The organism is Streptomyces sp. RKAG337 (assembly GCF_023701715.1).
Classification (GTDB): Bacteria; Actinomycetota; Actinomycetes; order Streptomycetales; family Streptomycetaceae; genus Actinacidiphila.
On sequence record NZ_JAJOZA010000001.1, the window covers coordinates 5,615,111 to 5,672,781 of the forward strand.

Consider the following 57,671-nt stretch of genomic DNA (forward strand, 5'->3'; position numbering starts at 1 on the left):
TCGAACACTCGGTCATCATGTAACCTGCACGAAATCGCAGAGGGCCAACGTCGTCCCTATTGCGCATGCCTATGACAGGCACTGCATATATGCCAATGACGACGACGGGAGAGCCGATGCGTTCCGCGTTCATGGACGGGCGACCCGCCCCGCAGGGAATGTACGACCCCCGCAACGAGCACGACGCCTGTGGCGTCGGCTTCGTGGCCACCCTGACGGGCGAGGCCAGCCACGCGCTGGTCGAGCAGGCACTGACCGTTCTGCGCAATCTGGAGCACCGCGGTGCCACCGGCTCCGAACCCGACTCGGGTGACGGCGCCGGCATCCTCCTCCAGGTCCCGGACGCCTTCCTGCGCGAAGCCGCCGGATTCGCTCTCCCTGAGGCCGGCCACTACGCCGTGGGCATCGGGTTCCTGCCCGTCGACACCGAGGACCGCGCCAAGGCCGTCGACGCGATCGAGCGGATCGCCGCCGAAGAGGGCCTCACCGTCCTCGGCTGGCGTGAGGTCCCCGTCGCGCCGCAGCTGCTGGGTGCCACCGCCCGCTCGACGATGCCGCACTTCGCCCAGCTCTTCGTGGCCGACGGCACCGGCACCGGCACCAGGTCCGGCCTGGCGCTGGACCGGCCCGCCTTCGTGCTGCGCAAGCGCGCCGAGCGCGAGGCCGACGTCTACTTCCCGTCGCTGTCCGCGCGCACGATCATCTACAAGGGCATGCTCACCACCGGGCAGCTGGAGCCGTTCTTCCCGGACCTGTCGGACCGGCGGACCGCCACCGCGATCGCCCTGGTGCACTCCCGCTTCTCCACCAACACCTTCCCGAGCTGGCCGCTGGCCCACCCGTACCGGTTCGTGGCGCACAACGGTGAGATCAACACCGTCAAGGGCAACCGCAACTGGATGCGGGCCCGCGAGTCGCAGCTCGACAGCGACCTGTTCGACGGCAGCCTGGAGCGGGTCTTCCCGGTCTGCACCCCCGGCGCCTCGGACACCGCGTCCTTCGACGAGGTGCTGGAACTGCTGCACCTCGGCGGCCGCTCACTGCCGCACAGCGTGCTGATGATGATCCCCGAGGCATGGGAGAACCACGCCTCGATGGAGCCGGCCCGCCGCGCGTTCTACCAGTACCACTCCACGATCATGGAGCCCTGGGACGGCCCGGCCTGCGTCACCTTCACCGACGGCACCCAGGTCGGCGCGGTCCTGGACCGCAACGGTCTGCGCCCCGGCCGCTACTGGGTGACCGACGACGGCCTCGTCGTGCTCGCCTCGGAATCCGGCGTCCTGGACATCGAGCCCGGCAAGATCGTCCGCAAGGGACGGCTGCAGCCCGGCAAGATGTTCCTCGTCGACACCGCCGAGCACCGCATCATCGAGGACGACGAGATCAAGACGGCGCTGGCCGCCGAGCACCCGTACGCGGAGTGGCTCGACGCCGGGCTGATCGCCCTGGAGGACCTGCCCGAGCGTGAGCACATCGTGCACACCCACGCCTCGGTCACCCGCCGCCAGCAGACCTTCGGCTACACCGAGGAAGAGCTGCGCGTCATCCTCGCCCCGATGGCCAAGACCGGCGGCGAACCGCTCGGCTCCATGGGCACCGACTCGCCGATCGCGGCGCTGTCCGACCGCCCCCGGCTGCTCTTCGACTACTTCACCCAGCTGTTCGCGCAGGTCACCAACCCGCCGCTGGACGCCATCCGCGAGGAGCTCGTCACCTCGCTGATCTCCACGGTCGGCCCCGGCGGCAACCTGCTGGAGCCGTCCCCGGCCTCCTGTCGCAACGTCGTGCTGCCCTTCCCGGTGATAGACAACGACGAGCTGGCGAAGCTCATCCACATCAACGCCGACGGCGACCTGCCCGGCCTCGGCGCCGCGACCCTGTCCGGCCTGTACCGGGTCGCGGGCGGCGGCGAGTCCCTCGCGGCGCGCCTCACCGAGATCTGCGCCGAGGTCGACGCCGCGATGGAGGACGGCGCGCGCCTCATCGTGCTGTCCGACCGGCACTCCGACGCCGAGCACGCGCCGATCCCGTCGCTGCTGCTCACCTCGGCCGTCCACCACCACCTGATCCGCACCAAGCAGCGCACCCAGGTCGGCCTGATCGTCGAGGCCGGCGATGTGCGCGAGGTGCACCACGTCGCGCTGCTCATCGGCTACGGTGCCGCGGCCGTCAACCCGTACCTGGCCATGGAGTCCGTCGAGGACCTGGCCCGCGCGGACACCTTCCTGCAGGGCATCGAGGCCGAGGACGCGATCCGCAACCTCATCAAGGCGCTCGGCAAGGGCGTCCTGAAGGTCATGTCCAAGATGGGCATCTCCACCGTCGCCTCCTACCGCGGCGCGCAGGTCTTCGAGGCCATCGGCCTGGACACCGAGTTCGTCGACACCTACTTCCACGGCACCGACACAAAACTCGGCGGCTCCGGCCTCGACGTGGTCGCCCGGGAGGTCGCCTCCCGGCACGCCAAGGCCTACCCGGTCTCCGGCATCGCCGCCGCGCACCGCCGCCTCGACATCGGCGGCGAGTACCAGTGGCGCCGCGAGGGCGAACCGCACCTGTTCGACCCGGACACGGTCTTCCGGCTGCAGCACTCCACGCGCACCCGCCGCTACGACATCTTCAAGCAGTACACCAGCCGCGTCGACGAGCAGTCGGAGCGCCTGATGACGCTGCGCGGGCTGTTCAACTTCAAGGAGGGCCGCACCCCGATCTCCATCGACGAGGTCGAGCCGGTCTCCTCGATCGTCCGGCGCTTCTCCACCGGCGCCATGTCGTACGGCTCCATCTCCATGGAGGCGCACGAGACCCTCGCCATCGCCATGAACCAGCTGGGCGGCAAGTCCAACACCGGTGAGGGCGGCGAGGACGCCGAGCGGCTCTACGACCCGGCCCGGCGCAGCGCCATCAAGCAGGTCGCCTCCGGCCGCTTCGGCGTGACCAGCGAATACCTGGTCAACTCCGACGACATCCAGATCAAGATGGCGCAGGGCGCCAAGCCCGGCGAGGGCGGCCAGCTGCCCGGCCACAAGGTCTACCCCTGGGTCGCCAAGACCCGGCACAGCACGCCCGGCGTCGGCCTGATCTCGCCGCCGCCGCACCACGACATCTACTCGATCGAGGACCTCGCCCAGCTCATCCACGACCTGAAGAACGCCAACCCCAAGGCGCGCATTCACGTCAAGCTGGTCTCCGAGGTCGGCGTCGGCACCGTCGCCGCCGGTGTCTCCAAGGCACACGCGGACGTCGTCCTGATCTCCGGCCACGACGGCGGAACGGGCGCCTCGCCGCTCACCTCGCTCAAGCACGCGGGCGGCCCCTGGGAGCTCGGCCTCGCCGAGACCCAGCAGACGCTGCTGCTCAACGGGCTGCGCGACCGTATCGTCGTGCAGACCGACGGCCAGCTCAAGACCGGCCGCGACGTCGTCATCGCCGCCCTGCTGGGCGCCGAGGAGTTCGGCTTCGCGACCGCCCCGCTGGTCGTCTCGGGCTGCATCATGATGCGCGTCTGCCACCTGGACACCTGCCCGGTCGGCGTCGCCACCCAGAACCCGGTGCTGCGCGAGCGCTTCAGCGGCAAGGCCGAGTACATCGTCAACTTCTTCGAGTTCATCGCCGAAGAGGTCCGCGAGATCCTCGCCGAGCTGGGCTTCCGCACCATCGAGGAGGCCGTCGGCCACGCCGAGCTCATCGACGCCGGCCGCGCCGTCGACCACTGGAAGGCGCAGGGCCTGGACCTGGCCCCGCTGCTGTACGTGCCGGAGCTGCCCGACGGTGCGGTCCGCCACCAGGTCACGGTGCAGGACCACGGTCTGGAGAAGGCGCTCGACAACACGCTGATCCAGCTCGCCGAGGAGGCGCTGGCCACCGGCGCCCCGGTCCGCGTCCAGCTCCCGATCCGCAACGTCAACCGCACGGTCGGCACCATGCTCGGCCACGAGGTGACGAAGAAGTACGGCGGCGCGGGCCTGCCCGAGGACACCATCGACATCACCCTGACCGGCTCCGCCGGCCAGTCGTTCGGCGCCTTCCTCCCCCGGGGCATCACGCTCCGCCTGGAGGGCGACGCCAACGACTACGTCGGCAAGGGCCTGTCCGGCGGCCGCGTCATCGTCCGCCCGGACCGCGGCGCCGACCACCTCGCCGAGTTCTCCACCATCGCGGGCAACACCATCGCGTACGGGGCGACCGGCGGCGAGCTGTTCCTGCGCGGCCGGACCGGCGAACGGTTCTGCGTCCGCAACTCCGGCGCCACCGTCGTCTCGGAGGGCGTGGGCGACCACGGCTGCGAGTACATGACGGGTGGCCGGGCCGTCGTCCTGGGCGAGACGGGCCGCAACTTCGCGGCCGGCATGTCCGGCGGCATCGCGTACGTCCTCGACCTCGACCCGGACAACGTCAACACCGGCATGGTCAACGTCGAGGCGCTCGACGCCGAGGACATCACGTGGCTGCACGATGTCGTGCGCCGCCACCAGGAGGAGACCGGCTCCACCGTCGCCGAGAAGCTGCTCGGCGACTGGGGAACCACCCTCACCCGCTTCGGCAAGGTCATGCCGAGGGACTACAAGGCAGTGCTCGCCGCCAAGAACGCCGCCGAGCAGGCCGGACTCTCCGAGTCCGAGACCACCGCGAAGATGATGGAGGCGGCTAATGGCTGACCCCAAGGGCTTCCTCACCACGCCCCGCCAGCTGTGCGACCGGCGTCCCGTCGAGGAGCGCAAGCAGGACTGGAACGAGGTCTACATCCCCGGCGGGCTGTTGCCGATCATCAGCAAGCAGGCCGGCCGCTGCATGGACTGCGGTATCCCGTTCTGCCACAACGGCTGTCCGCTCGGAAACCTCATCCCCGAGTGGAACGACTACGCGTACCGCGAGGACTGGACCGCGGCCAGCGAGCGGCTGCACGCGACCAACAACTTCCCGGAGTTCACCGGCCGGCTGTGCCCCGCGCCCTGCGAGTCCGCCTGTGTGCTGGGCATCAACCAGGACGCCGTCACCATCAAGAACGTCGAAGTCACCATCATCGACAAGGCGTGGGACAGCGGTGACGTGACCCCGCAGCCGCCGGAGCGGCTGTCCGGCAAGACCGTCGCCGTCATCGGCTCGGGCCCGGCGGGACTCGCCGCCGCCCAGCAGCTGACCCGCGCCGGCCACACGGTCGCGGTGTACGAGCGCGCCGACCGCATCGGCGGCCTGCTGCGCTACGGCATCCCCGAGTTCAAGATGGAAAAGCGGCACATCAACCGCCGTATCGAGCAGATGCGCGCCGAGGGCACCAAGTTCCGCACCGGTGTCCAGATCGGCACCGACCTGCTGGGCGACAAGCTCAAGAAGCGCTACGACGCGGTCGTCATCGCCGCCGGTGCCACCCAGGCCCGCGATCTGCCGGTGCCCGGCCGTGAGCTCGGCGGCATCCACCAGGCGATGGAGTACCTGCCGCTCGCCAACAAGGTGCAGGAGGGCGACTTCGTCGCTCCGCCGATCACCGCCGAGGGCAAGCACGTGGTCGTCATCGGCGGCGGCGACACCGGCGCCGACTGCGTCGGCACCGCCCACCGCCAGGGCGCGGCCTCGGTCACCCAGCTGGAGATCATGCCGCGGCCGTCCGACGACCGCCCGGACAACCAGCCCTGGCCGACGATGCCGATGACGTACAAGGTCACCTCGGCGCACGAGGAGGGCGGCGAGCGCGTCTACGCCGTCAACACCGTGAAGTTCGAGGGCGACGAGGACGGCAACGTCCAGTCGCTGCACCTGGTCGAGGTGGTGTTCCAGGACGGGAAGTTCGTGCCGCAGCCGGGCACCGAGCGCTCCATCCCGGCCCAGCTCGTCACGCTGGCCATGGGCTTCACCGGCACCGACCAGAAGAACGGCCTGATCGACCAGCTCGGCCTGGAACTGGACGCGCGCGGCAACATCGCCCGCGACCAGAGCTACGCGACCAACGTCGGCGGCGTGTTCGTCGCCGGTGACGCGGGCCGCGGCCAGTCGCTCATCGTGTGGGCCATCGCCGAGGGCCGCTCGGCCGCCAGCGCGGTGGACCGCTTCCTGACCGGCGCCAGCACCCTGCCCGCCCCGGTCCGCCCGACGGACCGCCCGGTCACGGTCTGACCGGCCTCAGCTGTCCCGTCCGACGACGTACGGAACAATTGCGGCGCCTGCCCCACCCCGACCACGGGGGGCAGGCGCCGCAGCCGTTTCCCCCACCCCGCCCCTTCCCGAAGGTCCTCATCCCCCAGCTACCGCTGGGAGGTGCCCCCGGGACGGGCTGATGAAGCCCGGCCGGCGATTGAGGCGAGGGGGCCCGGGGGTTGCCCCGGTTTCAGGAAGGGGCCGTTCGTGATCGGCCGGACAGGCCCTAGGTGTCGCACTCCAGGACCGTCCGGCAGAGCGTGCAGCGGGCGGTGACGCGGCCGCGCACCGGAACCCGGATCCGCTGATGGCAGGTGGGGCAGGGGAAGGAGACCCGCGGCGGGTTCGTCGCCTCGAAGGAGTACCCGCCCAGTGGTGCCGGGGCCTGCGTGGTGCCCGCGCGCCGGTCCCTGGCGTAGCGCCGCCGGGCCGCCCAGCCGGCGGCCAGCAGCGGCGGCTGCCGCCGCTCCTGCTCGGCGAGGACCAGCCCGGCCCGGTAGGCGTCACGCGCCAGCGGGCTGCTGAACCACGGCTCGATGTCGTCGCCGAAGACCAGCGCCCGCTTCGCGAGCACATAGCCGTACTCCTCCGGCGTCAGATAGCCCAGCTTGTACGCGGACATCATCAGCCGGTCCTCCCGGATCGCCGGCTCCTCCCGGTACGAGTCCAGCAGCAGCCAGCCCGCCCCGAGGAACGCCGTCGCGGTGTCGGTGAGGATCTCGTTGTCGCGGGTGCCGGGCAGTTCCAGGCCGAGACGGTGCAGGTAGACGTGCATGACCTCGTGCGCCAGCGCCGCGCCCACATCGCGGCGGTCCGTCTTGAAGCGCGAGTGCAGCTCGACGAAGTACTCGGGGCCCGCCGCCAGTTCGACACTGCCCGCGTGCACCATGTCGCGGAACCCCACCACCATCCGCGCGTCCGGCAGCCGGAAGTGCTGCAGCATCACACGCGCCACGCGCTGCGCCCCCAGGTACGGGTCCTCGTCCGGTGGGAACTCCACCGACTCCGGGCGCACGCTCGCCGGGTACTGCTCGACCGTGTCGGCGGACAGCCGCCGGTACAGCGCGGTGAGTGAGCTCTGGATCGTGGCCAGGTGCGGGAACCCGTGCTCGATCTCGGTCACAGCCATCTCCCCCGCCGGCCACCGTGCGGACCGGTGGCCTTTCGAGATTACGCGTCCGCACCGGGGGAGACGCGGAAACCGGTGGTGGTGCCTCCGTGGGTGGGCACAAAGATCGCGGGAACAGTACGTTGTGCCCGCTCTGCGGTTGCGGGTGCCGGGGACCCCCGGTCCCATGGAGGAACACGGGATCCCCGGACCGGCCGAAGGGAACGCATGACGATCAGCGTGGTCATCGCCGATGACCAGGAGATGGTCAGGACGGGTTTCCGGATGATCCTGGACAGCGAGCCGGACATCGACGTCGTCGCCGATGTCGTCGACGGCGCAGCCGCCCTCGACGCCGCCCGCCGGCTGCACCCCGACGTCTGCCTCCTCGACATCCGGATGCCGAAACTCGACGGCCTGGAAGTGACCCGGCTGCTGTGCGCCCCCGAAGTGGTCCGGCCGCCCCGCGTCGTCATCGTCACCACCTTCGACCTGGACGAGTACGTGCACACCGCGCTCCGCAACGGCGCCTGCGGCTTCCTGCTCAAGGACTCCAGCCCCGCCATGCTCGTCGAGGCGGTGCGGGCCGCCGCGGTCGGCGACTCGCTGATCTCGCCCGCCATCACCGTGCGGCTGCTGCGCGACATGGCGCCGGCCGCCGGATCACCGGGGGCCGGGCCCGTCCGGCAGCCCGCCGAGCCGCTCACCGAACGCGAGCAGGACGTCGTGCGGTGCCTGGCCCGCGGTATGACGAACGCGGAGATCGCCTCCGAGCTGTTCGTGTCCCTCTCCACCGTCAAGACCCACCTGGGCCATGTGCAGATCAAGCTCGAAGCCCGCAACCGGGTCGGGATCGCGGCCTGGGCATGGGAGAGCGGGCTGGCCGCGGGGCCGGGAGGCGGGCCCGCGTGAACAGCCTGCCCGGGTGGGCGGTCCGGCACCCGGGGCCGGCCGTCGCGGCCGAGATCACGCTCTGCGCGGTGCTGCGCAGCTGATCCCGCCCCACCAGGAGTCCAACACCGGCACACCTTTGTCCATGGGCGCGCCGGGTCCCCGGGACGCAAGGTGAAGGGCGATCCACCCGTGAAGCAGCTGTACAGCCGGCAGACACCGGCCGTGCGGCCCACGGCAACCGGCGGTGCGTCCAGCGGCACCGCCATGCCGTGACGATGCCGTAGTGATGCCGTAGTGAGGAGTGCGATGTCCGCCCCCGAAACCAGCATGGAAGCTGGTCCCAGCCGCCGCGCGGTGGTGCTCTCCACCGCGGCCGCCGGACTGGCCGCGGCGCTCGTCCCCGGACAGGGGAGCGCCGCCGCCGCGACGGCCGCCACGGGACAAGCGGTGATCCGCTCCGCGCACCTGGACGTCCGCGTCCACACCGCCTTCCCCGGCATCGCCTCCTACACCGACCGCGGCACCGGCGCCGTCATCCACGGCGCGCCCGCCCCCGCGAGCACCCTCCTCATCGACGGCGCCGCCCACACCCCACGGGTCACCAGCACCGTCCGCGCCGACCGCGTCACGTACACCCTCGCCCTCGACGGCGGGACCCGTATCGAGGCGCAGATCACCGTCGACGGCTGGACCGCCGAATTCCGTGTCACCGCCGTCGCCGACACCGACAGCCTGCGCGTGGGCACCCTGCAGATCCCCGGACTGCGGCTGCTGAGCGTACGCAGCGACCAGCCGGGGGCCACCCTGCTCGCCGCGAAGCTGCAGCTCGACAAGGCCACCAGCGGTGACACCCTGGTCCGCGTCACCGCCACCACACCTGCCGAGGCGGCGGCCACCGGCTGCGCCTACGCGGTCGTCGCCACCGACGCGCTCGGCGCCGCGATCGAGAGCAACACCGTCTACGACAAGCCGGTCAGCGCGCAGGGCACCACCTGGGAGAACGGCCGCTTCTGGCGGCAGACCCTGGCCGGCGACGGCTGGATCGAATCCGGGCTGGCACCCGGCCAGTGGACGCACCGGGCCGCCGGCGCCGCCACCACCGACACCGAGCCGCTGCCGTACGCCAAGGTCATCGTCACCCGGGACCGCAACGGAGACGGGAAGACCGACTGGCAGGACGCGGCGATCGCGCTGCGGGACATCGCCGTCACCCCGCTCGGCGCCGACACCCAGCACCTGCGGGTCGTCCCGCACATCCCGTTCAACTTCGCCAGCCAGGCCACCAACCCGTTCCTGGCCACCCTCGACAACGTCAAGCGGATCTCGCTGGCCACCGACGGGCTGCGGCAGTTCACCCTCCTCAAGGGCTACCAGTCCGAGGGCCACGACTCCGCGCACCCCGACTACGGCGGCAACTACAACCGGCGCGCGGGCGGCCTCGCCGACCTCAACACCCTCGTCGCCCGCGGCGCCCGCTGGAACAGCGACTTCGCCGTCCACGTCAACGCCACCGAGTCCTACCCGGTCGCCAACGCCTTCTCCGACCAGCTCGTCGACAAGACCGACAAGCAGTGGGACTGGCTCGACCAGTCCTACCGCATCAACGCCCGCCGCGACCTGATCAGCGGCGACATCGCCGCCCGCTTCCAGCAGCTGCGCGACGAGACCCACCCGGCGCTCAACACCATCTACCTCGACGTGTTCCGCGAGTCGGGCTGGACCTCCGACCGGCTCCAGCGGCACCTGCGCGCCCAGGGCTGGACCGTCACCAGCGAATGGGGCCACGGCCTCGAGCGCTCCTCCCTGTGGTCGCACTGGGCGAACGAGACCGACTACGGCGGCGACACCTCGCGCGGCATCAACTCCCAGCTCATCCGCATGGTGCGGCACCACCAGAAGGACGTCTTCGCCGACAAGTGGCCGCTGCTGGGCACCGCCAAGCTCGGCACCTTCGAGGGCTGGGTCGGCAAGACCGACTGGAACGCCTTCTACCGCACCGTCTGGACGGAGAACCTGCCCGCCAAGTACCTCCAGGCGTACCCGATCAGTACCTGGACCGACCACGAGATCACCTTCTCCGGACCCACCGCCACCTCGGTGACCGACGCCGACGGCACGAAGACCATCACCACCGACGGCCGCACCGTCTACCGCGGCGGCGGCTACCTGCTGCCCTGGGAGCCGCGGCAGGCCAAGAACCCGCCGAAGCTCTACCACTACAACCCGGCGGGCGGCGCCTCCACCTGGCGGCTGCCGGCCGGCTGGGCGGCCGCCCGCACCATCAGCCTCTACCGCCTCACCGACCAGGGCCGCCGCTTCGCAGGCGACCTGCCGGTCCGGGCCGGCTCCGTCACCGTGACCGCCGACGCCGGACAGCCCTACGTCGTCTACCGCGACCAGGCACCCCGCCAGGCCGCCCCCGGCTGGGGCGAGGGCACCGCGATCCACGACCCCGGCTTCCACTCCGGCCGGCTCGACGACTGGCACGTCAACGGGCCGGCGACCGTCGTCCGCAACCCGATCGGCGACTACGAACTCGTCATCGGCGCCGGCCCCGCCGCCTTCGTCGGCCAGCGCCTGTCGCGGCTGCGGCCCGGCAGCTACGCGGCCTCCGTCCAGGTCGAGATCGGCGCCACCGCGGGGGAGCGGCGCCGGGCGGCCCTGGAGGTCCGCACCGCCGACGGCGTCACCGCCGTCAACTGGACCGACACCTCCACCGCGGGCAACTACGTCGCCGCCGACCGCAAGCACGGCTCCCGCATGCAGCGGATGTTCACCTGGTTCACCGTCCCCGAAGGCGGCGGCCCGGTCACCCTCGCCCTGAGCGCCGACGAGGGAACGGCCCGCGTCACCTTCGACAACGTCCGTGTCGTCGCCGCACTCCCCACCCGCAGCCCCGGCGCCCTCGTCCACGAGGACTTCGAGAACGTCCCCCAGGGCTGGGGCGCCTTCGTCAAGGGCGACGCCGGCGACGTCACCGACCCGCGCACCCACATCGCGCAGCGGCACTCCCCGTTCACCCAGGCCGGCTGGAACGGCAAGGTGATCGACGACATCATCGACGGCACCCAGTCCCTCAAGTCCCGCGGCGAGAACGACGGGCTGATCTACCGCACCGTCCCGCACACCGCCCGCTTCACCCCCGGCCGCCGCTACCGCGTCACGTTCCGCTACGAGAACGAGGAAGCCGGCCAGTACGCCTGGATCACCGCCACCGACCGCCCGGAAACCACCGAACTGTCCCGGACGGTGCTGCCCGCCGCCCGGATGCCCGCCACCCACAGCTACGAGTTCACCGCCCCCGCCGACGGCGACGCCTGGGTGGGGCTGCGCAAGGCCGGCGACAGCGGCACCGCCGAGTTCTCCCTCGACACCTTCACCGTCACGGACCTCGGCCCTGCATAACACCCCAAACCGCCAGGGGGCCGGGGGCGCGGCCCCGACCCCCTGGCCAGCACCGCACTCCATGAGCCAAGATCAGTCCTCGATGTTCCACACATGGATGCGCTACTTCTCCCCGAACCCGGTCCACCACCGGCTCGGCCTCGTATGCCTCGGCGTCGGCATGCAGCACGGAGCGCTGCCCACCGTCGGGCCGCGCACCATCGACCACCACGTCGCCGTCGTCATCAGCGCCGGCTCCGGCTGGTTCCGGCACCGCGGCGGCGACGCCGTGGAGATCACCGCGCCCACCCTGCTGTGGCTCACCCCCGACGCCGAACACCACTACGCGCCGCACCCCGGCAGCGGCTGGGACGAGAGCTTCGTCGACTTCACCGGACCCGCCGCCGCGACCTACACCGAACTCGGCTACATCGAGCCCGACCGGCCCATCGTCCCGCTCAGCGACACCACGGGACCGCGCGCCGTCATCGCCCGCATAGCCCGCGCCGCCCGCCCCGGAAACCCACTCCTCGAAGTCGAGAGCTCCGCCGCCGTCCATGAACTCCTCGTCGCCCTGCGCCGCGCCCGCGCCGACACCACCGGCGACGGCGACCGGGTGCTCGACGCCCTCGCCCGCGACGCGTTCCTGCCGCTGACCATCGCGGAACACGCCGCCCGGCACGGCATGACGCTGGCCGAACTGCGCGCCGCGGTCCGCCGCAGCGCCGACTGCAGCCCCAAGGACTACCTGCTCGGCATCCGGCTCGGCCGCGCCAAGGAACTCCTCGCCGCCACCGACCTGCCGGTCGCCGCCGTCGCCCGCCGCGTCGGCTACGAGGACCCCGCCTACTTCAGCCGGCTGTTCACCCGCCGGGTCGGCGCCGCCCCCGTACGCTTCCGCGAACAGCAGTACCGCACCGTCCCCGGCGGCTGGTCCACCGACCACCTCGACCCCCGGAGGATCACCCGCCAGACAGCAGATCACCCCGGGCCGTGACCTGCGGGCACCCGTACGGCAGCATGTCCGGCATGCCAGCCCTGACTCGCGCCGAGGCCGAGACCCGCGCCCGCCTGATCGACGTGCACCATTACGCGATCCACCTGGACCTCACCCGCGGCGACGCGACCTTCCGCTCCACCACGGTGATCCGCTTCAGCGCGCGCGAAGCCGGCGCCGCCACCTTCATCGACCTCAGGCCCGCCGCACTGCACAGCGCCGCACTCAACGGCCACGCGCTCGACCCCGGCACCCTGGACGACGGCCGGCTCCCGCTCACCGGGCTGCGGGCCGACAACGAACTGCGGATCGACGCGGACATGCACTACTCCCGCACCGGCGAAGGCATGCACCGCTTCACCGACCCCGCCGACGGCGAGGTCTACACGTACTCCCAGCTCGGCCTCGACCACAGCCCCGCGTTCGCCGCCACGTTCGACCAGCCCGACCTCAAGGCCGTCTTCGACGTCACCGTCACCGCCCCGCCCGCCTGGACCGTCCTCGGCAACGGCATAGCGCAGCGCACCCGCACCGGCGAAGGGCACTGGCAGCTCGCCACGACACCACCCATCAGCACCTACCTCCTCGCGGTCGCCGCGGGCCCCTGGCACAGCATCCGCACCGAACACGCGGGACTGCCCTTCGGCCTGCACGCCCGTAAGAGCCTGGGACCGTACCTGGAGAGCAACGCGGCCGAACTCCTCGACACCACCCGCCGCTGCTTCGACCGCTACCACGAGATCTTCGACGAGCCCTACGCCTTCGACTCCTACGACCAGGCGTTCGTCCCGGAACTCAACTGGGGTGCCATGGAGAACCCCGGCCTCGTCACCTTCCGCGACGAATACGTCTACCGCTCCGCTGTCACCGACACCGAACGCCAGAGCCGGGCCGTCGTCATCGCCCACGAAATGGCCCACATGTGGTTCGGCGACCTCGTCACCCTGCGCTGGTGGGACGACATCTGGCTCAACGAGTCCTTCGCCGAGTACCTCGGCTACCAGGTGCTCGCCGAAGCCACCGGCTTCACCAGCACCTGGACCGACTTCGCCATCGCCCGCAAGATCTACGGCTACGACGCCGACCAGCGCCCCTCCACCCACCCCGTCGCCCCCGAAGCCGTCCCCGACACCGCCTCCGCGATGCTGAACTTCGACGGCATCTCCTACGCGAAGGGCGCCTCCGCACTGCGGCAGCTCGTCGCCTGGCTCGGCACCAGGGACTTCCTCGCGGGCGTCAACGACCACATGGCCCGGCACCGCTTCGGCAACGCCACCCTCGACGACTTCATCGAGTCCCTCGCCGGCGCCACCGACCGCGACGTCCGCAAATGGGCCGCGCAGTGGCTGCGCACCACCGGCGTCGACACCCTCCAGCCGCACTTCGACGGCCCCGCCGCACCGTTCATCGCCCGCACCGGCAGCCGCCCGCACCACATCAACGTCGGCCTGTACGACCGGGCCGTGACCGACCCGTGCCGGCTCGCCCTGCGCGAACGCCTCGAAGCGGACCTCGCCGCCCCCCGCGTCCCGCTGCTGCCCGAAGGCCGCCCCGTCCGCCCCGACCTGGTGCTGCTCAACGACGGCGACCTCAGCTACACCAAGATCCGCTTCGACGACCAGTCATGGACCACCGTCACCGAATGCCTCAGCGGCCTGCCCGACCCGCTCTCCCGCGCCGTGGTCTGGAACGCCGCCCGCGACCTGGTGCGCGACGGCGAACTGCCGCCCGGCGACTACTTCGACCTCGTGCTGCGGCACCTGCCCGCCGAGACGGACCCCGCCATCGTCCAGGGCGTCCTCGCCTTCACCCGCGGCCAGCTCATCGACCGCTACCGCGGCCCCGCCCGCCGCACCGCCGACCTGACCCTGCTCGCCGGTGTCTGCCGGACGTTCCTGCACGGCGCCGACGCCGCCCTGCACCTCAGCGCCGCCCGCACCCTCATCGACTGCGCCGGCACCGAGGGCGACACCGCCCGGCTGCGCGACTGGCTCACCGCCGGCCGGATCACCGACGGACCCGCCCTCGACCCCGAACTGCGCTGGCAGCTGCTGCTCCGCCTCACCGTCCTCGGCGCCGCCACCCCCGGTGACATCGCCGCGGAACTCGCCCGCGACCCCAGCGCCTCCGGCGAGGAGGGCGCCGCCCGCTGCCGCGCCGCCCTCCCCGACCCGCAGGCCAAACACGCCGCCTGGACGTCGATGTTCGGCGACGACTCCCTGTCGGTGTATCTGTTCACCGCCACCGCCCAGGGGTTCTGGCAGCCGGAACAGCACCATCTGCTGCACGGGTACGTGCCGCACTACTTCGCGGCGGCCACCGCCGTCGCCGCCCGCCGCGGCCCCGCCCTCGGCACGGCCGCCGGCCGGTACGCCTTCCCCACCACGGCCACCGACATGTCCACCCTGCGGTTCGGCGGCGAATGCCTGCGCGACGCGAACCCGCTGCCGGCGCTGCGCCGCCAGCTCGCCGACCAACTCCACGAGCTGCAAAGGGCGTTGAAGATCCGGGCGACGTACCCCGAGCCGGCCGACGACACCGTCCGCGGCTAGGGCACGGCCAGGACCGTTCCATCAGGGTGCCCGCCGGCCGGGCGGGCACCCTGCGCCACGCCGTGCCGTCAACGCACCGGACACCCCGAACCCCCCCGCCCGACCACCCCCGCACGGCCGGAATCCGATCCTCCGTACCGGCCCCGCAATACCCCTGACCGGTGGCTCTCGTTGAGCACACCGGGCGGAACCGCCCGCCCGACAGGCAGCGACCGCGAAGGGGCCACCCCATGCCACCCCAGCTCGCCGGAGGGATCACAGGACCCGGCCACCTGCGCCCCCTGCTGGACACCGTCCTCGACGCACTGACCGCCGGCGCCACCGCCCGCGGCGGACCCCTCCCCGCCGGCGGCCCCGACACCGTCGCCCGGCACGTACGCGACGCGTGCGCCCCCGCCATCCCGCACACCGGAACCGGCGCCGAACACGCCCTGCGCACCCTCGTCCACGCCCTCGCCGCCGGAGCCGCCGACCCCGCCCACCCGCGCTGCGTCGCCCATCTGCACTGCCCGCCGCTGGCCCTCGCCGTCGCCGCGGACCTCGCCACCAGCGCCCTCAACCAGTCCCTCGACTCCTGGGACCAGGCACCCGCCGCCAGCGCCCTCGAAGCCGAGACCACCGCCGCACTCGCCGCCCTCGTCTACCCCGGGCACCGCGCCCCCGACGCCCTCGTCACCAGCGGCGGCACCGAGTCCAACCACCTCGCCCTGCTGCTCGCCCGCGAACGCCACCCCGGCGCCCCCGCCCTGCGGGTCGTCTGCGGAGCCAACGCCCACCACAGCATCCAGCGGGCCATCTGGCTCCTGGGCCTGCCGCCGGCCCACGTCCTGCCCACCCCCGCCGGCACCCTCGACCCCGCCACCCTCCACACCGCCCTCGGCGAGCTCGGCGACCCCGGGCCCGTCCTCGTCGTCGCGACCGCCGGAACCACCGACACCGGCGCCATCGACCCGCTCCCCGAGATCGCCCACCACACCGCCGCCCACGGCGCCGAACTCCACATCGACGCCGCCTACGGCGGACCCCTGCTCTTCAGCGACCGCGAAGCACACCGTCTCGACGGCCTGCCCTTCGCCGACTCCGTCACCCTCGACCTGCACAAACTCGGCTGGCAGCCCATCGCCGCCGGCCTGCTCGCCGTCCGCGACACCACTGCGCTGCGGCCGCTCAACCACCAGGCCGACTACCTCAACGCCGACGACGACACCGAAGCGGGCCTGCCCGACCTCCTCGGCCGCTCACTGCGCACCACCCGCCGCCCCGACGTGTTCAAGATCGCCGTCACCCTCCGCGCGCTCGGCCGCGAAGGACTCGGCGCCCTCATCGACACCGTCTGCGACCAGGCCCAGCACCTCGCCGACCTCATCGACGCCCACCCCACACTCACCCTGCGCGGCCGCCCCGAGATCAGCACCGTCCTGTTCCGCCCCACCGACGCCGACGACACCCACGTCGCCGCCGTCCGCCGCCGCCTCCTGCACGACGGCCACGCCGTACTCGGCCGCGCCCACGCCGACGGACGCCTCTGGCTCAAAGCCACCCTGCTCAACCCGCACACCCGGCCCGCCGACCTCACAGCGCTCCTGCACCTCACCACGGAAGGCACCACGGCCCGATGACGACAGCACCCACCACCCCGCAACCCACCGAAGCCACCGAACCCGCCGAACCCACCGCACCCGCCACCCCAGAAGAACCCCTCGACCTCCTCGGCATCGGCATCGGCCCCTTCAACCTCTCCCTCGCCGCCCTCGCCGACGGCATCCCCCACCTCACCGCCGCCTTCTACGACCAACGGCCCTCCTTCCAATGGCACCCCGGCCTGCTCATCGACGGCGCCACCCTCCAGGTCCCGTTCCTCGCCGACCTCGTCACCCTCGCCGACCCCGCCAGCCGCTGGTCGTTCCTCTCCTACCTCAAAACCCGCGAACGCCTCTTCCCCTTCTACTTCGCCGAGCGCTTCCACATCCACCGCGCCGAATACGACGCCTACTGCCGCTGGGTCGCCGACACCCTCACCACCACCCACTTCGGCCAACAGGTCGACACCGTCCGCTGGAACCCCGGCCGCGCCCTGTTCGAGGTCGACCACACCCACCTCGACCGCAACGGCGAAGCCGAAGCCCTCGGCCGCACCCACGCCCGCAACCTCGTCATCGGCATCGGCACCAGCCCCTACGTCCCCGAACCCCTGCGACCCCTCGCCGAAGCCCCCACCGTCCCCGTCATCCACTCCAGCGACTACGTCAACCAGCGCGCCCGGCTCCTCGCCACCGAACACATCACCGTCGTCGGATCAGGACAGTCCGGCGCCGAAGTCTTCCTCGACCTGCTGCGCGCCCGCCCCGCCGGCCGCGAACGCCTCACCTGGATCGCCCGCACCCCCGCCTTCGCACCCATGGAATACAGCAAACTCGGCCTCGAACACTTCACCCCCGACTACACCCGCTACTTCCACGGCCTCGCCGAACCCGTCCGCGACCAGCTCGTCCCCCAGCAGTGGCAGCTCCACAAAGGCATCGACCACGACACCATCAACGCCATCCACGACGAGCTCTACCGCCGCACCCTCGACGGCGGCTGGCCCGACGCCACCCTCACCCCCGGCGTCACCGTCCGCACCGCCGGCCGCCTCGGCAGCACCGGCATCGAACTCCACCTCGAACACGAACAACAAGGCACCCGCAGCCGCCTCCAGACCAGCGCCGTCGTCCTCGCCACCGGCTACCGCGAACGCTCCATCGACCAACTGCTCGCCCCGCTCCACCCCTACCTGCGCCGCGACGCCGCCGGCCGGCCACGCATCGACGCCGACCACCGGCTCGCCCTCGACCCGTCCATCAGCGGCGCCGTCCACATCCAGCACGCCAACCGCCACACCCACGGCGTCGGCGCCCCCGACCTCGGCCTCGTCGCCTGGCGCTCCGCCGTCATCCTCAACGCACTGACCGGCAAGGAGCCCTACCCCCTGCCGGCCAGAACGTCCTTCACCACCTTCGGCCTCGACGGGACGGCCGCCTCCAACGTGCCGACTAGAACAGCGGCACTCCGTCGCGGGTGAGCCTCCAGCTGTCACCGCCGAAGGCGGACGGATCGATCGAACCGTTCGCCTTCACCCACGCGATGATCGTGTTCCGGATCTCGTCCGAATTCGCCCACACCGACGGCGTCGCCGCCACATGGGGGAAATTGCCGCCACCGTTCGCCCGGTAGTTGTTCACCGCCAGCACGAACTTCGCCGCCGGATCCAGCGGCGCACCCTGGAACGTCGGATTCACGATCCGCGAACCCACCGGCTTCGCGATGTCGATCTCGTACGACACCCCGCCGACCACGTCGTAGTTGTAGTCCGGAGTGCTGTCCGCGTTCGTCAGCTTCGACACATCCACCACCGAACCCGCCGCCGTCTGCACGAAGTACTTCGCCGAGAACTCCAGATAGTCCTTCACCTGCGCACCCGTGAGCACCCGCGCGTCCAGCGTGTTCTCGTACACATACAGCCCCGCCACATCCCGCAGCGACACCTGACCCGCCGGAATCGCCGCCGTCCGGGAGAAACACGCCGCCTGCGACAACACCGGCAGCGCCGCGTACTCCGTCCCCGCCAGCGCCGCCTTCACCGTCTGGCTCTGCACCGCGTTGATGAAGTCGATGATCGGCGTGTCCTTGTACGGCGCCTCGGTCGCCGCCATCGCGACCGTGCACGTACCGACCACCTGGTTCACATACGCCACGACCTTGTCGTGCTCCGCCTTCACCAGCTTCACCACATGCGGGTCCTCCGCCACCGCGTTCGCGTTGCGGACCTCCGCCACCACCGACGTCACCGACCAGCGGCCCCGCGAGAACTCCAGCCCGATGTCGAAGACACTCAGCCGCATCCCCCACATCAACGGCTCCGACAGCACCACGTTCTTACCGGACACCGTGTTGACGACCGTGCGCGACGCGACCTCCTTGTGCGTGTGCCCCACCAGGATCGCGTCGATCCCCGGCACCTGCTCAGCCACCAGCGACGACGCGTTCTCCGGATACGGCAGCGCGTCCCCGTACGACGTACTGCCGTCAAGTCCCGAGTGGTCCGTGCAGATCACCACGTCACAGCCCAGCGCCCGCAGCTTCGGCACATAGATCTTCGCCTGCTCCACCAGACCCGGGAACGCCATCTTCCCCTGCACATTGGCCTTGTCCCAGATCGCGATCCCCGGATTCGTCAGCCCCAGGATCCCGACCTTGATGTCCTGCCCGCCCTGCACCCTGATCCGCTTGATCGTGTACGGCGGGAACGCCGGCTTCAGCGTCTTCGCGTCCACCGCGTTCGCCGCCAGCAACGGGAAGTCGCACTGCTCCTGGAACTTCCGCAGCACCGGGATGCCGTAGTTGAACTCATGGTTGCCCAGCGCCGCCGCGTCGTACCGCATGTGGTTCATCGCCAGCGCCATCGGGTGCACCGGAGGCCGCTTGCCGTGCTTGCCCGCCGTGCCGGTGATCGGCTCCACCCGCGCGTAGTAGTACGACAGCTGCGTGCCCTGGATGATGTCACCCGCGTCGATCAACAGCGTCCGGTCGCAGCCCTTCTCGGCACGCGCCTGCTCCACCAGCGTCGAGATCTTCGCCAGACCCACGTCGTTGTGGGTGCTGTCGTCGTACTCCTTGTCCGTGAAGTAGTCCCAGTTGAAGACATGGCCGTGCAGATCCGTCGTGCCCAGCACTCGCAGCGAGTACGTCTTCGGGCCGTGACCGTGCCCCCGCCCCTCGTCGTGCGCCTGCGCCGGCGCGGCGCCGGCAACGGCCCCCGCCGCGCCCGCGAGCGCCACCCCCGCACCCGTGGCGGCGGAACGGTTGAGGAAGGTCCTTCGGTTGAGCGGCATGTCGGCTCCCGGTCTGTCTGGTGGTGTAACGCGCGTAGATTCTGGCGCAGGAACCCCACCCCGCAACACCCCCCACGCGTTTCCATCAGATGTCCCGCCGGAAAATGCCCCGCCTGCGACAGTGGGGCACATGGCCACAGAAACGGACAGGACCCACCCAACCACCGACGCCCCGCACGTCGGCGTCCGCGGCGAAGCCACCCTCGAGGTCGAACCCGAACTCGCCCGCATCACCGTCACCATCAGATCCCGCGGCGCCGACCGCCGCCACACCCTCGACGACCTCACCCGCCGCAACACCCAGGCCCTCGACCTCATCAAGAGCTACGGCGAAGCCGTCGAAAAGATCGAAACCGGCACCATCGGCCTCACCCCGGAACTCCGCGACAAAGGCCGCGACCGCGGCGAAAAGATCCGCGCCTACCACGGCGTCGTACGCATCGGCGCCACCCTCACCGACTTCACCGCCCTCGGCGAACTCACCACCCGCCTCGCCGACCTCGAACTCACCTCCGTCGACGGCCCCTGGTGGTCCCTGCGCCCCCAGTCGCCCGTCTACCGCGCAGCCCGCAGACAAGCCGTCCACGACGCCGTCCAACGCGCCCGCGAATACGCCGAAGCCCTCGGCTCCACCCTCACCGCCCTCCTCGAACTCACCGACGAAGGCGTCCAACAGGCCACCCCCTACCCCCGACAGGCCTTCGCCGCCATGAGCACCCGCGCCGCCGGCGGCCCCGGCACAGCCGACCTCGCCCCGCAGTCCTTCGATCTCGAACCCGAACGGCAGAACGTCTCCGCACACGTCACCGCACACTTCACCATGACCCCGCCCCCGCTCGGCTGACCCCGGCACCCCTCCACCCGGCCCCCACCAGGACCCACCACGCTGCTCACATGAGCACTGCCATGCACGTTCGACACTTGTCAACAACCGTTAATCCAGCCGACGTTGGACAGTCGCCTCCACCCATCTGCCTACCCGTCAGTAAGTCATAGGCTCGAAACATGCGCCGAGCAAAAATTGTCTGCACCCTGGGCCCCGCCACCGACAGCTACGACCAGATCAAAGCACTCGTCGAAGCCGGAATGGACGTCGCCCGCCTCAACCTGAGCCACGGCTCCTACCCCGACCACGAGGACCGCTACCACCGCGTACGCAAAGCCTCGGAAGAGACCGGACGCAGCGTCGGCGTCCTCGCCGACCTTCAGGGCCCGAAGATCCGCCTCGGCCGCTTCACCGAAGGCCCCGTACTCCTTGAACGCGGCGACGAATTCACCATCACCGTCGAAGACGTCGAAGGCGACCGCCAACGCTGCGGCACCACCTACAAAGGACTCGCCGCCGACGTCACCAAAGGCGAACGCATCCTCGTCGACGACGGCCGCGTCACCCTCGAAGTCACCGAAGTACAGGGCTCCCGCGTCCACACCATCGTCATCGAAGGCGGCATGGTCTCCGACAACAAGGGACTCAACCTCCCCGGCGTCGCCGTCTCCGTCCCCGCCCTCTCCGAAAAAGACATCGAAGACCTCCGCTGGGCCCTGCGCATCGGCGCCGACATCATCGCCCTCTCCTTCGTCCGCAGCGCCCAGGACATCATCGACGTCCACCGCATCATGAAGGAAGAGGGACGCCACGTCCCCGTCATCGCCAAGATCGAAAAGCCACAGGCCGTCGACAACCTCGAAGAGATCGTCGACGCCTTCGACGGCATCATGGTCGCCCGCGGCGACCTCGGCGTCGAAATGCCCCTCGAAGCCGTCCCCATGGTCCAGAAGCGCGCCATCAAACTCGCCAAGCGCAACGCCAAACCCGTCATCGTCGCCACCCAGATGCTCGACTCCATGATCGACGCATCCCGCCCCACCCGCGCCGAAGCCTCCGACGTCGCCAACGCCATCATGGACGGCACCGACGCCGTCATGCTCTCCGGCGAAACCAGCGTCGGCAAACACCCCATCGAAACCGTCAAGGTCATGGGCCGCATCATCTGCGCCTCCGAAGAAGAGATCCTCTCCTCCGGCCTCCCCCCACTCACCGAACGCAACAAACCCCGCACCCAGGGCGGCGCCGTCGCCCGCGCCGCCGCCGAAATGGGTGACTTCCTCGGCGCCAAGTACCTCGTCGCCTTCACCCAATCAGGCGACACCGTCCGCCGACTCAGCCGCTACCGCTCCCCGATCCCCCTCCTCGCCTTCACCCCGGAACCCGCCACCCGCTCCCAGCTCAACCTCACCTGGGGCGTCGAAACCCTCCTCGGCCCCATGGTCCAGACCACCGACGAAATGGTCGACCAGGTCGACGAACAACTGCTCCGCATCGGCAAGTGCCGCAAGGGCGACATCGTCGTCATCACGGCCGGCTCCCCGCCGGGCGTACCCGGTACCACGAACATGGTGCGCGTCCACCACATCGGCGAGGACGACTCCCCGAAGTAGCCGGACCACCCCGTGGGGCTCGTGCCTGTTCCGGGAGGACACCATCGCGGTTCTTCACACCGCAGACCAGGCCTGCCGGACGCGAGATCCGGCAGGCCACCGACGCCCCGGAGGACGCGGTGCCGGCCTCAGTTGTAGATGAAGAGCCAGTACAGGTACTGGTTGGTGGACGGAAAATAGGCGTAACGGCATTGGTACGGAAAACCTTCACGCTGATATTCCTGGCCATCATCCACACACGCTGATTTGGCAGCGTAAAGCCCTCCGGTGAAATGCCATGAACCCGCGGCGCTGGCCGTAGCCGCGACGGGCCGGCGATCCTGAGCGTAGGCGGGAGCCGTGGTGATGGCCGTAGTGGCCATCACGCCGGAGACGAGAACCGCCGCGACGGCGGCAGAGATCTTCTTCAACGTTCCTCCTGTAGGAGTCGTGCGGCCCGGCACGAGCCGATGGCCGCGCTGCCAGGCTAGGACTGGCGTGCGAACGCCGCCGCGGAATGATCGCGATGTGACATGTGCCACGAAACGGCCTTTGGCCGAATTTGGCCTGTGCTACCCGCGCGACCAACTCCCGCTTCCCGGCGGCCAATTGCCCTTGCCCTCAGTACTTGGGCCCCACATGCAGGTCCATGAGCGCGACGGACGCGCGGCGCGCGACGGAGACGTTGTACGGGTCCTCGCCGCGCCGGGTGATCTTCCATTCGACGCCGACCTTGTCGAGGGTGTCGCTGAACAGGGCGCGGATGTCATCCGACTTGTTGGTGAAGAAGTACCGCGGGTACTCGTAGCGCTTCGGCTCGCCGCCGATGACCTTCTCGGTCCAGTTGGTGATCCGACAACCGTCGGAGTGGATGAGTCCCCGGATGAACTCCCACGGGTGGGCGTCGACGATCTCCTGCTGCCATGATTCGAGGGCGATGCGCCGCTCGTGCTTCTTGCCCGGGGCGTGCTGCGGGAACAGGCACGGCCAGTGCTTGCTGGTGGACGTCACCATGGTGCAACCCTGCTTGCGCACGCGGCAGACAGCGTTGTCCGGGTGGATCGCCCGGATCGCCGCTTCGCAGGATTCGATGAGACCTGGCCAGGAGTCCGCGCAGGCGATGCGGAGGGCGAAGACGCCGCGCGGCTGTGCGCTGAGGCATCCGTCGCCGAGGTAGAGACCCAGTAGATAGGCATAGGCGGCGGTAGAACCTGGTGATCGTGCCGGGGACGTGCACCGGGCGCAGTCGTGGCCTCGGCGCGGTTCGATCTCGACTCGCCAGGCGCGGAGAGCGGACCGCGAGATGCCTGTGATCTTGCTGACACTGTTCAGGCTCTGGCCTGTCGCGACGAGCCCGAGCGCTCGACGCCGTATTTCCAGATCGTACATTCACCCGATGCTGGTCCGTACGCCGCAAAACCTCGCCGATTCGAAGGCCTGTTCACCCGACTAAGTGAAGATCGCCAACCATCGGCCAACCTTGGAATCCAAGGTAGAGTGCCCCGGGTCGGACTCGAACCGACACTGTATGGGTTTTGAATCCATTGCCTGCTGCCAATTGGGCTACCGGGGCCCCTTCGAAACAGAGGATAGCGGAAACCCTCCGTGGCTCAAACATACCGGAGCTAGGTAGGCTCATGGGTGCATTACCCCGCCATGATCGAGGAGTCCCGTTGAGCGCCGCCGAGCCCATAGACGAGCAGTCGCACGTACCGCCGATGACGACGCGAGTCGTCATCGCCGAGGACGAGGCACTGATCCGGCTCGATCTCAAGGAGATGCTCGAGGAAGAGGGCTACTCCGTCGTCGGCGACTGCGGCGACGGCGAGACCGCCGTCAAGCTGGCGGAGGAGCACCGGCCGGATCTGGTGATCCTGGATGTGAAGATGCCCATCCTGGACGGGATCTCCGCTGCCGAGCTGATCGCGAAGGCGAAGATCGCGCCGGTGCTGATGCTGACCGCGTTCTCCCAGCGGGAGCTCGTGGAGCGGGCCCGTGATGCCGGGGCGATGGCGTATCTCGTGAAGCCGTTCAGCAAGAGCGATCTGGTGCCGGCCATAGAGATGGCGGTGAGCCGCTTCCAGGAGCTGCGGGCGCTGGAGCTCGAGGTCGCGGATCTGTCGTTGCGGCTGGAGACCCGGAAGCTGGTGGACCGGGCGAAGAGTGTGCTGCAGACGAAGTACGGCTTGTCGGAGCCGGCGGCGTTCCGCTGGATCCAGAAGACGTCGATGGACCGGCGGATGTCGATGCAGCAGGTGGCGCAGGCCGTGATCGATGAGGTTCCGGAGAAGTAGTCCCGCGGAGCAGAGACGAAGGGCCCGCACCGTTCTACGGTGCGGGCCCTTCGTCATGTGGGTGTCAGTCCTCGCCGAGGTAGGCCTTCCGCACGGATTCGTCGTGGAGCAGGTCCGCGCCGGTCCCGTTCAGGACGATCTTGCCGATCTCCATCACGTGGCCCTGGTCCGCCAGTGACAGGGCGGCCTGGGCGTTCTGCTCGACGAGCAGGATCGTGGTGCCCTGGGATTTGAGCTCGGCGATCGTGTGCATGATCTTCTGCATCATGATCGGGGAGAGGCCCATGGAGGGCTCGTCGAGCATGAGCAGTTTGGGTCGCGACATGAGCGCGCGTCCCATGGCGAGCATCTGCTGTTCACCGCCGGAGAGCGTTCCCGCGGCCTGCTTCCTGCGCTCCCCGAGGATGGGGAAGAGGTCGTAGGCGCGCTTGATGTCCTGGGTGATGGCGGCTTTGTCGTTGCGCAGGTATGCGCCGAGCTGCAGGTTGTTCTCAATGGTGAGGCGGGGGAAGATGTGCCGGCCTTCGGGGGAGTGGGCGAGGCCCAGTGCCACGATCTTGTGTGCCGGAACCTTCTCCAGTGACTGGCCGCCGAAGGTGATCTTGCCGCTGAGCGGTTTGATCAGTCCGGAGAGGGTGCGCAGGGTGGTGGTCTTGCCCGCGCCGTTGGTGCCGATGAGGGTGACGACCTGGCCTTCTTCGACGCTGAACGAGATGCCCTTGACGGCCTCGATCTTGCCGTAGGCGACGCGCAGGTCCTCGACTTCGAGCAGTGCGGTCATCGTTCGCCCTCCGTGCCTTTGGTGCTGGTGGTGCTGGTGGTCGCGGATTCGGCTGCCTCGACCTCGGCGAGTTCCTCGTCGCCCGGGGCTCCTTCGAAGGGTTCGCCGAGGTATGCGGCGATGACGCGGTCGTCGCGCTGGACGACCTCGCTGGTGCCTTCGACGAGCTTCTCGCCCTGGACGAGTACGGAGACTCGGTCGCAGAGGTTGAAGATGAAGCGCATGTCGTGCTCGATGACGAGGACGGCGATACCCATGTCGCGGATGGCGAAGACGAGTTCTTCGGTGGTGCGGGTCTCCTGCGGGTTCATGCCGGCGGTGGGTTCGTCGAGCAGCAGGAGTCCGGGGTCGCTGGCCAGGGCGCGGGCGATCTCCAGTTTGCGCTGGTCGCCGTAGGGGAGGTTGCGGGCCAGGTGTTCGGCTTTGGATTCGAGGCCGATGAAGGCGAGGAGTTCCATGGCGCGGTCCCGGGAGGCGGTCTCGGCGCGTTTGAAGCCGGGGCCGCGCAGGAGTGCGGAGAACAGGCCTTCTTTGGTGCGGGTGTGGCGGCCGACGAGCACGTTTTCCAGGACGGTCATGTTGGCGAAGAGCCGGATGTTCTGGAAGGTGCGGGCGATGCCGGCCTGGGTGACGAGGTGGGGCTTGGGCGGCAGGACCTTGCCCTGGTAGCTGACGGTGCCCTCGGTGGGGACGTACAGGCCGGTGAGGCAGTTGAAGAAGGTGGTCTTGCCGGCGCCGTTGGGGCCGATGAGGCCGACGATCTCTCCGGTGTTGACGGTGAGGTCGACGGATCGGACGGCGGTGAGGCCGCCGAATCGCATGGTGACGCCGGAGGCGTTCAGCAGTGGGGTGCCGGGGGTGGCTGCGGGCCCGGCCTTGGGGGTGGTGGTGTCGGTGGTCATGGTGCCGCTCACGCCCCTGCCTTGCTGGTGCCGACGTTGGCGTCGGAGAGGGTGAGTTGTGCGGGGACGGAGAGCTGGTCGGTCTCGTGGTATTCGAGTTTGGACCGGCGGTTGACGACCAGGCCTTCGGGGCGGAAGCGCATCAGGAGGATGAGTGCGAGGCCGAAGAGGAGGAGCTGGTAGTCGTGCATGAACTGCAGTTTGACCGGGATGAGGTAGAGCAGTGAGGCGCCGATGAGGGGGCCGCTGACGGTTCCCATGCCACCGAGGATGACGGCGGCGAGGAGGAACGCGGAGTTGGGTGGTGCGGTTCCGGCGAACTCGAACTGGTCGGGTGTGACGCTGTAGGTCACGTGTGCCTGTACGGCTCCGGCGAGTCCGGCGAGGCTGGCGCCGAGTGCGAAGGCCAGGAGTTTGAGGCGGAAGCCGTTGATGCCCATGGCGGTGGCGGCGGTTTCGTCTTCGCGGATGGCGACCCAGGCGCGGCCGATGCGGGATTCTCCGGCGCGGCGGAAGACGAGGACGACGATGGCGGTGAAGACGAGCATCAGCAGGTAGTAGTTGCCGAATCGGCCGAGGCTGTTGACGCCGGTTTCGTGGCTGTCGCCGAAGTTGAACCCGAACATGTCGAGGTCGGGGACGTTGGAGATGCCGTTGGGTCCGTTGGTGATGTCGGGCCCGGTGGTGCCGTTGAGGTTGTTCATGGTGATGCGGAAGATCTCACCGAAGCCGAGGGTGACGATGGCGAGGTAGTCGCCGCGCAGCCGCAGGGTGGGTGCTCCGATGAGGACGCCGAAGACCAGGGAGGCGGCGGCTCCCGCGAGTGCTGCGGCCCAGAAGGGGAACTGGATGTGGAGCGCGGAGGAGGTGGAGCCGGATACCAGGGCGGCGGTGTAGGCGCCGACGCCGAGGAATGCGACGTATCCGAGGTCGAGCAGGCCCGCGAGGCCGACGACGACGTTGAGGCCGAGGGCGACGGTGGCGAAGACCAGGATGTTGACGCCGACGGAGGTGTAGGCGTCGTTGTTCTGGGTGAAGGGGAAGGCTGCCGCGGCGGCGAAGGCGGCGGCCATGGCGACGTTGCGGTGCTTCGTGGTGAGGGTGGTCAGCCGGGCGATCAGGCCGCTCTTGGTGAGGGCGGCGAAGCTGAAGGCGACGATGATCAGGAAGCCGACGAAGAGTTCCGCGTACGCGGTGTCGATGCCGTACGTGAAGACGTAGAGGCCGATGCCGAACGCGGCGACGATGAGGAGGAGTTCCGCCCAGGAGGGGAGGGTGCGGGTGGGTTTGGGGGGCGGGTCCGCGTCGAGCGCGCCGAAAACAGCTTTCCAGACGTTGACGGGTGCGGTGCCACGGCTGGGCAGGGCGAGGGCCCCGATGAGCGCGGCGAGGGCAGCGACGATCGCGACGTAGGCGCCGGGTTCGAGGTTGACGATGCCGTTGAGTTCCACGGTGATGCTGACGACCGTGTAGCCGACGACGCCGAACATCCCGCGGGTGAGCAGGAACAGGGGGCTGTCGCTGCCGGCGGGGTTCAGCCAGCGCAGTCCCCGTACGCCGTAGGACGCGGCGGTGAAGAGCAGCGTGAGGAGTGCGCCGACGAGGGCGAGCACCTGGAGGCCGCCGGGGTAGCCGGCGACGGTGAGGTCGCCGGGGTATGCGGAGGTCCAGGTCCAGGGGAGGAAGGTGGAGATCGCGGTGGCGGCGGCGCCGATGGCGACGAGTGCGCGGGCGGCCTTCTCCGGGAGCGGGATGATCCCCTGGTGCTGGGTGGTGGTGTCTGTGGTCATGTCGATCACGCCCGATCCGCGACGCGTTCGCCGAGCAGGCCCTGGGGCCGGATCAGCAGGACGAGGATGAGCAGGACGAAGGCCCAGACGTCCTTCCAGGCGGAGCCGAATTCGCCCATGCCGGGAATGTTGTCGATGTAGCCGGTGGCGAGCGCTTCGGCGATGCCGAGGGTGATGCCGCCGAGCATGGCGCCGTAGATGTTGCCGATGCCGCCGAGTACTGCCGCGGTGAAGGCCTTGAGGCCCATGAGGAAGCCCATGCGGTAGCTGATCTGGCCGTCCTTGAGCCCGTAGGCGACGGCTGCGACGGCGGCGAACGCGGCACCGATGGCGAAGGCCATGACGATGATGCGGTCGGTGTTGATGCCCATCAGCTTGGCGGTGTCGGGGTCCTGGCTGGTCGCCTGCATGCCGCGGCCCATGCGGGTCTTGGCGACGAACAGGCCCAGGGCGAGCATGCAGACCGGGGCTGCGATGAGCAGGAAGATCGTGCCGCGCTGGATGGTGACGCTGCCGACGTGGAAGGGGTCACCCGAGAAGCGCGGGAAGGGGTGGTCCTTGTTCGCGTCGGGGTACCACTTCCAGATGGCCTGCTGGAGGGCGATGGACAGGCCGATCGCGGTGATGAGCGGCGCGAGCCGGGGGGCGTTGCGCAGTGGCCGGTAGGCGAACCGTTCGGCGGCGACGGCGACGAGGACGGAGCAGACGATGCCTCCGACGATCATGAGGGGGAGTGCGACCCAGAGGGCGGTGCCGGTGGGAAGGACGAGGAACGCGGTGAGGGCGCCGAATCCCCCGATCATGAAGATCTCGCCATGGGCGAAGTTGATCAGCTGGACGATGCCGTAGACCATCGTGTAGCCGATTGCTATCAGTCCGTACAACGCGCCGAGTATCAGGCCGTTGGCCAGCTGTTGCGGCAGTTCGTGCACCGCAGGGCCTCCGTGGAGTGGGACGGATACGCCCGGCCGCGCGGCGCTGGTGACGGTTCCGCGCGGCCGGTGCGTACTTACAGGGGGGTGCTGCGGTGGATCTGGTGCGGGTCGGTCGGTGATCGGCGGGTGATCAGCTCTGGTTGAACACGCCGCTCTTGATCGGTGCCCACTTGCCGCCCTTGACCTGGTACACGGTGAGCTGCTTGTTGGTGGTGTCGCCGAACTCGTCGAAGGAGACGGTGCCGGTCACGCCGTTGAAGGAGACCTTGGACATGGCCGCGGTGATCTTCGCGCGCGAGTCGGACGGGAGCTTGCCGCCGTTGTCGTTCATGACGGTCTTGACGGCCTGGATGATGGCCCAGGCGGAGTCGTAGGAGTAGCCGCCGTACGCCTCGAAGGCCTGCTTGTAGCCGGCGGCCGCGTAGTCGGCGACGAACTTCTTCGCGGACGGGAGGGTCTCGACGGGCGCGCCGACCGAGGTGGCGAGGTCGCCCTCGGCCTTCTTGTTCAGCTTGACGTAGTCGGCGCTGTACATGCCGTCGCCGCCCATGAGCGGGATGGCGACGCCGTTGTCCTTGAGCTGCTGGCTCAGCGGGCCGGCGGCGGGGTATTCGCCGCCGTAGTAGACCGCTTCGGCGCCGGCGGCCTTGACCTTGGTGACGATGGCGTTGAAGTCGCGGTCGTCGGGGTTGACGTGGGCGGTGCCGACGACCTTGCCGCCGAGCTTGGTGAACTCGCCGGTGAAGGTGGCGGCGAGGCCGGCACCGTAGGTCTTCTGGTCGTCGATGACGTAGACCTTGGTCTTCTTCGCCTCGCCGAAGAGGTACTGCGCGGCGAACGGGCCCTGGATGGCGTCCGTGGTCGCGGTGCGGAAGTACGACTTGAACGGGCGGGCCTTGGTGCCCGTGGCCCACTTCTCGCCCTGGGTCAGGGACGGGTTCGTGTTGGCGGGGGAGACCTCGACGAGGTTCGCGCCGTCGAAGATCTTCTGCATCGACTGGGCGACGGAGGAGTTCAGCGGGCCGACGACTCCGGCGACGGTGTTGTCGCCGACGAGCTTGGTGGCGTTCTGCTGGCCGGGGCCGGGCTTGCCCTGGTCGTCCAGCGCCTGGATCTTGAACGTGACGCCCGGAACCTCTTTGGTCTTGTTCGCCGTGTTGGCGGCGAGCTCGACGGAGTTCTTGATGCCCTGGCCCAGCGCGGACAGGTCGCCGGTCAGGGGGGCGTCGACGCCGATGACGACGGTGGTGTTGGCGCCGTCGTCGCCCTTCTTGCTGTCGTCGCTGCGGGATCCGCAGGCGGTAAGTGTGAGGGCCCCAGTGGTGAGCACGGAGGTCAGTAGCAGCAAGGAACGGTGTCGCACGATCAGTCCTTTCCCCAGGCGCGGCCTGCTCTGGTGAGAGGCCGAGTCGTGCGCTGGAACCCGAACTGGCGAATCCGGTGGCGCGGTGACTGGCCGTGACTCTAGGCCTGTGTGGGGAACTCGGGCAGCGGTGCGGGAAGAGTGTGACTGTCTTGTTATGCCGGATGGAAACTCTTGAGGTTCTGTTGAGGTTCCTTGGGTGGTTTGCGGTGTTTTGCCCCCCTGTCCGCATGTTTTATGGCGTTGTCCGGATAGCGAGAACCCGCACTTCCGCTACGGGATGGAAGTGGTGGAAGTGCCGCGGGCGGGTCCTGGCCGGCAGATTCGGTGCAGGAATGCGGAGAGGTCGCGGGGATAGCCGCCGCCGAAGATGAAGCTCTGATTCTGTATTGCGCGCGTGTTACGCAGCGTTACGTCGAGGAAGGGAAGATCCACGTCCAGCGGCAGCCCCGCGCATTTGTGCACGGTCATCTTTATCGTGATGTGCCGCGTTGTTCCCTGCTTAAGGGTCAATGGGACCGAGGGGGCGATTTCGGCACTGAGTCCCTCGAATGAGGGAGTAACGCCGAGAATCGTCACCGCAGTTCCCTCCCGTACGGTCACGGTGAAACGGAACACCCCGGACCCGGCGGGGGACATGGGCGGCGGATGTCCCGACTCGTAGGCGATGTAGGTGACCTGCGCAGGCCACGGGCCGGGGTCCGGCACCGGCTCCGGGGTGCGCATCGCATGGCCCAGGGCGATGACCGCGATGACGCAGAGGGCCGCGGTGGCGGCCAGCACCGTACGGCGGCCACGGTCGGACAGCGCGGCCCGGCGTACTTCCCAGCGGACGGCCCAATATCCGCCCGGGCGGGGGGAGTTGGTGGTGGGTGTGCCGGTGGTGGGGCCTTCCACCGGGCCGATGCCGCTCACCGCGCCCGGACCCCGGTGCGACCAGGGGGAACGTGCCGGCGGTCCGGCCCGCCGTCCCTGGTGCGGACGGACCGGCGCCCGGCCCGGTAGGTGACGGCGAGTAAGGCGGTGCGGACGGGCGCGGGCGCGCGGCGGTGCCGCGCGTGCTGGATCCCTGCTGCCGCCATGGCCGCCCCCCTGCCGAAAACGCTAGGGCCTCCGGGCCCGCGCGACAACGGTGCGGGCCCGGCCGGTGGGTCAGGTCGTGGTGGCGCCGGGGCTGGCGGGGCGCAGCATGCAGGTGAGGCGGGCGGTGCAGACCCGCTTGCCGTTCTCGTCGGTGATGACGACCTCGTAGGTGGCGGAGGAGCGGCCGCGGTGGACGGGGGTGGCGACGCCGGTGACGTTGCCGGAGCGGATGCCGCGGTGGTGCGTGGCGTTCAGGTCCACGCCGACGGCGAGCTTGCCGGGACCGCCGTGCAGCATCGCGCCGACGGAGCCCAGCGTTTCGGCGAGGACGGCGGAGGCGCCGCCGTGCAGCAGGCCGTAGGGCTGGGTGTTGCCCTCGACGGGCATGGTGCCGACGACCCGGTCGGGGGACGCCTCGGTGATCTGGATGCTCATGCGGTCACCGAGGTGGCCGGCCGAGAACAGGGCGGGCAGGTCGAGGCCGAGGCCGGACCACTGCGCCAGGATCTCCTGCGGGAACTGCGTGCTCGTCTGCTCGCCCATGCGGCCGGCTCCGATCGTCATCGTTCGGTGGTGTCGGTGGATCAGTGAATCGGTGTACGGCTCAACTTTCTACCTGACGGTAGTCACGATCCGTGCACCGGGGCCGTCGCCTCCAGGCGGACGACCACCGACTTCGACGCCGGGGTGTTGCTGGTGTCCGCCGTGTGGTCGAGCGGAACGAGGACGTTCGTCTCGGGGTAGTAGGCGGCGGCGCAGCCGCGCGGGGTCGGGTAGTGCACCACCCGGAAGCCGTCGGCGCGGCGTTCCGTGCCGTCGGTCCACTCGCCGACGAGGTCGGCGTAGGAGCCGTCGGGCAGCCCGAGGGCTTCCGCGTCCGCGGGGTTGACCATGACGACGCGGCGGCCGCCCTTGATGCCCCGGTAGCGGTCGTCGAGGCCGTAGATCGTGGTGTTGTACTGGTCGTGCGAGCGCAGGGTCTGCAGCAGCAGCCGGCCCTCGGGGACGGCCGGGTACTCGACCGGTGACGTGGTGAAGTTGGCCTTGCCGGTGGCAGTGGGGAAGGTGCGGGTGTCGCGCGGGGCGTGCGGCAGGGTGAAGCCGCCGGGGTGCCGGACCTTGGTGTTGAAGTCGTCGAAGCCGGGCACGACGCGGGAGATCCGGTCGCGCACCAGGTCGTAGTCGGCTTCGAGCGCGGCCCACGGGACGGCGGTGTCGTCGCCGAAGGTGGCGCGGGCGAGCCGGCAGACGATCGCGGTCTCCGACAGCAGGTGCGGGGAGGCGGGCCGCAGGGCGCCGTGCGAGGCGTGCACCATGCCCATGGAGTCCTCGACGGTGACGAACTGGTCGCCGCCCGCCTGGGTGTCCTTCTCGGTGCGCCCCAGGGTGGGCAGGATCAGGGCGCGCGATCCGGTGATGACGTGCGAGCGGTTGAGCTTCGTCGACACGTGCACGGTCAGGGCCGCGTTGCGCATCGCGGCCTCGGTGACGGCGGTGTCGGGGGAGGCGGCCACGAAGTTGCCGCCTATGGCGAAGAAGACCTTCGCGGTGCCGTCGCGCAGTGCGCGGATGGCGCGGACGACGTCGAGGCCGTGCTCGCGCGGCGGGGCGAAGCCGAACTCCTTCTCCAGGGCGTCGAGGAAGGCGGGGGCGGGGCGTTCGAAGATGCCCATGGTGCGGTCGCCCTGCACGTTGCTGTGGCCGCGCACCGGGCACACCCCGGCGCCGGGGCGGCCGATGTTGCCGCGCAGCAGCAGGAAGTTGACGACTTCCTTGATGGTGGGGACGGCGTGCTTGTGCTGGGTCAGGCCCATCGCCCAGCACACCACGACGCTCTTCGCGTCCAGGACCAGGGCGAGCAGCCGGTCGATCTCCGCGCGCTCCAGGCCGGTGGCGCGCAGCACCTCGTCCCAGTCGGTGGTGCGCGCGGTGGCGGCGAACTCCTCGTAGCCGTGGGTGTGCTCGTCGATGAAGGGCCGGTCGACGGCGCCGGCTTCGACCAGCATCCGGTTCAGGGCGCGGAACAGCGCCTGGTCCCCGCCGAGCCGGATCTGCAGGAACAGATCGGTCAGCGCGGTGCCGGAGCCGGCGAGGCCGCGGGCGTTCTGCGGGTTCTTGAAGCGCTCCAGGCCCGCTTCGGGCAGCGGGTTGACGGTGACGATCTTCGCGCCCTGCTGCTTGGCCTTCTCCAGGGCGGAGAGCATCCGGGGGTGGTTGGTGCCCGGGTTCTGCCCGGCGACGATGATGAGGTCGGCGCGGTACAGGTCCTCCAGCAGCACGCTGCCCTTGCCGACGCCGATGGTCTCGGTGAGCGCGGAGCCCGAGGACTCGTGGCACATGTTGGAGCAGTCCGGCAGGTTGTTGGTGCCCAGCCGGCGGGCGAAGAGCTGGTAGAGGAACGCGGCCTCGTTGCTGGTGCGCCCCGAGGTGTAGAACACGGCCTCGTCGGGCGACGCGAGCGCGTGCAGCTCCTGCGCGACGATGTCGAAGGCCCGCTCCCAGGGCACCGGCACGTAGTGGTCGGCGCCTTCCGCCAGGTACATCGGCTGGGTGAGCCGGCCCTGCTGGCCGAGCCAGTAGCCGCTGCGCCGCGCCAGGTCGGAGACCGGGTGCTCGGCGAAGAAGTCGGGGGTGACCCGGCGCAGCGTCGCCTCCTCGGCGACGGCCTTGGCGCCGTTCTCGCAGAACTCCGCCTTGTGCCGGTGCTCGGGCTCGGGCCAGGCGCAGCCGGGGCAGTCGAAGCCGTCCTTCTGGTTGACCTTGAGCAGGGTGAGCGCGGTGCGGCGCACGCCCATCTGTTGCTGGGCCATGCGCAGGGAGTGCGCGACCGCGGGCAGACCCGCGGCGGCGTGCTGCGGGGCTGTGACGTCGGGTGCGTCCTGAACCGGGTCGCCCGCGGGGGTTTCGCTGCCATGGCTCCGATCCTGCCACGCGGGAGGGGCGGCCGCTCCGGCGCGTCCGGGTCGGCCGCCGGGCGCCGCCGGGGGTTGGCGGGGCTTGGCGGGGCTTGTCAGTGGGACATGGGAGTATCGAGGACGTGGCAGCAAAGGCATCGAAGACGAGCGCAGCGACCGGCACGGCATCCACGGCGGGAGACCGGCCGCGGCTGCTCCTGCTCGACGGACACTCCCTGGCGTACCGGGCGTTCTACGCCCTGCCGGTGGAGAACTTCAACACCGCCACCGGCCAGCCGACGAACGCCGTGTACGGCTTCACGTCGATGCTGGCGAACACGTTGCGTGACGAGAAGCCGACGCATCTGGGCGTCGCCTTCGACGTCTCGCGCAAGACATGGCGGTTCGACGAGTTCCCCGAGTACAAGGCGACCCGTTCGAAGACCCCCGACGAGTTCCGCAGCCAGGTGGAGCTGATCGGCGAGCTGCTGGACGCGATGGGCGTCAAGCGGTTCGCGGTGGAGAAGTACGAGGCGGACGACATCATCGCCACGCTGGCCACGCAGGCGGAGGCCGCGGGGTTCGACGTCCTCATCGTGACCGGTGACCGGGACGCGTTCCAGCTCGTCAGCGAGCACACGACGGTGCTGTACCCGACCAAGGGCGTCTCGGAGCTGACCCGGTTCACCCCGGCGAAGGTCGAGGAGAAGTACGGACTGTCGCCGTCGCAGTACCCGGACTTCGCGGCGCTGCGCGGCGACCCGTCGGACAACCTGCCGGGCATCCCCGGGGTGGGGGAGAAGACCGCCACCAAGTGGATCACCCAGTTCGGGTCGTTCGCGGCGCTGATGGAGCGGGCCGACGAGGTCAAGGGCAAGGCGGGGGAGAACCTGCGCGCGCACCTGGACGCGGTCAAGCTCAACCGCCGGCTGACCGAGATGGTGCGCGACGTGGAACTGCCGTGCGGCCCGGTGGAGCTGGAGCGCGCGGCGTACGACCGCGACGCGCTGCACATCGTGCTGGACGCCCTGGAGTTCCGTAACCAGAACTTCCGGGACCGGCTGTTCGCGGTGGACCCGGGCGCGCGGGAGGAAGAGGCGCAGGTCGCCGAGGGCGTCGCCGTGGAGGGCGCGCAGCTGACCGAGGGCGGCCTGCAGGAGTGGCTGGAGGGGCACGGCACGGCGCCGCTCGGCATGGCCACCGTCGACACGTGGGCGCTGGGCGCCGGCACCGTCACCCAGGTCGCGCTGGCCGGGGCCGAGGGGCCCGCGGTGTGGTTCGACCCCGCGCAGCTGGCCGAGGCGGACGAGAAGGTGTTCGCGTCCTGGATCGCGGACGCCGCCCGCCCCAAGGTGCTGCACAACGCGAAGAACGTGATGCGGGTCTTCGCCGAGCACGGCTGGACCGTGGCCGGCGTCGGCATGGACACCGCGCTCGCCGCCTATCTGATCAAGCCCGGCCGCCGCTCCTTCGCCCTGGACGCGCTGTCGGTGGAGTACCTGGGCCGTGAGCTGGCACCGGCCGGCGCCGAGAGCGGGCAGCTGGCGTTCGGCGAGGAGCAGGAGGACTCCGCCGCGCTGGACGCGCTGATGGCGCAGGCGCGTACGGTCCTGGACCTCGGCACGGCGTTCACCGGCCGGCTGGAGCAGGACGGCGCGACGGGGCTGCTGCGGGACGTGGAGCTGCCGACGTCGGCGCTGCTCGCCCGTATGGAGCGGTCCGGGATCGCGGCCGACCGCGCGCACCTGGAGGCACTGGAGCAGCGCTTCGCCGACGCCGTGCAGCAGGCGGTGGCCGAGGCGCACGCCGCGGTGGGCCACGAGTTCAACCTCGGCTCGCCCAAGCAGCTCCAGGAGGTGCTGTTCGGGGAGCTGGGCCTGCCGAAGACCAAGAAGACCAAGACCGGGTTCACCACGGACGCCGACGCCCTGGCGTGGCTGGCCGCGCAGACCGACCACGAGCTGCCGGTGATCATGCTGCGCCACCGGGAGCAGGCCAAGCTGCGGGTGACGGTCGAGGGCCTGATCAAGACGATCGCGCCCGACGGGCGGATCCACACCACGTTCAGCCAGACCGTGGCCGCCACCGGCCGGCTGTCGTCCACCGACCCCAATCTGCAGAACGTGCCGGTCCGTACCGACGAGGGCCGGGAGATCCGGCGGGGCTTCGTCGTCGGCGAGGGCTTCGAGTCGCTGCTGACGGCGGACTACAGCCAGATCGAACTGCGGGTGATGGCCCACCTGTCGGAGGACGCGGGCCTGATCGACGCGTTCAACACCGGCGAGGACCTGCACACCACCGTCGGCTCGCACGTCTTCAGCGTCCCCAAGGACGCGGTGGACGCCGAGATGCGCCGCAAGATCAAGGCCATGTCGTACGGCCTGGCCTACGGGCTGTCCGCGTTCGGCCTGTCGCAGCAGCTGGGGATCTCCCCGGGTGAGGCGGGCGCGCTGATGGACACCTACTTCGAGCGGTTCGGCGGGGTGCGGGACTATCTGCAGCGCGTCGTGGAGGAGGCCCGCGGCACCGGCTACACCGAGACGCTGCTGGGCCGCCGCCGCTATCTGCCCGACCTCAACAGCGACAACCGGCAGCGCCGCGAGATGGCCGAGCGGATGGCGCTGAACGCGCCGATCCAGGGCTCGGCCGCCGACATCGTCAAGCTCGCGATGCTGCGGGTCGGTGAGGCGCTCACCGAGGAGAAGCTTGCCTCGCGGATGCTCCTGCAGGTGCACGACGAAATCGTGGTGGAGATCGCACCGGGCGAGCGCGAGCGCGTCGAGGAGCTGGTGCGCCGCGAGATGGCCGGCGCCTACCCGCTGCGGGCCCCGCTCGACGTCTCGGTGGGCGTCGGCAAGGACTGGGAGTCCGCGGCCCACTGACGGCGCCGCCTGCGGCGCAGCCGGGCGGCGGCCGCGTACAGCAGCGCGCCGCCCGCCAGCCCGGCGCCCGCGCCGAAGGCCGCCGTGGGCACCACGTCGCCGATGGACGTCGGTGCCCTGACCGCGTACTCCCGCAGACAGCGGACGACCGAGCCCGCCACCGCGCAGCCCGCCAGCAGCGCGACCGCGCCGCCGCGCCCGCGGGCCGTCAGCCGCGGCAGCCGGGCGGGCGGCGGCTCCTTCGGGGCGGCGCGCAGCGCGCGGGCGGTGAACGCGGCCAGCACCAGCAGCGCCGCCGCCGAACTGCCGTACTGCAGCCACTGGTACAGCTGCTGTCCGTGCACCACGGTGTTCAGCACCGGCAGCGTCCGCACCCCCCACCGTCCGTAATGGGTGAAAGTGTCCCATCCGACGTGGGTGGCCGCGCCGAGCGTCGCGGAGAGCCAGAACCAGCCCGCCGTGCGCGCCGACCACGGCCGCCGGTCCCCGTCGAACAGCGCCCCGGCGCGCCCCTGCCACCCCTCGGGCAGCAGCGCCAGCAGCGGATCGCGCAGGAACAGCCAGCCGCCCACCAGCCCCGCGGCGATCAGCGGATCGAGGGTCGGGACCGCCGCCGGCGAGTGCGTCACATGACCGAACCCGAAGACGCCGGACACCACCGAGGCGGCGAAGTACGGGATGTCGGGGGCGAAGGAACCCGCGACGAGCGCCGCCGCGACCAGCGGCCCGCGGGCGGTTCCGTCCCGGCGCAGCCCCGGCAGCACCGCCGCCGCGTGGCTCAGGGTGAACGGCATCAGACCCCCTCATGAAGTGATCCTTTCGGACCAGTATGCGGAGTACCGCACGGTGGATGCGCGCCGGAAGTTCCCGTATGGTCCGTGGGGTTGCGGCGCGGTAACGCGCTCAGCTCGCACGTGGGAGGGACCGCGGACATGGCAGCGCGATACGGACGGCGGATACGCGCGATGCGCAGGGGGGCGGCGGGCACGGCGGTCGCGGCCCTGGCGGTCGCGGCGCTCAGCGCCTCGCAGGCACCCGGTTTCGCCCAGGCGGAGCGGGCCCGCAGCGCCGTCCCCAAGCCGCCACCGGGCCCGCAGATCGACGGCGGGTCGCCGTTCTACAGCGCCCTGCCGCCCGAGGACGGCTCCAGCGGACTGGCCGTGGGCGGCACTTCGGGCCCCACGCCCACCGGCGGCACCGGCACGAGCATCGACACCGGCGGCACGGGCCTGCCCGGCACGGTGCTGGACGCCTACCGCAGGGCGCAGCTGGCCATCGCCACCTCCGACCAGGGCTGCAAACTGCCCTGGGAACTGCTCGCCGCGATCGGGCAGGTCGAATCGGGTCAGGCGAGCGGCGGCGCCGTCGACGCGAAGGGCACCACGTACAAGCCGATCCTGGGCCCGGTGCTGAACGGCGCCGGGTTCGCGAACATTTCGGACACCGACGGCGGCGCCTACGACGGGGACACCGTCCACGACCGCGCGGTGGGACCGATGCAGTTCATCCCGTCGACCTGGGCCAGTTGGGGAGCCGACGGCAACGCGGACGGCGTGAAGGACCCGAACAACATCTACGACGCCGCCCTCGCCGCCGGCCACTACCTGTGCGCCGACAACCGCGACCTCTCGGTCTCCGCGGATATCGACCGCGCGATCCTGGGCTACAACCACTCGCAGGATTACCTGCACACCGTCCGGGCCTGGTTCCAGCACTTCAAGGACCAGGGAGCCGTCGCGGTCCCGGACAGCGGCCGCACACCCGGCACCGGCACCGGCCCGACGACACCGCCGGCCACCACCGCGCCGAAGCCGGGCGCCCGCCCGTCCGCCACGGCCACCGGCTCCGTCTCGCCGGCACCGACCACCACCGGCCGGCCGACGCCGCCGACCACCGGCCCGGGGACGCCCACCGGAACGCCGACCGGCACCGCGTCGCCGTCGCCCACGCCGACGCCCACGGGCAGCGGGAGCCCCACCCCGGGCTGCCCGACGCCCACGCCCACTCCGACGGGGTCCGCCTCGCCGACGCCCACCCCGACCGGCACCCCGACGCCGGCGCCGACTCCCACGCCGACCGACGGCTCCTGCCCCACCCCCACACCGACCACGTCCCCGACGCCGTCACCGACCGCGACGGGCGCCACGACCGCGCCCGCGAGCCCGAGCGCGGCCCCGTCGACCAGCCCGGCGGCCGTCGCCGGCTGACGTACCGCGCCACCTGACGTACCCCGCACCCGACGAGCCCGGCCCCGCCCTCCACGGCGGGGCCGGGCTCGTTCGCGCGGTGGCCGCATTCGATCGGTAGAACCTGTTCTCATCTGATCCCCCGATTGCTACGGTGCCCCGGCCCAGCCGACGTCGTCGTCCACAAGGGAGGTCCGGCCATGCGCGCCCTGATCGCCGCAGCCATCGGACTCGTCGCCGCTCTCGCGCTCGTCCTCACCATGACCGCGGTCGGCGCACCCGCGGGGAAGACCTCGCCCAAGCCGCTGCTGACCACGATCCCCAGCCATCCGTAAACCGGCCGTACCCGCCTACGGTCACCCGTAGCCACAAAGGAGGGGAAGCGTCCCGATGCGCCGCAAGTCCAGCCTGGTGCTGCTCGCCTTCGCCGTCTTCTTCGCGACCCTATCGCCCCTGATGCGCTGGTACGCCTTCCCACGGCTGGCCAAGGTGCCGGCCAACGAGTACCAGTCGGTGGTCCTGGAGGCGAAGAACGCCACCCTCCTCGTCAACTACCTCTCGCTCAAGCCGGAGATCGTCCCCAAGCTCAGCATCGTCCAGACGCTCAAGGGCAACGTCGAGGAGTCCAAGAAGGTCAAGGCGGACACCGGCCGCGACGTCGTGGTCTGGGACGCGCTGTCCTTCGTGGCCGGCCCGGACGGCTCGATGGTCTCGGAGATCCCCGAGCGCTACATCTTCGACGCCCACACCCAGGACCCGGTCCACACCGCGAGCGAGAGCGTCGACGGCGACTCCGTGCACCGTGAGGGCGTGGAGTTCAAGTTCCCGTTCCTCACCGAGAAGCGCGACTACTTCTACTTCGACGCGCAGTCCCGGACGTCCGCGCCCATCCACTACAAGGCGACGCAGAAGTTCCGCGGCATGACCGTCTACTACTTCGAGCAGACCGTCCCCTGGGTGAAGGTCCCGCTGCCGAAGAAGATGCCCGGCGGCGTCACCGAGGCCTCGCTCGGCGGCTCGGTGGAGCGCTGGTACACCACGGTGCGGAAGTTCTGGGTCGACCCCACCACCGGTGCCCCGGTCAACGGCGAAGAGGTCCACCAGGAGGAGCTGCGCTTCCCGCAGGCACCCGACACGAAGCCGGTGACCGTCTTCTCCGGTGATGTGAAGATGCGCGAGGACTACATCGACTCCACCGTCAAACTGGTGAAGTCCCAGCGCCAGCTCATCCTGCTGCTGACCAGCTACCTCCCCTGGGGCTTCCTGATCCTGGGCGTCGTCCTGCTCTCGCTCTCCCTGCTCCTGGAGGCGCGCGGCCGCCGCCCGGCCGACCCGGCCCCCGACGACACGGTGCGCGACCCGGATCCCGACCCGCACCCGATCGCCGTCTGAGCCCCGCCGCCGCGCCGTCCTGGAGGGGTCAACGCCGCTGGTTCGTCCGGCGGGTGGGCGCGGCGGCGGCCGGGTCCTCCGGCCACGGGTGCTTGGGGTAGCGGCCGCGCAGCTCGGCGCGGACCGAGCGGTAGCCGCCCCGCCAGAACGACGCGAGGTCGGCGGTGACGGCGGCGGGCCGGCCGGCGGGGGACAGCAGATGGACGAGGAGCGGCACCCGGCCACCCGCGATCCGCGGGGTCTCCTGCCAGCCGAACAGCTCCTGGAGCTTGGCCGCGAGCACCGGCTGGTCGCCCTCGTAGTCCACCCGGATCCGTGAACCGCTGGGCACCTCGATCCGCTCCGGGGCCAGCTCGCCGAACCGGGCGGCGGCGCCGGAGGACCAGGGCAGCAGCCGGTTGAGCGGGCCGCCGGCGTCGGTACGCTCCAGATCCGCGCGCCGGCGGGCCGCGGACAGCTCGGGGCCGAGCCAGTCGTCCATCCCGTCCAGCAGCGCCTGCTCCGAGACGTCCGGCCACGGCTCGCCCAACTCCCGGTGCAGAAAAGCCAGCCGGCGGCGGGTGTCCTGCGCGTCGCGCGACCAGCGCAGCAGCCCGGTGCCCTCCCGCCGCAGCCCCTCGGCGACGGCGGCGCGCAGCAGCGCCCGGTCCGGCGACCGCAGCGGGCGCGCCGTGAGTTCCACAGCGCCCAGCCGTTCCACGCTGCGCGCCACCACGTCGCCGTCCGACCAGTGCACCTCCTCGCCCGAGGCCAGCAGCGGAGCCGCCGCCGTGCGGGCGGTGGCCTCGTCGATCACCGCGGCCAGCCGCACCCGCGCCGAGACCGCCGTCACCGGCCGGTCCGCGACCGCGACGGCCAGCCAGCCGGGTGTCCCGAGCCGGGAGCCGGTGCCCAGCTCCGCCGCCGTTCCTGACGCCATCAGATACGTGCCGGCGCCGCGGGCCCGGGCCACCCGCTCGGGGAAGGCGAGCGCGGCCACCAGCCCGGCCGCCGCGTCATCACCACCGGAGCCGGCCGCCCCGGACCCGCGCGGCCCGTCCGGTCCGCCGCCGGTCCCGGCCTGCCGCAGCGACGCCTCCAGCCGGCCGGCCTCGGCGCGCCAGCGCGCCGCGTAACCGTCGCCGCCGCGCCGGGCCTGCCGCCAGGCGGCGGCCAGGTCGTCGCCGTAGTCGCGCGGCGGCTCCTCGCTGAGCAGCGCCACGACCTCGGCCGCGCGCCGCGCACCGACCGCACGTGCCCCGTCGAGCAGCGCGCGGGCGAGCCGCGGGTGCACGCCCAGCCGGCTGAGCCGCTTGCCCCGGTCGGTGGCGCGGCCGTCCGCTGACACCGCGCCGACCGCGAGGAGCACCTCGCGGGCCGCGCCCATCGCGCCGGCCGGAGGGGCGTCGAGCAGGGCGAGGCCGGCGGCGTCCGGGTCGCCCCAGCAGGCCGACTGCAGAGCGAACGCGGCCAGGTCGGCCACCGAGATCTCCGGTGCCGGCCAGCGCGGATGCCCGGCGTCGTCCCCCTCCGACCAGCAGCGGTACACCGTGCCGGGACCCTCGCGCCCGGCACGCCCGGCCCGTTGGCGGGCCGCCGCGTGCGAGACCCGCACGGTCGTCAGCGCGTCGAGGCCGCGCGCGTGGTCCACCCGCGGCTCGCGCGCCAACCCGCCGTCCACCACGATCCGCACCCCGGGGACGGTGAGGCTCGACTCGGCCACCGACGTGGCCAGCAGCACCCGGCGGCGGGTGCCCGGTGCGAGCGCCGCGTCCTGTACGGCGGCCGGCGCCCGCCCGTGCAGCTGCAGCACGTCCACGTCGAGCCCGCTCAGCATGCCGGCGACCCGCGCGATCTCCCCGACGCCCGGCAGGAAACACAGCACGTCCCCTTCCTTCTCGCGCAGGGCCCGCCGTACCACCGCCGCCACATGCTCCAGCAGCGCCGGATCGACCCGCATCCCGTGCGGCGGGCGCACCGGGCGGGCCGGCGGCGCCCACTCCACGGCGACCGGATGCAGGATGCCCCGCGCCTCGACCACCGGGGCGGCGCCGTCCTCGCCCCCGACCAGTGCGGACCAGGCGGCGGTGTCCGTGGTGGCGGAGGCCGCGACCACCCGCAGCTCCGGGCGCAGGGCGGCCCGCACGTCCAGCAGGAAGGCCATCGAGGTGTCGGCGTCCAGATGCCGCTCATGGCATTCGTCCAGTACGACGGTGTCCACACCGGCCAGCTCCGGATCACGCTGCAGCCGCTGGAGCAGCACACCGGTCGTCACCACTTCGACGACCGTCTCCGCCGACACCTTCCGCTCGCCGCGCACCGTGAAGCCGATCCGCGCTCCGACGCCCTCGCCGAGCAGCCACGCCATCCGCCGGGCGGCGGCCCGCGCCGCCATCCGGCGCGGCTCGGCCACCAGCACCCGGCGGGGGACCTCCCCGTACTGGGGGAGCAGCCCGGCCAGCGCGAGCGGTACGAGGGTGGTCTTCCCCGTTCCGGGCGGCGCGGCGAGCACGGCGCAGCCCCGCTCGTCGAGCGCCCGCAGCAGTGCGGGCACGACGGTCTGTACGGGCAGGTCGAGGGAACTGGCGCGGATCACCCGCCCAGTGTGCCCGTCGGTCCGGCGGCGGGGGCCGCCGTCAGTCCCGCACGCACACGAAGATCGCGGTCCCCGGCAGGATCCCGCCGCGCAGCGGCGACCAGCCGCCCCACTCCTGGGTGTTCCACTCCGGCCACCGCGGCTCGACGAGATCCACCAGCCGGAAGCCGGCCGCGGCGATCTCCCGCACCCGGTCGCCGAGGGTCCGGTGGTGCTCGACGTACTCGGCGAGCCCGCGCTCGTCCTGCTCGACGTACGGGGTGCGGTCGAAGTAGGAGGAGACCGCGGTCAGCCCCTCGGGGCCCGGCTCGTCGGGGAAGGCCCAGCGGATCGGGTGGGTGACGGAGAAGACCCAGCGCCCGCCCGGCCGCAGCACCCGGTGCACCTCGCGCTGCACGCGTTCGGGGTCGGCGACGAAGGGGAGCGCGCCGTACGCCGAGCACGCCAGGTCGAACGAGGCGGCCGCGAACGGCAGCGTCCCGGCGTCGGCCTGGACGAGCGGGAAGCCGCCGTCCGCCGCCTCCTCGTCGATCCGGCGCGCGTGCTGCAGCTGCCGGTGGGAGAGGTCGAGGGCGACGGGGCGCGCGCCGCGCGCGGCCAGCCAGCGCGAACACTGCGCGGCGCCGGCGCCGATCTCCAGCACCGACAGGCCCGCGAGTTCGGCGGCGGGGCCGAGCAGTCCGGCGTCGGACTCGTCCAGTCCCTCCGGCCCCCAGACGAAGTTCCCGTCGCCGAGGAAGGCTCCGTGCTCGACCTGGTACTCGTCCGCGTTCCGGTCCCACCAGCCCCGGTTGGCCCGGCTGCTTTCCGTGACGCCTGCGGTACGCCGGGTGGCTTCTGGTTCGGGTCCTTGGCTCATCGCGGTTGTCGTCGTACTCTCTGGTTGGACCTGTGACGGGGGGACTTGCGCCGGGTATGGGCTGTTCTGCCCCAGGTGGGCCCTTCGCGCATTGACCGTGTCCGGCTGCCCCCGTATGCTACAAGTTGCGCTGCGGGCCTGCGCACCTCAGACGTAGCAGGTTGCGCTCGCACTGGCTTGTATCCCCTCGGTCCTTGAGGCGACTCTCCGAATCATTTGGAAGGTCTGACTCAAGGCTGTCCGGCTTCGGCTGTGCGATAACGGGTCCTGGCGTAGCAGTACCTACAACTTCTGTCCGTACCGGAGTCCTTCCCCATATGACGAGCAGCACCGAGGCAACGCGCACCACCCCGCAGGTGGCGGTCAACGACATCGGCTCCGAGGAAGACTTCCTCGCAGCGATCGATGCGACGATCAAGTACTTCAACGACGGCGACATCGTCGAAGGCGTGATCGTAAAGGTCGACCGGGACGAGGTCCTGCTCGACATCGGTTACAAGACCGAGGGCGTCATCCCGTCCCGCGAGCTTTCGATCAAGCACGACGTCGACCCCAATGAGGTCGTCAAGGTCGGCGACGAGATCGAAGCCCTTGTTCTCCAGAAGGAGGACAAGGAAGGCCGCCTGATCCTCTCGAAGAAGCGCGCTCAGTACGAGCGTGCCTGGGGCACCATCGAGAAGATCAAGGAAGAAGACGGGATCGTCACCGGTACCGTCATCGAGGTCGTCAAGGGTGGTCTCATCCTCGACATCGGCCTCCGCGGCTTCCTGCCCGCCTCGCTCGTCGAGATGCGTCGCGTCCGCGACCTCCAGCCGTACGTGGGCAAGGAGCTCGAAGCCAAGATCATCGAGCTGGACAAGAACCGCAACAACGTGGTCCTGTCCCGCCGTGCCTGGCTCGAGCAGACCCAGAGCGAGGTCCGTCAGACCTTCCTCACGACCCTGCAGAAGGGCCAGGTCCGCTCCGGCGTCGTTTCCTCGATCGTCAACTTCGGTGCGTTCGTGGACCTCGGCGGCGTCGACGGTCTCGTGCACGTCTCCGAGCTGTCCTGGAAGCACATCGACCACCCCTCCGAGGTTGTCGAGGTCGGCCAGGAAGTCACCGTCGAGGTTCTCGACGTGGACATGGACCGCGAGCGCGTCTCCCTGTCGCTGAAGGCGACGCAGGAAGACCCGTGGCAGCAGTTCGCCCGGACGCACCAGATCGGCCAGGTCGTTCCCGGTAAGGTCACCAAGCTCGTTCCGTTCGGTGCGTTCGTGCGCGTCGACGAGGGCATCGAGGGCCTGGTCCACATCTCCGAGCTGGCCGAGCGCCACGTGGAGATCCCGGAGCAGGTCGTCCAGGTCAACGACGAGATCTTCGTCAAGGTCATCGACATCGACCTCGAGCGCCGCCGCATCAGCCTCTCGCTGAAGCAGGCCAACGAGGCCTTCGGTGCCGACCCGGCCACGGTCGAGTTCGACCCGACCCTGTACGGCATGGCCGCGTCGTACGACGACCAGGGGAACTACATCTACCCCGAGGGCTTCGACCCCGAGACCAACGACTGGCTCGAGGGCTTCGAGACCCAGCGCGAGGCGTGGGAAGGCCAGTACGCCACGGCCCAGACCCGCTTCGAGCAGCACCAGGCCCAGGTCATCAAGTCCCGCGAGGCCGACGAGAAGGCGGAGGCCGAGGGTGCTGCGGCTCCCGCCGGTCCCGCCAGCTCCGCCGGTCTCGGTGGCGGCGGTTCCTACTCCTCGGAGTCGGACGACAACTCCGGCGCCCTGGCGTCGGACGAGGCACTGGCCGCGCTCCGCGAGAAGCTGGCCGGCGGCCAGAGCTGACGCTCTGACCTGCAGGTAGCCGTACGGACGGAAGGCCCGTTCCCCGAGAGGGGAGCGGGCCTTCCGCGTTGTCAGGGGGTGAAGCGGGCCCGGATGCGGGAATGCTCCCAGCTCCTCGCACGTTTCCGAGGAGGAAGAACGAGGAGGAACGATCACAGTGCTGGATCCGCAGGGGCTGTACGAATTCGTGCCGGGCGGTGCCGAGGCCGTGGACGAGGCGGTCGGGGAGACCGGCCCCGTTCTGCTGTACCACCTGGAGGGGTACATCGACGCGGGGGACACCGGCGAGCAGATCTCGGAGCAGCTGCTGGACCGCCTCGACAACCAGCTGGTGGCCAGGTTCGACGCCGACCGGCTGGTCGACTACCGCGCGCGCCGGCCCCTGATGCTCTTCGAGCGCGACCACTGGTCGGGGTACGAGGCACCGGAGATCGCTCTCTACCTGGTCCGTGACACCACGGAGACGCCCTTCCTGCTGCTGACCGGCTCCGAGCCGGACGTGGAGTGGGAGCGCTTCGCCGCGGCCGTGCTGCAGGTCGTCGAGCGGCTCGGGGTGCGGCTGGCCATCAACTTCCACGGCATTCCGATGGGCGTTCCGCACACCCGCCCGGTCGGGCTGACCCCGCACGGCAACCGGGTGGACCTGATGCCCGGCCACCGCAGCTGGTTCGACGAGGCGACGGTGCCCGGCAGCGCCGAATCCCTCATCGAGCTCCGGCTTGCCGAGGCGGGCCGTGACGTCCTGGGCGTCGCCGCCCACGTGCCGCACTATCTGTCGCGTTCCCCGTACCCGGACGCGGCGCTCGCCGTACTCGAGGCGATCACCGCCGCCACCGGCCTGGTCCTGCCCGAGGTGGCGCACGCGCTGCGCGCCGAGGCGCACACGGTCCGCGGCGAGATCGACCGCCAGGTCGCCGAGGGCGACGGCGAGCTGGTCTCGGTCGTCCGCGGGCTGGAGAGCCAGTACGACGCGGTGGCCGGTTCGATGACCCGGGAGAACCTCATCGCCGAGCCGGTCGACCTGCCGTCGGCCGACGACCTCGGGGCCGAGTTCGAACGGTTCCTCGCGGACCGCGAGGACGACGGAAGCTGACGACAGACCCTAGGGCCTGTCCTGCTGGGCAGGCCCTAGGCTGACGCCATGCTGAAGGTGGGCCTGACCGGCGGAATCGGCGCCGGCAAGAGCGAAGTGTCACGGCTGCTCGCGTCGTACGGGGCGGTCGTGGTGGACGCGGACAAGATCGCCCGGGAGGTCGTGGAGCCCGGATCGCCGGGGCTGGCCGCCGTGGTGGCCGAGTTCGGCACGGAGATCCTCACTCCCGACGGGGCGCTCGACCGCCCCGGGCTGGGATCGATCGTCTTCGCCGACCCCGCCAGGCTGCAGGCACTGAACGCGATCGTGCATCCGCTCGTGGGCCGCCGGTCCGCCGAGCTGGAGGGCGCCGCGGGCCCGGACGACATCGTGATCCATGACGTCCCGCTGCTCACCGAGAACGCGCTCGCCGAGCTCTACGACCTCGTCGTGGTGGTGGACGCGTCCCCCGCCACCCAACTTGACCGCCTGGTGCGGCTGCGCGGCATGGACGAGGGCGAGGCCCGGTCGCGGATGGCGGCACAGGCCACCCGCGAGCAGCGGCTCGCCATCGCCGATGTCGTGCTGGACAACGACGGCCCGCTGGAGGCGCTCGAACCCCAGGTCAAACGGGTCTGGCAGCAGCTGCGCGACCGCCTCGCGCCCTAGCGCCGCCCCGGGTGGGACCGCCTGGAATGTGATTGCGGGGGACCGCGTTGGGTATGTCTGTGCCGACGATCAGTCGTCACCCCAGCCATGGAAGGGAGGCGGCCGTGCCCGAGCAGACCCCCGAGACCCACGTCATCGATTTCCGTGCCGCGGAGCAGTTGTTGGAAGCCCGCGACCCGCGCGGAGCGGTGAAGCTGCTGGACTCGGTCATCACCGCCCACCCGGAGAACACCGCCGCGCGCCTGCTGCGGGCCCGAGCCTTCTTCGCCGCCGCCCAACTGCGCCCGGCCGAGCTCGAGTTCCAGATAGTGCTGGAACGGGAACCCGACAACGCGTTCGCGCACTTCGCGCTCGCCCGGACCCTGCAGCGTGCCAACCGTCCGGATGAAGCAATGCGACACTTCCGGCTGGCCGCCGCTCTGGACCCGCGGCCGGACTATGTTGAGGCGGCTCGTTTCGACGCTCCCTGAACCGTTCCGGAGGGACCCCGCACATGGACAGCAGCAGGCGCTGGAGCCGGATCCGCAGAGCGGCGGCGGTGGCCGCATGTGTGGTGGCACTGGGACTGGTGCCGTCCGGCGCCCTGGCGACACCGGGCAGCGGGGTGACGGCCACGGTTCTGGCCAAGGGCACCTCCGCCGAGGGACTGAAGATCAGGACCCAGGGGCGTACGGACGTCGTGGTGCGTACGGTCACCATCGCGCCCGGCGGTGAGACCGGCTGGCATTACCACCAGGGGCCGCTGATCGCCGTCGTCCAGTCGGGCACGCTGACCAGGACGCTGGCCGACTGCTCGGTGGTGCGCAGCAGCGCCGGCCAGTCGTTCATCGAGCCGGACGGCGCCCGCAAGGTGCACAACGGGCAGAACCTCGGCACGGTGCCGGTCGTCCTGTACGTCACGTATCTCCTGCCCGAGGGCGACGCGCTGTCGGTCGACGCCCCGGACCCGGGCTGCCGCCACTACTGACCGGGTGACGGCGCCGCCCGGTGGTCCCGTGGTCCGCTCCGCGCCGTCAGAACAGGGGCGGCGGGAGCACGCCCTCCAGGGCCAGCAGCGTCCGCTTGATCTCCAGGCCGCCGCCGAAGCCGCCTATGCCCCCGTTGCTCTCCACGACGCGGTGGCACGGGACGACGAGCGGCAGCGGATTGGCTCCCATGGCGGTGCCCACGGCACGGGCGGCGCCCGGTTCGCCGACGCGGTCGGCGAGGTCCTGGTAGCCGACGACCGAGCCGTACGGCACGCCGGTGGCGAGCTCCCGCTGGACACGGCGGTTGAAGCCGGCGGTCAGCGACCAGTCCAGATCGAGGGTGAAGTCGCGCAGCTCGCCGGCGAAGTACGCCCGCAGCTGGCGGACGGCGGGGGCGAGCCGCCCCGACTCCCCGGACTCCTCGACCGGCTCCGCGCCCAGCCGGCGCCCCAGCCGCTCCAGGAAGGCCTCCGTCACCTCGTCGTCGGCCCGGAAGACGACGCTGACCAGCCCCTGGGCGGTCGCGGCGAGCAGCAGCGGGCCGATCGGGGTGTCCAGCCGCGTCCAGGCCACCGTGGCGGGCCGCTCCGCCACCTCGTGCTGCTCGGTGTTCGTCATACCGCCAGCGTATGCCGGGCCACTGACAACGGGCCGGGAGCCGATCTCCTGCGCCGGCCTTCTGCGTCGGCCTCCTGCACCTGCCTCATGAGCCGGGTTCGCCGGCCGGGTCCGTCAGCCGGGGCCGCAGCGATCACTCGGGCGGGTGCCACTCTTCGACAGCCTTGTCACAGCGGGTAGTTGAGCGGTTCGGGTGGGGGAGGGGGCCGTCATGACGCGAAACGACTTTGCCCAGGCCCTGCGCATTCTCGCCCGTGACCAGCGGCAGGTGGTCACGGTCGGCCAGCTGTCCGGCATCGGGGTGTCGGAGGTGGCGCTGCGCAAGCGCTGCGGGCCGGGCGGGCCGTGGCAGCGGGTGCTGCCGAGGGTGGTGGTGCTGCGGCGCGGCGCGCTGTCCGCCTGGCAGCGCTGCCGGGCGGCCCTGGCCTACGCCGGGTACCCGGCGGCGCAGGCGCAGCTGACGGGGATCGCGGCGCTGGCCCTGCACGGGATGCGTGAGGTCCTGGTCCCGGCCGAGGTGCGGGTGGTCGACGTCCTGGTGCCGGCCGGGCGGGCGCTCAGGACGCACACCTGGGTGCGGGTCCACCATGCGCGCACCCTTCCCGGCCCCGAGCTGGTGGACGAGCTGCCCGTCGCGCCCCTGGTGCGCGCCGCGGGGGACGGGGTCCGGGCGTCGTGCGACCCGGACTGGGTGCGGGCCGTGCTCCGCGAGCTGGTGTGGGACCGCGGGATCGACCCGGCCGAGCTGGCGGGCGAGCTGCGCACCGCGTCGCTGTCCCGCAAGCCCGGGATCGACGAGGCGCTGCGGGAGCTGGCGTTGCCGGGACGGGTCCGCCGCCCGATGGGCGGCCAGGTGCGTTCGCTCGTCGCGCTCTCGGGGTCGCGGCCGCCGCTGTGGCGGCCCGAACTCCGCCTGGACGGTGTGTTCCTGGCATCGCCGGACGCCTACTGGGCGCGCGAGGGGGTGGCCCTGGTGATCGGACCGGCGGCCGGCACCAACCCGTTGGACACGTGCGGCCTCCGGGTCGTCCGGGTGCCTCCGGAGGCACTGACGACGAGTCCGGCGCAGGTCGTGGCGGCACTTCGGGCGGCGCTCGGCTCGGGGCCGCACGGGCCGCTGGACCGCGTCACCGTGCACCCGGATCACGGGTCGGTAAAGGGAATCTGAAACTCGGTCAGATGTTCGCCGGGCCGTCCTATCGTGTGCCAACTCGATGCGCCGGAAAGGCCCGCCGTGGACGGCATGTACGGAACGGTCAACGGATTCACGTACGGCTGGATCACCCCCGTGGTGGCCTACGTCATGGCTTGCCTGGGAGCCGCTCTCGGACTGCGCTGCACGGTCCGGGCGCTCGTGATGGAGCGGTCCCGGCGGGCCGGCTGGCTCGCCCTGGGCGCCGTCTCCATCGGCTCGGGCATCTGGACGATGCACTTCATCGCCATGATGGGGTTCACCGTCGACCAGCTGGAGATCAACTACGACAAGTCGATCACCTTCCTGAGCCTCGGGGTGGCCATCGCGGTGGTCGGCGCCGGCGTCTTCCTGGTCGGGTTCTTCGGCCGCGGCGCACCGGTCCTGCTCGCCGCCGGCGCGATCACCGGCGTCGGGGTGGCCGCCATGCACTACCTGGGCATGGCCGGGATGAAGCTGAACGCGGACCTCTCCTACAACACCGGAACGGTGTACCTGTCGATCGGCATCGCGGTGGCGGCGGCCACCGCGGCGCTGTGGGCCGCGGTCTCGGTCAAGGGCTTCGCCGCGAGCATGGGGGCCAGCGTCATCATGGGCGTCGCGGTCACCGGCATGCATTACACGGGCATGGCCGCGCTCCGGGTGCACCTGCACGACTCGGGGATCGCCGGCGGCCTGGGCGGCGCCTCGCCCGCCGCGATCCTGGCGCCCGTCCTGATCGGCCCGGTGGTGTTCCTGTTCCTGGCCGGGGTCGTGGTGGCGCTGGACCCGCCCGGGGTCCAGCAGCCCCGCTACGAGCCGGTCCGCGAGCCCGCCCACGGCCGTCGCCCACGGTGATCCCCGTGGTTTGTCAGTGCTGGGCCGTACGGTGGTTCCATGCGGCCCGTATCAGACATCGAACGTACTGTGGCGCCCTTCGAGGTCGTCAGCCCCTTCCAGCCCAATGGTGACCAGCCGGCCGCCATCGAGGAGCTGGAGCGGCGTATCCGCGCAGGTGAGAAGGATGTCGTCCTCCTCGGCGCGACCGGCACCGGAAAGTCGGCGACCACGGCGTGGATGATCGAACGGCTCCAGCGCCCGACGCTCGTCATGGCGCCCAACAAGACCCTCGCGGCGCAGCTCGCGAACGAGTTCCGCGAGCTGCTGCCGAACAACGCCGTCGAGTACTTCGTGTCGTACTACGACTACTACCAGCCCGAGGCTTACGTCCCCCAGACGGACACCTACATCGAGAAGGACTCCTCGATCAACGAGGAGGTCGAGCGGCTCCGCCACTCCACCACCAATTCCCTGCTGACCCGTCGCGACGTCATCGTCGTCGCGTCGGTCTCCTGCATCTACGGCCTGGGCACCCCGCAGGAGTACGTCGACCGCATGGTGCGGCTCCGGGTCGGTGACACGATCGACCGCGACACGCTGCTGCGCAAGTTCGTGGACATCCAGTACACCCGCAACGACCTGGCGTTCCAGCGGGGCACCTTCCGGGTCCGGGGCGACACCATCGAGATCTTCCCGGTCTACGAGGAGCTCGCCGTCCGCATCGAGATGTTCGGTGACGAGATCGAGGCGATGTCCACCCTCCACCCGCTCACCGGCGAGGTGATCAGCGACGACCGGGAGATGTACGTCTTCCCGGCGACCCACTACGTCGCGGGGCCGGAACGCATGGAGCGCGCCGTCGCGGGGATCGAGAAGGAGCTGGAGACGACCCTTGCGACGATGGAGAAGCAGGGCAAGCTGCTGGAGGCCCAGCGGCTGCGCATGCGGACCACGTACGACATCGAGATGATGCGGCAGATCGGCAGCTGCTCCGGGATCGAGAACTACTCACGGCACATGGACGGCCGTGAGGCGGGCACCGCCCCGAACACCCTCATCGACTACTTCCCGGAGGACTTCCTCCTGGTCATCGACGAGTCGCATGTCACCGTGCCGCAGATCGGCGCCATGTACGAGGGCGACGCCTCCCGTAAGCGCACCCTGGTCGACCATGGATTCCGGCTGCCGTCCGCGATGGACAACCGCCCGCTGAAGTGGGAGGAGTTCCTGGAGCGCATCGGCCAGACCGTCTACCTGTCGGCGACCCCCGGCAAGTACGAACTGTCGCGCGGCGACGGCGCGGTCGAGCAGATCATCCGCCCGACCGGACTGGTCGACCCGCAGGTCATCGTCAAGCCCACCGAGGGGCAGATCGACGATCTGGTGCACGAGATCCGGCTGCGCACGGAGCGGAACGAGCGGGTGCTGGTCACCACCCTCACCAAGAAGATGTCCGAGGACCTCACCGACTACATGCTGGAACTCGGCATCCAGGTGCGGTACCTGCACAGCGACATCGACACGCTGCGCCGGATGGAGCTGCTGAGCGAACTGCGGGCCGGCGAGTACGACGTGCTGATCGGCATCAACCTGCTCCGTGAGGGCCTGGACCTCCCCGAGGTGTCGCTGGTGGCGATCCTGGACGCGGACAAGCAGGGCTTCCTGCGCTCGGGCACCTCCCTGATCCAGACCATCGGCCGGGCGGCCCGAAACGTGTCCGGCGAGGTCCACATGTACGCCGACACGATCACTCCCGCGATGGCGCAGGCCATCGACGAGACCAACCGGCGCCGTGAGAAGCAGGTCGCCTACAACACCGAACACGGCATCGACCCGCAGCCGCTCCGCAAGAAGATCGCGGGCATTCTCGACTCGTTCGCCCGCGAGGACGCGGACACCGAGGAGCTGCTGGGCTCCGGCAGGCAGCGCTCGCGCGGCAAGGCCCCGGTGCCGGGACTGTCGTCCAAGGGGGGCGGCAAGCGGGTGGCCCAGAGCCTGCCCGCCGAGGAGTTGGCGGACCTGATCGCCGAGCTCACCGCGCAGATGCACGCCGCGGCGGCCGAGCTGAAGTTCGAGATCGCGGGCCGACTCCGTGACGAGCTGGGCGACTTGAAGAAGGAACTGCGGCAGATGCGCGAGGCCGGTATCGCCTAGGGCCTGTCCGGCCGATCACGAACGACCCCTTCGCCGCCTGGCACGGCCCCTCGCGGCGTTGCCGAAACGCCCGAATACAACCGGTATGCGGGCGCTCCGGCGCCTTGCGAGGCACCGCACCAGACGACGCCTGGGCCGCCCATGATCGACCGGACAGGCCCTAGCCGCTGATCCGCCGGACAGACCCTGCCCTGGGGTGAACCGAGGTGCGCTGTCCCGGCGTCTTGTTAGGGTGCGGGGCAACCGCACACAGTCCGGTGACGGGTGAGAGGGGACAGCGCGTGACGGTCAACATGACCAAGGGCCAGCAGATCAGCCTTACCAAGTCCGACGGGGGGACGCTGACGGCCGTTCGGATGGGGCTCGGCTGGCAGGCCGCGCCCCGCCGCGGACTGTTCGGCAGCCGCACCCGGGAGATCGACCTCGACGCCTCGGCGGTGCTCTTCGCCGACAAGCAGCCGGTGGACGTGGTGTTCTTCCGGCACCTGGTCAGCGACGACGGTTCCGTCCGGCACACCGGCGACAACGTGGTCGGCGGCGCCGGCCAGGGTGGCGACGACGAGTCGATCCTGGTGGACCTGCAGCGGGTGCCGGTCCACATCGACCAGATCGTCTTCACGGTGAACTCGTTCACCGGGCAGACCTTCGCCGAGGTGCAGAACGCGTTCTGCCGGCTCGTCGACGAGACCAACGGCCAGGAGCTGGCCCGCTACACCCTGACCGGTGGCGGGCAGTACACCGCGCAGATCATGGCGAAGGTGCAGCGCGCGGGCAGCGGCTGGTCGATGACCGCCATCGGTACGCCGGCCGCCGGCCGTACGTTCCAGGACCTGATGCCGTCGATCCTGCCGGCGCTCTGACTCCACAGGCGCCCAGCACCACGGATCGACAGCACCACGGATCCACAGCACCACGGATCCACAGCACCACGGAACAACGGCACGACGAGAACAGCAGCATCACGAGAACAACGGCAGCACACGCACGACAGCTGCACACGCACGACGGCAGCGCACGCACGACAGCTGCACACGCACGACGGCAGCGCACGCACGACAGCTGCACACGCACGACGCGTACAACACCAATGGGGGGTGGCGGCATGGCTGCCGAGCTGGTCCGGGGACAGAATCATCCGCTCCCGGCCGGGCCCGAGGGCGCCGGCCGTCTGGAGATCCGGGTGACGGCGGGCACGCCGGTGGTGGCCGTGGCCACCCTTGGTGACGAGCAGGGGCGGGTGAGCGGCACGGAGTGGATCGCCCACCCCGGGTCGCCGCAGCTGCCCGGCCTCGAAGTGTCCCAGCAGGCCGCCGCCTCCCACCGGCTCGCGGTGGACCTGGGCGCCCTCTCCGAGGACGTCCACCGGGTCCATGTGCTGCTCGCACTCCCCACCGCGGCCGGTGTTCCGGCCTCCTTCGGCGTGGTGGCCGCACCGCATGTCGCGGTCACCACGCTGGACGGGGCGGAGGTCGCGGGATTCACCATCACCGGGCTCGGCCCGGAGACCGCGGTCGTCGCCGTCGAGCTCTACCGCAGGCAGGGCGGGTGGAAGGTCCGCGCCGTCGGTCAGGGGTACGCGGGCGGCCTGGCCGCCATGCTGCTCGACCAGGGAGTTCCGGAGGCGGCCGGGCTCGCCGCTGGCATCCATGACGCGGTGGCGAAGGGGCTGGCCCGCTCGGTCACCCCGCCGCCCCGGCCGCAGTCCGGATCCCCGGCGTCGTCGTCCGCGGGGGCGACCCCCGGCGGCCCGGTCAGCTACCAGCACCCCCGGCGGCACACCGCCCCGCAGACCCCGGACCTGCCGCCCGGCCGGCCGGCGGACGCCACGCCCCCGGGGAGCGCCCCGCAGCCCGTCGCCGGTGACGCCAGCGGCTGGACGATGGAGGAGCGGCTCTACAACCAGGTCTGGGGCATGTTCGAGGACCTGGCCCGCACCACCGCCGCCTACCGCAGCGCGGTCGACTTCGCCGAGTCCCGGCTGGACCAGGAACTGGACCGGCTGCTGGCCGACCCGCGCACCCGCGTCGGTCCGGCCGCCGACGCCGCCCGGGACCAGGCCCGCGCCAAGCAGACCGACCTCATGGACCAGGCCCGTGCCGTCCTCGACCGCGACCTGGCGCAGCTGCGCGCCGAGTCCGAGGTCGTCGAACCGGCGCTGCCGCCGCCGTACGCCGGCTGGGAGAGCCCGGTCTGGCACGGCTACACGGTGCCGATGGAGGTGCCGATGGCCGCCAGGCTCGGCAATCTGCATCTGCCCGAGACCCCGGAACTGCGGATCCCGCTGCTGGTCAGACTGCCGCTGGAGCGCGGTCTGTGGATCGACAGCTCGCAGGACCGGCGGCTGGCCATGGAGATCGCGGTCACCATCGCGGCCCGGCTGCTCGCCTCGTACCCGGCCGGTGACTTCTCGGTGCACGTCATCGACCCGGCCGGCACCGGCAGCGCCGCGCTCACCCCGCTGACCGAGTCGGGCACCCTGCGGATGCCGCCCGTTGCCGGCGCGGCCGGAGTGGCGGCGCTGATCGGCAGGATGACCGAGCGGGTGGACCTGGTGCAGATGGCCATGCGGGCCGGCGCCCCGGACTCGCTGCCGGTGGACCTGGACACCGCCGAGCAGCTGCTGATCGTCAACGACTTCCCGTACGGCTTCGACGACCGCACCGTCAACCAGCTGCGCTACCTCGCCGACGAGGGCCCGTCGGTCGGTGTGCACCTGCTGATGGTGGCCGACCGGGACGACGCGCGGGCGTACGGCCCGGTCCTCGACCCGCTGTGGCGGTCCCTGATGCGGCTCACCCCGACCCCGAGGACCATCTCGCGGACCCCTGGGTCGGCCATGCCTGGACATATGAGCCGCTGCTCGTGCCTCCGGGTAGTCACGTGGTGCCCCAGGTCCTCCGTCAGGTCGCGGCTGCTCGGCAGGCATATGGCCGCTAACCTGGGATTTTGACCTTACCTTTGCCTTCTCTTGGGCATTCCGGTACCGTTCACTGTTCGTAGTGAACTACCGGAGGCGCAGTGGATGTTTCCTTGACCATGTGGGCACTGACCATCGCGGGTCTGTGTGCCCTGATCGCCGTCGACTTCCTCATCGGACGCAAGCCGCACGACGTCACCATCAAGGAAGCGGGCATCTGGACGGTCGTCTGGATCGTCCTCGCCGCGCTGTTCGGGCTCGGCCTGGCACTCTTCGCGGGCGGTCAGCCCGCGGGCGAGTTCTTCGCGGGGTTCATCACCGAGAAGTCGCTGAGCGTCGACAACCTCTTCGTCTTCGTCCTGATCATGTCGAAGTTCGCGGTGCCGACGAAGTACCAGCAGCGGGTGCTGCTCGTCGGCGTCCTCATCGCGCTGGTGCTGCGCGCCGTCTTCATCGCCGGCGGCGCCGCGATCATCGCCAACTTCTCCTGGGTCTTCTACATCTTCGGCGCGTTCCTGATCTGGACCGCCTGGAAGCTGATCAAGGAGGCGCTGGCCGATCCCGAGGACGAGGAGTTCGAGGAGAACAAGCTCCTCAAGCTCGTCGAGAAGCGCGTCCCGTCCACCGACAAGTACCACGGCACGAAGCTGTTCATCGTCGAGAACGGCAAGCGCCTGATGACGCCGATGCTCGTCGTCATGCTGGCGATCGGCACCACGGACGTCCTGTTCGCGCTCGACTCCATCCCGGCGATCTTCGGCCTCACCCAGGACCCGTACATCGTGTTCACGGCCAACGCCTTCGCGCTGATGGGTCTGCGACAGCTGTACTTCCTGATCGGCGGACTGCTCAAGAAGCTGGTCCACCTCTCGTACGGGCTGTCGGTCATCCTCGGCTTCATCGGCGTGAAGCTGGTCCTGCACGCGATGCACGAGTCCGGGGTGAACGTCCCGGAGATCTCCATCCCCGTCTCGCTCGGCGTCATCGTGGCCGTGCTCGCGGTCACCACCGTCACCAGCCTGTTCGCCTCCAAGAAGCAGGCGGCGGCCGAGGCGGCCGAGGCTGCCGAGAAGAACAGCATCGACGCGTAACGCGCGGTGGGCGGGGCCCGGCAGCGACACGCCGGGCCCTGCTCGCATCC

40 protein-coding genes, 1 tRNA gene and 2 pseudogenes are annotated in these 57,671 nt (G+C 70.7%); 26 read left to right on the plus strand and 17 right to left on the minus strand.

The features are described from left to right. Positions 1–116 precede the first annotated feature (116 nt). Together gltB and LNW73_RS24950 are read left to right on the plus strand one after the other, a co-directional pair. Positions 117–4,661, plus strand: coding sequence for a glutamate synthase large subunit (gene gltB / locus LNW73_RS24945; RefSeq protein WP_250991450.1), 4,545 nt, complete (start codon positions 117–119; stop codon positions 4,659–4,661). Further along, the gene (locus tag LNW73_RS24950) at positions 4,654–6,114 is read left to right on the plus strand and encodes a glutamate synthase subunit beta (RefSeq protein WP_250975380.1); all 1,461 of its coding nucleotides are present in this window, start codon (positions 4,654–4,656) and stop codon (positions 6,112–6,114) included. Before gltB ends, LNW73_RS24950 begins: the two co-directional genes overlap by 8 nt. Positions 6,115–6,361: 247 nt before the next feature. On the opposite strand, the gene LNW73_RS24955 is transcribed toward LNW73_RS24950, so the two are convergent. Further along, complete coding sequence (locus LNW73_RS24955; RefSeq protein WP_374117214.1) at positions 6,362–7,258, minus strand: hypothetical protein; 897 nt, start codon at positions 7,256–7,258, stop codon at positions 6,362–6,364. Between the two features lie 213 nt (positions 7,259–7,471). On the opposite strand from LNW73_RS24955, the gene LNW73_RS24960 reads away from it, so the two are divergent. From LNW73_RS24960 to LNW73_RS24985, 6 genes are all read left to right on the plus strand, one after another. Further along, on the plus strand, positions 7,472–8,155 hold the full coding sequence (locus tag LNW73_RS24960) for a response regulator (protein WP_250991451.1): 684 nt from the start codon (positions 7,472–7,474) through the stop codon (positions 8,153–8,155). A 288-nt stretch (positions 8,156–8,443) separates the two neighbouring features. After that, positions 8,444–11,542, plus strand: coding sequence for an endo-alpha-N-acetylgalactosaminidase family protein (locus LNW73_RS24965; protein WP_250991452.1), 3,099 nt, complete (start codon positions 8,444–8,446; stop codon positions 11,540–11,542). Positions 11,543–11,624: 82 nt separating this feature from the next. After that, a complete protein-coding gene (locus LNW73_RS24970) occupies positions 11,625–12,518 on the plus strand; it encodes a helix-turn-helix domain-containing protein (RefSeq protein WP_250993031.1) in 894 nt (297 codons plus the stop codon). 32 nt (positions 12,519–12,550) lie between these two features. Then, entirely contained in the window at positions 12,551–15,070 is a 2,520-nt protein-coding gene (pepN, locus tag LNW73_RS24975) for an aminopeptidase N (RefSeq protein WP_250991453.1), read from the plus strand. 230 nt (positions 15,071–15,300) lie between these two features. Continuing rightward, complete coding sequence (locus LNW73_RS24980) at positions 15,301–16,689, plus strand: pyridoxal phosphate-dependent decarboxylase family protein (RefSeq protein ID WP_250991454.1); 1,389 nt, start codon at positions 15,301–15,303, stop codon at positions 16,687–16,689. Beyond that, positions 16,686–18,131 (plus strand): lysine N(6)-hydroxylase/L-ornithine N(5)-oxygenase family protein, encoded by a 1,446-nt coding sequence (locus LNW73_RS24985; protein ID WP_250975375.1) that lies wholly within the window; start codon positions 16,686–16,688, stop codon positions 18,129–18,131. Before LNW73_RS24980 ends, LNW73_RS24985 begins: the two co-directional genes overlap by 4 nt. Here LNW73_RS24985 and LNW73_RS24990 read toward each other — a convergent pair. Continuing rightward, a complete protein-coding gene (locus LNW73_RS24990) occupies positions 18,103–19,941 on the minus strand; it encodes a 5'-nucleotidase C-terminal domain-containing protein (RefSeq protein ID WP_250991455.1) in 1,839 nt (612 codons plus the stop codon). The genes LNW73_RS24985 and LNW73_RS24990 overlap by 29 nt on opposite strands. A 130-nt stretch (positions 19,942–20,071) precedes the next feature. Here LNW73_RS24990 and LNW73_RS24995 point away from each other — a divergent pair, with 130 nt between their 5' ends. Both LNW73_RS24995 and pyk read left to right on the plus strand, forming a co-directional pair. Then, on the plus strand, positions 20,072–20,785 hold the full coding sequence (locus LNW73_RS24995; protein ID WP_250991456.1) for an SIMPL domain-containing protein: 714 nt from the start codon (positions 20,072–20,074) through the stop codon (positions 20,783–20,785). Positions 20,786–20,946: 161 nt separating this feature from the next. After that, complete coding sequence (gene pyk, locus LNW73_RS25000) at positions 20,947–22,380, plus strand: pyruvate kinase (protein WP_250975372.1); 1,434 nt, start codon at positions 20,947–20,949, stop codon at positions 22,378–22,380. Between the two features lie 128 nt (positions 22,381–22,508). On the opposite strand, the gene LNW73_RS25005 is transcribed toward pyk, so the two are convergent. From LNW73_RS25005 to LNW73_RS25015, 3 genes are all read right to left on the minus strand, one after another. Continuing rightward, positions 22,509–22,790 (minus strand): hypothetical protein, encoded by a 282-nt coding sequence (locus LNW73_RS25005; protein WP_250975371.1) that lies wholly within the window; start codon positions 22,788–22,790, stop codon positions 22,509–22,511. Positions 22,791–22,980: 190 nt separating this feature from the next. Further along, positions 22,981–23,748 carry a transcriptional regulator gene (locus LNW73_RS36720; RefSeq protein ID WP_250991457.1) on the minus strand — a complete coding sequence of 256 codons (768 nt, stop codon included), beginning with the start codon at positions 23,746–23,748 and terminating at the stop codon, positions 22,981–22,983. A 109-nt stretch (positions 23,749–23,857) separates the two neighbouring features. Continuing rightward, positions 23,858–23,932: transfer RNA gene (locus tag LNW73_RS25015), tRNA-Leu, on the minus strand. 145 nt (positions 23,933–24,077) lie between these two features. Here LNW73_RS25015 and LNW73_RS25020 point away from each other — a divergent pair. Then, positions 24,078–24,653, plus strand: a complete 576-nt coding sequence (locus LNW73_RS25020) for an ANTAR domain-containing response regulator (RefSeq protein WP_250980115.1) — start codon at positions 24,078–24,080, stop codon at positions 24,651–24,653. A gap of 64 nt (positions 24,654–24,717) precedes the next feature. On the opposite strand, the gene LNW73_RS25025 is transcribed toward LNW73_RS25020, so the two are convergent. The 8 genes and pseudogenes from LNW73_RS25025 to LNW73_RS25060 form a co-directional block, all read right to left on the minus strand. Further along, entirely contained in the window at positions 24,718–25,434 is a 717-nt protein-coding gene (locus tag LNW73_RS25025; protein ID WP_250991458.1) for an ABC transporter ATP-binding protein, read from the minus strand. Continuing rightward, positions 25,431–26,336, minus strand: a complete 906-nt coding sequence (locus LNW73_RS25030) for an ABC transporter ATP-binding protein (RefSeq protein ID WP_250980114.1) — start codon at positions 26,334–26,336, stop codon at positions 25,431–25,433. Before LNW73_RS25030 ends, LNW73_RS25025 begins: the two co-directional genes overlap by 4 nt. An 8-nt stretch (positions 26,337–26,344) precedes the next feature. Beyond that, positions 26,345–28,126: a branched-chain amino acid ABC transporter permease gene (locus tag LNW73_RS25035; RefSeq protein WP_250991459.1), complete on the minus strand. Its 1,782-nt coding sequence runs from the start codon at positions 28,124–28,126 to the stop codon at positions 26,345–26,347. 5 nt (positions 28,127–28,131) lie between these two features. Further along, entirely contained in the window at positions 28,132–29,058 is a 927-nt protein-coding gene (locus LNW73_RS25040; protein ID WP_250975367.1) for a branched-chain amino acid ABC transporter permease, read from the minus strand. 133 nt (positions 29,059–29,191) lie between these two features. Next, positions 29,192–30,424: a branched-chain amino acid ABC transporter substrate-binding protein gene (locus LNW73_RS25045; RefSeq protein ID WP_250975366.1), complete on the minus strand. Its 1,233-nt coding sequence runs from the start codon at positions 30,422–30,424 to the stop codon at positions 29,192–29,194. A 273-nt stretch (positions 30,425–30,697) separates the two neighbouring features. Further along, positions 30,698–31,339 carry a hypothetical protein gene (locus tag LNW73_RS25050; RefSeq protein ID WP_250991460.1) on the minus strand — a complete coding sequence of 214 codons (642 nt, stop codon included), beginning with the start codon at positions 31,337–31,339 and terminating at the stop codon, positions 30,698–30,700. A gap of 237 nt (positions 31,340–31,576) precedes the next feature. Further along, positions 31,577–32,050, minus strand: a complete 474-nt coding sequence (locus LNW73_RS25055) for a PaaI family thioesterase (RefSeq protein WP_250980113.1) — start codon at positions 32,048–32,050, stop codon at positions 31,577–31,579. Positions 32,051–32,133: 83 nt separating this feature from the next. Next, a pseudogene (locus LNW73_RS25060) lies at positions 32,134–34,421 on the minus strand (FdhF/YdeP family oxidoreductase). A gap of 123 nt (positions 34,422–34,544) precedes the next feature. Here LNW73_RS25060 and polA point away from each other — a divergent pair. Beyond that, positions 34,545–37,283: a DNA polymerase I gene (gene polA / locus LNW73_RS25065; RefSeq protein WP_250991461.1), complete on the plus strand. Its 2,739-nt coding sequence runs from the start codon at positions 34,545–34,547 to the stop codon at positions 37,281–37,283. Here the strand turns inward: polA and LNW73_RS25070 are convergent. After that, a complete protein-coding gene (locus LNW73_RS25070) occupies positions 37,214–38,077 on the minus strand; it encodes a DUF4184 family protein (protein ID WP_250991462.1) in 864 nt (287 codons plus the stop codon). The two genes, polA and LNW73_RS25070, sit on opposite strands and share 70 nt — an antisense overlap. A gap of 138 nt (positions 38,078–38,215) precedes the next feature. Between LNW73_RS25070 and LNW73_RS25075 the strand changes: the two genes are divergently transcribed. From LNW73_RS25075 to LNW73_RS25085, 3 genes are all read left to right on the plus strand, one after another. Then, complete coding sequence (locus tag LNW73_RS25075; protein ID WP_250991463.1) at positions 38,216–39,490, plus strand: lytic transglycosylase domain-containing protein; 1,275 nt, start codon at positions 38,216–38,218, stop codon at positions 39,488–39,490. Positions 39,491–39,669: 179 nt separating this feature from the next. Then, entirely contained in the window at positions 39,670–39,804 is a 135-nt protein-coding gene (locus tag LNW73_RS25080; protein ID WP_250975360.1) for an SPW_0924 family protein, read from the plus strand. A gap of 55 nt (positions 39,805–39,859) precedes the next feature. Next, the gene (locus LNW73_RS25085; RefSeq protein WP_250975359.1) at positions 39,860–40,861 is read left to right on the plus strand and encodes a DUF3068 domain-containing protein; all 1,002 of its coding nucleotides are present in this window, start codon (positions 39,860–39,862) and stop codon (positions 40,859–40,861) included. 28 nt (positions 40,862–40,889) lie between these two features. Here LNW73_RS25085 and hrpB read toward each other — a convergent pair whose 3' ends face one another. After that, positions 40,890–43,436: an ATP-dependent helicase HrpB gene (gene hrpB, locus LNW73_RS25090; protein WP_250991464.1), complete on the minus strand. Its 2,547-nt coding sequence runs from the start codon at positions 43,434–43,436 to the stop codon at positions 40,890–40,892. 40 nt (positions 43,437–43,476) lie between these two features. Next, on the minus strand, positions 43,477–44,295 hold the full coding sequence (locus tag LNW73_RS25095; protein ID WP_250991465.1) for a class I SAM-dependent methyltransferase: 819 nt from the start codon (positions 44,293–44,295) through the stop codon (positions 43,477–43,479). A 317-nt stretch (positions 44,296–44,612) separates the two neighbouring features. Between LNW73_RS25095 and rpsA the strand changes: the two genes are divergently transcribed. The 5 genes from rpsA to LNW73_RS25120 all read left to right on the plus strand — a co-directional run bounded on the left by rpsA (position 44,613) and on the right by LNW73_RS25120 (position 48,829). Then, entirely contained in the window at positions 44,613–46,121 is a 1,509-nt protein-coding gene (gene rpsA / locus LNW73_RS25100) for a 30S ribosomal protein S1 (protein WP_250975356.1), read from the plus strand. A gap of 157 nt (positions 46,122–46,278) precedes the next feature. Next, on the plus strand, positions 46,279–47,214 hold the full coding sequence (locus tag LNW73_RS25105; RefSeq protein ID WP_164298497.1) for a PAC2 family protein: 936 nt from the start codon (positions 46,279–46,281) through the stop codon (positions 47,212–47,214). A 48-nt stretch (positions 47,215–47,262) separates the two neighbouring features. Then, positions 47,263–47,862 carry a dephospho-CoA kinase gene (gene coaE, locus LNW73_RS25110; protein WP_250991466.1) on the plus strand — a complete coding sequence of 200 codons (600 nt, stop codon included), beginning with the start codon at positions 47,263–47,265 and terminating at the stop codon, positions 47,860–47,862. A 104-nt stretch (positions 47,863–47,966) separates the two neighbouring features. After that, complete coding sequence (locus LNW73_RS25115; RefSeq protein ID WP_250975354.1) at positions 47,967–48,332, plus strand: tetratricopeptide repeat protein; 366 nt, start codon at positions 47,967–47,969, stop codon at positions 48,330–48,332. 23 nt (positions 48,333–48,355) lie between these two features. Continuing rightward, entirely contained in the window at positions 48,356–48,829 is a 474-nt protein-coding gene (locus tag LNW73_RS25120; RefSeq protein ID WP_250975353.1) for a cupin domain-containing protein, read from the plus strand. 46 nt (positions 48,830–48,875) lie between these two features. On the opposite strand, the gene LNW73_RS25125 is transcribed toward LNW73_RS25120, so the two are convergent. Further along, positions 48,876–49,448 (minus strand): methylated-DNA--[protein]-cysteine S-methyltransferase, encoded by a 573-nt coding sequence (locus LNW73_RS25125; protein WP_250991467.1) that lies wholly within the window; start codon positions 49,446–49,448, stop codon positions 48,876–48,878. 211 nt (positions 49,449–49,659) lie between these two features. Between LNW73_RS25125 and LNW73_RS25130 the strand changes: the two genes are divergently transcribed. From LNW73_RS25130 to LNW73_RS25155, 6 genes and pseudogenes are all read left to right on the plus strand, one after another. Then, positions 49,660–50,616 carry a hypothetical protein gene (locus LNW73_RS25130; protein WP_250991468.1) on the plus strand — a complete coding sequence of 319 codons (957 nt, stop codon included), beginning with the start codon at positions 49,660–49,662 and terminating at the stop codon, positions 50,614–50,616. A gap of 75 nt (positions 50,617–50,691) precedes the next feature. Further along, positions 50,692–51,477 carry an MHYT domain-containing protein gene (locus LNW73_RS25135; RefSeq protein WP_250993032.1) on the plus strand — a complete coding sequence of 262 codons (786 nt, stop codon included), beginning with the start codon at positions 50,692–50,694 and terminating at the stop codon, positions 51,475–51,477. A 39-nt stretch (positions 51,478–51,516) separates the two neighbouring features. Next, the gene (gene uvrB, locus LNW73_RS25140) at positions 51,517–53,613 is read left to right on the plus strand and encodes an excinuclease ABC subunit UvrB (RefSeq protein ID WP_250991469.1); all 2,097 of its coding nucleotides are present in this window, start codon (positions 51,517–51,519) and stop codon (positions 53,611–53,613) included. Between the two features lie 281 nt (positions 53,614–53,894). Further along, on the plus strand, positions 53,895–54,473 hold the full coding sequence (locus LNW73_RS25145) for a TerD family protein (RefSeq protein WP_138356309.1): 579 nt from the start codon (positions 53,895–53,897) through the stop codon (positions 54,471–54,473). 242 nt (positions 54,474–54,715) lie between these two features. Next, positions 54,716–56,550, plus strand: a pseudogene (locus LNW73_RS25150) (TerD family protein). A gap of 81 nt (positions 56,551–56,631) precedes the next feature. Next, the gene (locus LNW73_RS25155) at positions 56,632–57,621 is read left to right on the plus strand and encodes a TerC family protein (protein ID WP_250991470.1); all 990 of its coding nucleotides are present in this window, start codon (positions 56,632–56,634) and stop codon (positions 57,619–57,621) included. Positions 57,622–57,671 lie beyond the last annotated feature (50 nt).

Excerpts from the sequence above, each read along its gene's own strand:
- coaE (WP_250991466.1), top strand. The coding sequence starts at position 47,263 with ATGCTGAAGGTGGGCCTGACCGGCGGAATCGGCGCCGGCAAGAGCGAA.
- gltB (WP_250991450.1), top strand. The coding sequence starts at position 117 with ATGCGTTCCGCGTTCATGGACGGGCGACCCGCCCCGCAGGGAATGTAC.
- LNW73_RS25030 (WP_250980114.1), bottom strand. The coding sequence starts at position 26,336 with ATGACCACCGACACCACCACCCCCAAGGCCGGGCCCGCAGCCACCCCC.
- LNW73_RS24950 (WP_250975380.1), top strand. The coding sequence starts at position 4,654 with ATGGCTGACCCCAAGGGCTTCCTCACCACGCCCCGCCAGCTGTGCGAC.
- pyk (WP_250975372.1), top strand. The coding sequence starts at position 20,947 with ATGCGCCGAGCAAAAATTGTCTGCACCCTGGGCCCCGCCACCGACAGC.
- LNW73_RS25085 (WP_250975359.1), top strand. The coding sequence starts at position 39,860 with ATGCGCCGCAAGTCCAGCCTGGTGCTGCTCGCCTTCGCCGTCTTCTTC.
- rpsA (WP_250975356.1), top strand. The coding sequence starts at position 44,613 with ATGACGAGCAGCACCGAGGCAACGCGCACCACCCCGCAGGTGGCGGTC.
- LNW73_RS25080 (WP_250975360.1), top strand. The coding sequence starts at position 39,670 with ATGCGCGCCCTGATCGCCGCAGCCATCGGACTCGTCGCCGCTCTCGCG.
- LNW73_RS25070 (WP_250991462.1), bottom strand. The coding sequence starts at position 38,077 with ATGCCGTTCACCCTGAGCCACGCGGCGGCGGTGCTGCCGGGGCTGCGC.
- LNW73_RS24985 (WP_250975375.1), top strand. The coding sequence starts at position 16,686 with ATGACGACAGCACCCACCACCCCGCAACCCACCGAAGCCACCGAACCC.
- LNW73_RS25025 (WP_250991458.1), bottom strand. The coding sequence starts at position 25,434 with ATGACCGCACTGCTCGAAGTCGAGGACCTGCGCGTCGCCTACGGCAAG.
- LNW73_RS36720 (WP_250991457.1), bottom strand. The coding sequence starts at position 23,748 with ATGTACGATCTGGAAATACGGCGTCGAGCGCTCGGGCTCGTCGCGACA.
- LNW73_RS25035 (WP_250991459.1), bottom strand. The coding sequence starts at position 28,126 with ATGACCACAGACACCACCACCCAGCACCAGGGGATCATCCCGCTCCCG.
- pepN (WP_250991453.1), top strand. The coding sequence starts at position 12,551 with ATGCCAGCCCTGACTCGCGCCGAGGCCGAGACCCGCGCCCGCCTGATC.
- LNW73_RS24995 (WP_250991456.1), top strand. The coding sequence starts at position 20,072 with ATGGCCACAGAAACGGACAGGACCCACCCAACCACCGACGCCCCGCAC.
- LNW73_RS25075 (WP_250991463.1), top strand. The coding sequence starts at position 38,216 with ATGGCAGCGCGATACGGACGGCGGATACGCGCGATGCGCAGGGGGGCG.
- LNW73_RS25125 (WP_250991467.1), bottom strand. The coding sequence starts at position 49,448 with ATGACGAACACCGAGCAGCACGAGGTGGCGGAGCGGCCCGCCACGGTG.
- LNW73_RS25055 (WP_250980113.1), bottom strand. The coding sequence starts at position 32,050 with ATGGGCGAGCAGACGAGCACGCAGTTCCCGCAGGAGATCCTGGCGCAG.
- LNW73_RS24965 (WP_250991452.1), top strand. The coding sequence starts at position 8,444 with ATGTCCGCCCCCGAAACCAGCATGGAAGCTGGTCCCAGCCGCCGCGCG.
- LNW73_RS25120 (WP_250975353.1), top strand. The coding sequence starts at position 48,356 with ATGGACAGCAGCAGGCGCTGGAGCCGGATCCGCAGAGCGGCGGCGGTG.
- LNW73_RS24980 (WP_250991454.1), top strand. The coding sequence starts at position 15,301 with ATGCCACCCCAGCTCGCCGGAGGGATCACAGGACCCGGCCACCTGCGC.
- LNW73_RS24990 (WP_250991455.1), bottom strand. The coding sequence starts at position 19,941 with ATGCCGCTCAACCGAAGGACCTTCCTCAACCGTTCCGCCGCCACGGGT.
- LNW73_RS25130 (WP_250991468.1), top strand. The coding sequence starts at position 49,660 with ATGACGCGAAACGACTTTGCCCAGGCCCTGCGCATTCTCGCCCGTGAC.
- LNW73_RS25135 (WP_250993032.1), top strand. The coding sequence starts at position 50,692 with ATGTACGGAACGGTCAACGGATTCACGTACGGCTGGATCACCCCCGTG.
- LNW73_RS24960 (WP_250991451.1), top strand. The coding sequence starts at position 7,472 with ATGACGATCAGCGTGGTCATCGCCGATGACCAGGAGATGGTCAGGACG.
- LNW73_RS24970 (WP_250993031.1), top strand. The coding sequence starts at position 11,625 with ATGTTCCACACATGGATGCGCTACTTCTCCCCGAACCCGGTCCACCAC.
- LNW73_RS25095 (WP_250991465.1), bottom strand. The coding sequence starts at position 44,295 with ATGAGCCAAGGACCCGAACCAGAAGCCACCCGGCGTACCGCAGGCGTC.
- LNW73_RS25020 (WP_250980115.1), top strand. The coding sequence starts at position 24,078 with ATGACGACGCGAGTCGTCATCGCCGAGGACGAGGCACTGATCCGGCTC.
- uvrB (WP_250991469.1), top strand. The coding sequence starts at position 51,517 with ATGCGGCCCGTATCAGACATCGAACGTACTGTGGCGCCCTTCGAGGTC.